This is a genomic window from Micromonospora sp. CCTCC AA 2012012, from assembly GCF_040499845.1.
Taxonomy (GTDB): domain Bacteria; phylum Actinomycetota; class Actinomycetes; order Mycobacteriales; family Micromonosporaceae; genus Micromonospora; species Micromonospora mangrovi.
In genome coordinates, this window is the sequence record NZ_CP159342.1 from 5801622 (window position 1) to 5856787 (window position 55166).

At 73.6% G+C, this 55166-nt stretch carries 55 protein-coding genes and 2 riboswitches (2 of these 57 cut by a window edge); of the genes, 30 read left to right on the forward strand and 25 right to left on the reverse strand.

From position 1 onward, the window contains the following. Together ABUL08_RS26240 and ABUL08_RS26245 are read left to right on the forward strand one after the other, a co-directional pair. On the forward strand, positions 1 to 1855 hold the 3' portion of the coding sequence (locus ABUL08_RS26240) for an alpha/beta fold hydrolase (protein WP_350932683.1). Its footprint begins 1016 nt before the window's first position; only the last 1855 of its 2871 coding nucleotides appear in the window; its start codon lies off the left edge, out of view; the stop codon is at positions 1853 to 1855. Beyond that, positions 1855 to 2742: an ABC transporter permease gene (locus ABUL08_RS26245; protein WP_350932684.1), complete on the forward strand. Its 888-nt coding sequence runs from the start codon at positions 1855 to 1857 to the stop codon at positions 2740 to 2742. The genes ABUL08_RS26240 and ABUL08_RS26245 overlap by 1 nt, the downstream gene beginning before the upstream one ends. Before the next feature lie 55 nt (positions 2743 to 2797). Here the strand turns inward: ABUL08_RS26245 and ABUL08_RS26250 are convergent, their stop codons facing one another. After that, positions 2798 to 3511 (reverse strand): hypothetical protein, encoded by a 714-nt coding sequence (locus ABUL08_RS26250; RefSeq protein WP_350932685.1) that lies wholly within the window; start codon positions 3509 to 3511, stop codon positions 2798 to 2800. A gap of 148 nt (positions 3512 to 3659) precedes the next feature. Between ABUL08_RS26250 and ABUL08_RS26255 the strand changes: the two genes are divergently transcribed. Beyond that, entirely contained in the window at positions 3660 to 4106 is a 447-nt protein-coding gene (locus ABUL08_RS26255; protein ID WP_350932686.1) for a DoxX family protein, read from the forward strand. A gap of 65 nt (positions 4107 to 4171) precedes the next feature. On the opposite strand, the gene ABUL08_RS26260 is transcribed toward ABUL08_RS26255, so the two are convergent. Beyond that, a complete protein-coding gene (locus tag ABUL08_RS26260) occupies positions 4172 to 4477 on the reverse strand; it encodes an ArsR/SmtB family transcription factor (RefSeq protein ID WP_350932687.1) in 306 nt (101 codons plus the stop codon). Positions 4478 to 4567: 90 nt separating this feature from the next. Here ABUL08_RS26260 and ABUL08_RS26265 point away from each other — a divergent pair, with 90 nt between their 5' ends. The 4 genes from ABUL08_RS26265 to paaN all read left to right on the forward strand — a co-directional run bounded on the left by ABUL08_RS26265 (position 4568) and on the right by paaN (position 10282). Next, positions 4568 to 5539 (forward strand): DMT family transporter, encoded by a 972-nt coding sequence (locus tag ABUL08_RS26265; RefSeq protein WP_350932689.1) that lies wholly within the window; start codon positions 4568 to 4570, stop codon positions 5537 to 5539. Between the two features lie 197 nt (positions 5540 to 5736). Beyond that, positions 5737 to 5868, forward strand: a riboswitch (SAM riboswitch). Between the two features lie 12 nt (positions 5869 to 5880). Then, the gene (gene thrC, locus ABUL08_RS26270; protein WP_350932690.1) at positions 5881 to 7170 is read left to right on the forward strand and encodes a threonine synthase; all 1290 of its coding nucleotides are present in this window, start codon (positions 5881 to 5883) and stop codon (positions 7168 to 7170) included. Between the two features lie 366 nt (positions 7171 to 7536). Next, entirely contained in the window at positions 7537 to 8556 is a 1020-nt protein-coding gene (locus tag ABUL08_RS26275; RefSeq protein WP_350932692.1) for a GNAT family N-acetyltransferase, read from the forward strand. Between the two features lie 52 nt (positions 8557 to 8608). Further along, the gene (paaN, locus tag ABUL08_RS26280; RefSeq protein WP_350932693.1) at positions 8609 to 10282 is read left to right on the forward strand and encodes a phenylacetic acid degradation protein PaaN; all 1674 of its coding nucleotides are present in this window, start codon (positions 8609 to 8611) and stop codon (positions 10280 to 10282) included. A 53-nt stretch (positions 10283 to 10335) separates the two neighbouring features. Here paaN and ABUL08_RS26285 read toward each other — a convergent pair whose 3' ends face one another. After that, positions 10336 to 10866 (reverse strand): GNAT family N-acetyltransferase, encoded by a 531-nt coding sequence (locus ABUL08_RS26285; protein ID WP_350932694.1) that lies wholly within the window; start codon positions 10864 to 10866, stop codon positions 10336 to 10338. A gap of 223 nt (positions 10867 to 11089) precedes the next feature. Between ABUL08_RS26285 and ABUL08_RS26290 the strand changes: the two genes are divergently transcribed. The 3 genes from ABUL08_RS26290 (at position 11090) to groL (ending at position 14408) form a co-directional block, all read left to right on the forward strand. Then, positions 11090 to 11293 (forward strand): cold-shock protein, encoded by a 204-nt coding sequence (locus tag ABUL08_RS26290; RefSeq protein ID WP_350932695.1) that lies wholly within the window; start codon positions 11090 to 11092, stop codon positions 11291 to 11293. 112 nt (positions 11294 to 11405) lie between these two features. Then, positions 11406 to 12506, forward strand: coding sequence for a hypothetical protein (locus tag ABUL08_RS26295; RefSeq protein WP_350932696.1), 1101 nt, complete (start codon positions 11406 to 11408; stop codon positions 12504 to 12506). A 279-nt stretch (positions 12507 to 12785) separates the two neighbouring features. Then, complete coding sequence (gene groL / locus ABUL08_RS26300; protein WP_350932697.1) at positions 12786 to 14408, forward strand: chaperonin GroEL; 1623 nt, start codon at positions 12786 to 12788, stop codon at positions 14406 to 14408. A gap of 83 nt (positions 14409 to 14491) precedes the next feature. On the opposite strand, the gene ABUL08_RS26305 is transcribed toward groL, so the two are convergent. The 3 genes from ABUL08_RS26305 to ABUL08_RS26315 all read right to left on the reverse strand — a co-directional run bounded on the left by ABUL08_RS26305 (position 14492) and on the right by ABUL08_RS26315 (position 18303). Further along, positions 14492 to 14731 (reverse strand): hypothetical protein, encoded by a 240-nt coding sequence (locus tag ABUL08_RS26305; RefSeq protein WP_350932698.1) that lies wholly within the window; start codon positions 14729 to 14731, stop codon positions 14492 to 14494. A gap of 90 nt (positions 14732 to 14821) precedes the next feature. Then, positions 14822 to 15757, reverse strand: coding sequence for a GNAT family N-acetyltransferase (locus ABUL08_RS26310; RefSeq protein ID WP_350932699.1), 936 nt, complete (start codon positions 15755 to 15757; stop codon positions 14822 to 14824). Positions 15758 to 15801: 44 nt separating this feature from the next. After that, entirely contained in the window at positions 15802 to 18303 is a 2502-nt protein-coding gene (locus ABUL08_RS26315) for a S8 family serine peptidase (protein WP_350932700.1), read from the reverse strand. A gap of 77 nt (positions 18304 to 18380) precedes the next feature. On the opposite strand from ABUL08_RS26315, the gene ABUL08_RS26320 reads away from it, so the two are divergent. Next, complete coding sequence (locus tag ABUL08_RS26320) at positions 18381 to 20198, forward strand: glycerol-3-phosphate dehydrogenase/oxidase (protein ID WP_350938847.1); 1818 nt, start codon at positions 18381 to 18383, stop codon at positions 20196 to 20198. A gap of 86 nt (positions 20199 to 20284) precedes the next feature. Next, positions 20285 to 20803 carry a hypothetical protein gene (locus tag ABUL08_RS26325; protein ID WP_350932701.1) on the forward strand — a complete coding sequence of 173 codons (519 nt, stop codon included), beginning with the start codon at positions 20285 to 20287 and terminating at the stop codon, positions 20801 to 20803. A gap of 10 nt (positions 20804 to 20813) precedes the next feature. Here the strand turns inward: ABUL08_RS26325 and ABUL08_RS26330 are convergent, their stop codons facing one another. Then, positions 20814 to 22214 (reverse strand): FAD-binding oxidoreductase, encoded by a 1401-nt coding sequence (locus ABUL08_RS26330; protein WP_350932702.1) that lies wholly within the window; start codon positions 22212 to 22214, stop codon positions 20814 to 20816. A 64-nt stretch (positions 22215 to 22278) separates the two neighbouring features. Between ABUL08_RS26330 and ABUL08_RS26335 the strand changes: the two genes are divergently transcribed. Then, entirely contained in the window at positions 22279 to 22542 is a 264-nt protein-coding gene (locus ABUL08_RS26335) for a DUF4031 domain-containing protein (RefSeq protein ID WP_350932703.1), read from the forward strand. 10 nt (positions 22543 to 22552) lie between these two features. On the opposite strand, the gene ABUL08_RS26340 is transcribed toward ABUL08_RS26335, so the two are convergent. Further along, on the reverse strand, positions 22553 to 23191 hold the full coding sequence (locus ABUL08_RS26340) for an HD domain-containing protein (RefSeq protein WP_350932704.1): 639 nt from the start codon (positions 23189 to 23191) through the stop codon (positions 22553 to 22555). Positions 23192 to 23279: 88 nt separating this feature from the next. On the opposite strand from ABUL08_RS26340, the gene ABUL08_RS26345 reads away from it, so the two are divergent. Then, positions 23280 to 24512 carry an FUSC family protein gene (locus ABUL08_RS26345; RefSeq protein WP_350932705.1) on the forward strand — a complete coding sequence of 411 codons (1233 nt, stop codon included), beginning with the start codon at positions 23280 to 23282 and terminating at the stop codon, positions 24510 to 24512. 12 nt (positions 24513 to 24524) lie between these two features. On the opposite strand, the gene ABUL08_RS26350 is transcribed toward ABUL08_RS26345, so the two are convergent. Next, positions 24525 to 25805, reverse strand: a complete 1281-nt coding sequence (locus tag ABUL08_RS26350) for an aminotransferase class V-fold PLP-dependent enzyme (protein ID WP_350932706.1) — start codon at positions 25803 to 25805, stop codon at positions 24525 to 24527. 51 nt (positions 25806 to 25856) lie between these two features. Continuing rightward, positions 25857 to 25977: riboswitch (SAM riboswitch) on the reverse strand. 23 nt (positions 25978 to 26000) lie between these two features. On the opposite strand from ABUL08_RS26350, the gene ABUL08_RS26355 reads away from it, so the two are divergent. Then, positions 26001 to 27488: a PrsW family intramembrane metalloprotease gene (locus ABUL08_RS26355; protein ID WP_350932707.1), complete on the forward strand. Its 1488-nt coding sequence runs from the start codon at positions 26001 to 26003 to the stop codon at positions 27486 to 27488. A 21-nt stretch (positions 27489 to 27509) separates the two neighbouring features. On the opposite strand, the gene ABUL08_RS26360 is transcribed toward ABUL08_RS26355, so the two are convergent. Together ABUL08_RS26360 and ABUL08_RS26365 are read right to left on the reverse strand one after the other, a co-directional pair. Then, positions 27510 to 27677 (reverse strand): hypothetical protein, encoded by a 168-nt coding sequence (locus tag ABUL08_RS26360; RefSeq protein WP_350932708.1) that lies wholly within the window; start codon positions 27675 to 27677, stop codon positions 27510 to 27512. Between the two features lie 67 nt (positions 27678 to 27744). Next, positions 27745 to 28083, reverse strand: coding sequence for a GroES family chaperonin (locus tag ABUL08_RS26365; protein ID WP_350932709.1), 339 nt, complete (start codon positions 28081 to 28083; stop codon positions 27745 to 27747). Between the two features lie 156 nt (positions 28084 to 28239). Between ABUL08_RS26365 and ABUL08_RS26370 the strand changes: the two genes are divergently transcribed. After that, complete coding sequence (locus ABUL08_RS26370) at positions 28240 to 29538, forward strand: AI-2E family transporter (protein WP_350932710.1); 1299 nt, start codon at positions 28240 to 28242, stop codon at positions 29536 to 29538. A gap of 49 nt (positions 29539 to 29587) precedes the next feature. On the opposite strand, the gene ABUL08_RS26375 is transcribed toward ABUL08_RS26370, so the two are convergent. Further along, positions 29588 to 31729 (reverse strand): ATP-dependent DNA helicase, encoded by a 2142-nt coding sequence (locus ABUL08_RS26375; protein WP_350932711.1) that lies wholly within the window; start codon positions 31727 to 31729, stop codon positions 29588 to 29590. Between the two features lie 129 nt (positions 31730 to 31858). Between ABUL08_RS26375 and ABUL08_RS26380 the strand changes: the two genes are divergently transcribed. Further along, positions 31859 to 32365, forward strand: coding sequence for a DUF402 domain-containing protein (locus tag ABUL08_RS26380; protein ID WP_350932712.1), 507 nt, complete (start codon positions 31859 to 31861; stop codon positions 32363 to 32365). Here the strand turns inward: ABUL08_RS26380 and sigJ are convergent. Continuing rightward, positions 32362 to 33339 carry an RNA polymerase sigma factor SigJ gene (sigJ, locus tag ABUL08_RS26385; RefSeq protein WP_377521842.1) on the reverse strand — a complete coding sequence of 326 codons (978 nt, stop codon included), beginning with the start codon at positions 33337 to 33339 and terminating at the stop codon, positions 32362 to 32364. The two genes, ABUL08_RS26380 and sigJ, sit on opposite strands and share 4 nt — an antisense overlap. Positions 33340 to 33456: 117 nt before the next feature. On the opposite strand from sigJ, the gene ABUL08_RS26390 reads away from it, so the two are divergent. The 3 genes from ABUL08_RS26390 (at position 33457) to ABUL08_RS26400 (ending at position 36210) form a co-directional block, all read left to right on the forward strand. Then, the gene (locus ABUL08_RS26390; protein ID WP_350932713.1) at positions 33457 to 34455 is read left to right on the forward strand and encodes a PPK2 family polyphosphate kinase; all 999 of its coding nucleotides are present in this window, start codon (positions 33457 to 33459) and stop codon (positions 34453 to 34455) included. A gap of 119 nt (positions 34456 to 34574) precedes the next feature. Then, on the forward strand, positions 34575 to 35201 hold the full coding sequence (locus ABUL08_RS26395) for a DUF47 domain-containing protein (protein ID WP_350932714.1): 627 nt from the start codon (positions 34575 to 34577) through the stop codon (positions 35199 to 35201). Positions 35202 to 35205: 4 nt separating this feature from the next. Beyond that, entirely contained in the window at positions 35206 to 36210 is a 1005-nt protein-coding gene (locus ABUL08_RS26400) for an inorganic phosphate transporter (RefSeq protein WP_350932715.1), read from the forward strand. 41 nt (positions 36211 to 36251) lie between these two features. Here ABUL08_RS26400 and ABUL08_RS26405 read toward each other — a convergent pair whose 3' ends face one another. Then, a complete protein-coding gene (locus ABUL08_RS26405) occupies positions 36252 to 37220 on the reverse strand; it encodes a Gfo/Idh/MocA family protein (RefSeq protein ID WP_350932716.1) in 969 nt (322 codons plus the stop codon). A 71-nt stretch (positions 37221 to 37291) separates the two neighbouring features. Here ABUL08_RS26405 and ABUL08_RS26410 point away from each other — a divergent pair, with 71 nt between their 5' ends. Then, entirely contained in the window at positions 37292 to 38119 is an 828-nt protein-coding gene (locus tag ABUL08_RS26410; RefSeq protein ID WP_350932717.1) for an NUDIX hydrolase, read from the forward strand. 151 nt (positions 38120 to 38270) lie between these two features. Here ABUL08_RS26410 and pstB read toward each other — a convergent pair whose 3' ends face one another. The 7 genes from pstB to ABUL08_RS26445 form a co-directional block, all read right to left on the reverse strand. Next, positions 38271 to 39047 (reverse strand): phosphate ABC transporter ATP-binding protein PstB, encoded by a 777-nt coding sequence (gene pstB / locus ABUL08_RS26415; RefSeq protein ID WP_350932718.1) that lies wholly within the window; start codon positions 39045 to 39047, stop codon positions 38271 to 38273. Between the two features lie 20 nt (positions 39048 to 39067). Further along, complete coding sequence (gene pstA / locus ABUL08_RS26420) at positions 39068 to 40156, reverse strand: phosphate ABC transporter permease PstA (RefSeq protein WP_350932719.1); 1089 nt, start codon at positions 40154 to 40156, stop codon at positions 39068 to 39070. Then, positions 40153 to 41247, reverse strand: coding sequence for a phosphate ABC transporter permease subunit PstC (pstC, locus tag ABUL08_RS26425; RefSeq protein WP_350932720.1), 1095 nt, complete (start codon positions 41245 to 41247; stop codon positions 40153 to 40155). Before pstC ends, pstA begins: the two co-directional genes overlap by 4 nt. Positions 41248 to 41291: 44 nt before the next feature. After that, complete coding sequence (gene pstS, locus ABUL08_RS26430) at positions 41292 to 42395, reverse strand: phosphate ABC transporter substrate-binding protein PstS (RefSeq protein ID WP_350932721.1); 1104 nt, start codon at positions 42393 to 42395, stop codon at positions 41292 to 41294. A gap of 295 nt (positions 42396 to 42690) precedes the next feature. Continuing rightward, the gene (gene mshD, locus ABUL08_RS26435) at positions 42691 to 43614 is read right to left on the reverse strand and encodes a mycothiol synthase (RefSeq protein WP_350932722.1); all 924 of its coding nucleotides are present in this window, start codon (positions 43612 to 43614) and stop codon (positions 42691 to 42693) included. 69 nt (positions 43615 to 43683) lie between these two features. Then, positions 43684 to 44526, reverse strand: coding sequence for a polysaccharide deacetylase family protein (locus ABUL08_RS26440; RefSeq protein WP_350932723.1), 843 nt, complete (start codon positions 44524 to 44526; stop codon positions 43684 to 43686). 168 nt (positions 44527 to 44694) lie between these two features. Next, positions 44695 to 45408 (reverse strand): winged helix-turn-helix transcriptional regulator, encoded by a 714-nt coding sequence (locus tag ABUL08_RS26445; protein WP_350932725.1) that lies wholly within the window; start codon positions 45406 to 45408, stop codon positions 44695 to 44697. Positions 45409 to 45659: 251 nt separating this feature from the next. On the opposite strand from ABUL08_RS26445, the gene ABUL08_RS26450 reads away from it, so the two are divergent. From ABUL08_RS26450 to ABUL08_RS26475, 6 genes are all read left to right on the forward strand, one after another. Beyond that, positions 45660 to 46712: a hypothetical protein gene (locus ABUL08_RS26450; protein WP_350932726.1), complete on the forward strand. Its 1053-nt coding sequence runs from the start codon at positions 45660 to 45662 to the stop codon at positions 46710 to 46712. 76 nt (positions 46713 to 46788) lie between these two features. Beyond that, the gene (locus ABUL08_RS26455) at positions 46789 to 47577 is read left to right on the forward strand and encodes an LmeA family phospholipid-binding protein (RefSeq protein ID WP_377521841.1); all 789 of its coding nucleotides are present in this window, start codon (positions 46789 to 46791) and stop codon (positions 47575 to 47577) included. A gap of 118 nt (positions 47578 to 47695) precedes the next feature. Further along, entirely contained in the window at positions 47696 to 47773 is a 78-nt protein-coding gene (locus tag ABUL08_RS26460) for an Ms5788A family Cys-rich leader peptide (RefSeq protein WP_334619740.1), read from the forward strand. 204 nt (positions 47774 to 47977) lie between these two features. After that, complete coding sequence (locus ABUL08_RS26465; RefSeq protein WP_242794668.1) at positions 47978 to 48826, forward strand: sulfurtransferase; 849 nt, start codon at positions 47978 to 47980, stop codon at positions 48824 to 48826. Between the two features lies 1 nt (position 48827). Next, entirely contained in the window at positions 48828 to 49151 is a 324-nt protein-coding gene (locus tag ABUL08_RS26470) for a DUF1416 domain-containing protein (RefSeq protein WP_350932728.1), read from the forward strand. Between the two features lie 127 nt (positions 49152 to 49278). Beyond that, positions 49279 to 50145 (forward strand): hypothetical protein, encoded by an 867-nt coding sequence (locus ABUL08_RS26475; protein ID WP_350932729.1) that lies wholly within the window; start codon positions 49279 to 49281, stop codon positions 50143 to 50145. A 16-nt stretch (positions 50146 to 50161) separates the two neighbouring features. On the opposite strand, the gene ABUL08_RS26480 is transcribed toward ABUL08_RS26475, so the two are convergent. The 3 genes from ABUL08_RS26480 to ABUL08_RS26490 all read right to left on the reverse strand — a co-directional run bounded on the left by ABUL08_RS26480 (position 50162) and on the right by ABUL08_RS26490 (position 53049). Further along, a complete protein-coding gene (locus ABUL08_RS26480; RefSeq protein ID WP_350932731.1) occupies positions 50162 to 52216 on the reverse strand; it encodes an amylo-alpha-1,6-glucosidase in 2055 nt (684 codons plus the stop codon). Beyond that, positions 52213 to 52593 (reverse strand): SCP2 sterol-binding domain-containing protein, encoded by a 381-nt coding sequence (locus ABUL08_RS26485; protein ID WP_350932732.1) that lies wholly within the window; start codon positions 52591 to 52593, stop codon positions 52213 to 52215. The genes ABUL08_RS26480 and ABUL08_RS26485 overlap by 4 nt, the downstream gene beginning before the upstream one ends. Before the next feature lie 81 nt (positions 52594 to 52674). Next, positions 52675 to 53049, reverse strand: a complete 375-nt coding sequence (locus ABUL08_RS26490; protein ID WP_350932733.1) for a DsrE family protein — start codon at positions 53047 to 53049, stop codon at positions 52675 to 52677. A gap of 12 nt (positions 53050 to 53061) precedes the next feature. On the opposite strand from ABUL08_RS26490, the gene mtfM reads away from it, so the two are divergent. Together mtfM and ABUL08_RS26500 are read left to right on the forward strand one after the other, a co-directional pair. Further along, positions 53062 to 53166: a small membrane protein MtfM gene (gene mtfM, locus ABUL08_RS26495; protein ID WP_267897534.1), complete on the forward strand. Its 105-nt coding sequence runs from the start codon at positions 53062 to 53064 to the stop codon at positions 53164 to 53166. Then, positions 53160 to 53750: a heme-binding beta-barrel domain-containing protein gene (locus ABUL08_RS26500; RefSeq protein WP_350932735.1), complete on the forward strand. Its 591-nt coding sequence runs from the start codon at positions 53160 to 53162 to the stop codon at positions 53748 to 53750. The genes mtfM and ABUL08_RS26500 overlap by 7 nt, the downstream gene beginning before the upstream one ends. A 100-nt stretch (positions 53751 to 53850) precedes the next feature. Here ABUL08_RS26500 and ABUL08_RS26505 read toward each other — a convergent pair whose 3' ends face one another. Next, positions 53851 to 54723 carry an aminotransferase class IV gene (locus tag ABUL08_RS26505; protein ID WP_350932736.1) on the reverse strand — a complete coding sequence of 291 codons (873 nt, stop codon included), beginning with the start codon at positions 54721 to 54723 and terminating at the stop codon, positions 53851 to 53853. Between the two features lie 70 nt (positions 54724 to 54793). On the opposite strand from ABUL08_RS26505, the gene ABUL08_RS26510 reads away from it, so the two are divergent. Then, a protein-coding gene (locus ABUL08_RS26510) for a Fur family transcriptional regulator (RefSeq protein WP_350932737.1) crosses the window boundary here: on the forward strand, positions 54794 to 55166 show its 5' portion. It continues 56 nt past the right edge of the window; only the first 373 of its 429 coding nucleotides appear in the window; its start codon is at positions 54794 to 54796; the stop codon falls past the right edge of the window.

A 55166-nucleotide genomic window follows, 5' to 3' on the forward strand; every position in this document is an offset into this window, starting at 1 on the left:
GGACGCCAACGCGCGCGGCATCGCCGCGGCCGGCACCCCCGTACGGGTCGCCTGGTTCACCGGCGGACACGACGGCGGGTCCGGGCCGACCTCCGACTCGGACCGGGTGAAGTTCCTGACCGCGCAGTGGCTCGACCACTACGTCAAGGGCGACGGCCCCGCGCCGGGCGACGACTTCACCTTCTCCCGGATCGCCGGTTTCGACGCGCTCGACCGGGGCCTCGTCGCCACCGGCTACCGGACCGCCGACTATCCGGGCGTCACCGGGGAGGGCCGGCGTGAGGTCGAGGTCACCGGCCCGGCCCAGACCGTCGCCAACCCGCCCAACGGCAACCCGGCCGCCATCTCCTCGGTGCCCTTCGCCGGGGCGCTCGGCTCGCTGCTGGACGGGGTCGCCGGCGACATCCCCGGACAGCACGCCCGCTTCGAGTCCGCGCCGCTGGACGACGCGGTCGACGTGGTCGGCTCGCCGACGGTCCGGATCCGCGCCGCGTCGGCGACCGGCGAGGCGGTGCTCTTCGTCAAGCTCTACGACGTCGACCCGCAGGGCGCCGCCACGCTCCCCGACGGCCTCGTCGCGCCGGTCCGGCTGACCGGCCTGCCGAAGACCGTCGACGCCGCCGCGCCCGTCACGGTCACCCTGCCGGCGATCGTCCGCCGGGTCGAGGCCGGGCACCGGCTGCGGGTCGTCGTGGCCACCTCCGACCAGGCGTACGCGGGCCCGGCCGAGCCGGCCGTCTACACCGTCGCCCCCGGCGGCGGGGCGCTGACCCTGCCGACGGTCGACGGCGAGCCCATCCCCACCAGCGCCACCGTCTGGCGCTGGGTGCTGGTCGGGCTGCTCGCCGCGATCGCGGTCGGGCTCGTCGCGGTCGTCCTGGTGGCGCGCCGCCGGCGTGGTCGCCAGGACAGCTCCGTGCACCCGGAGTACGCGGGCACCCCGCTCGCCGTCCGCCGGCTCCGCAAGGAGTACGCGGACGGCTTCGTCGCCGTCTCGGAGGTGGACTTCGAGGTGCACCCCGGTCAGGTGGTCGGCCTGCTCGGCCCGAACGGCGCCGGCAAGACCACCACCCTGCGGGTGCTGATGGGGCTGACCCAGCCGACGGCCGGGGAGATCTATGTCTTCGGGCACCGGTTGGTGCCCGGCTCGCCGGTGCTGTCCCGGATCGGTGCGCTGGTGGAGGGGCCGGGCTTCCTGCCGCACCTGTCCGGGCTGGACAACCTGAAGGCGTACTGGCGGGCGACCGGGCGGCCCTGGGACGACGCGCACTTCGACCAGGCGTTGGAGATCGCCGGCCTGGGTGACTCGGTGCACCGGCGGACGAAGAACTACAGCCACGGCATGCGGCAGCGGCTCGCCATCGCGCAGGCCATGCTCGGCCTGCCCGAGTTGCTGGTGCTGGACGAGCCGACCGACGGCCTGGACCCGCCGCAGATCGCCGAGATGCGCCGGGTGCTCCAGCGCTACGCCACCGACGGCCGGGCGGTGCTGGTCTCCAGCCACCTGCTGGCCGAGGTGGAGCAGACCTGCACCCACGCGGTGGTGGTGAACAAGGGGCGGATCGTGGCGTCCGGCCCGGTCGAGGAGATCGTCGGCGAGTCGCCGAGCGTGCTCTTCGACGTCTCCGACCCGGCCGCCGCCCGTACGGTGCTGGACCGGCTGCACGGCGTCCGGGTGCTGCCCGACGGCGAGGGCGGCCTGGTGGTGGACACCAACGGCACCCCGCGCAGCGACGTGGTGGCGGAGCTGGTGCGGGCCGGCATCGGGGTGGACCGGGTGGTGCCCCGGCGCCGCCTGGAGGACGCGTTCCTCGCCCTGGTGGGCGAGAACTCTCGGGGAAGTGGGGACCGGTGATGGGGCAGTCGTCCGCGACGGAGACGGTCGGTCCGGGTGGGGCGGCGATCGGCTACCGGCCGTCGGCCACCATGCCCTTCGCGGCGGAGTTCCGCCGGCAGGCGTCGCGGCGGCGTACCCAGCTGGCGCTGGGGTTCATGGTGCTGCTGCCGCTGATCATCCTGGTGGCGTTCCAGTTCGACTCCGGCAACGACGACAACAACGGGCGCAACGAGTTCGGCAGCCTGGTCGACCTGGCCACCTCGGGCGGGCTCAACTTCACCCTCTTCACGATCTTCGTCTCGGCGGGGTTCCTGCTGGTCGTGGTCGTGGCGCTGTTCTGCGGGGACACGGTGGCCAGCGAGGCGAGCTGGGGCAGCCTGCGCTACCTGCTGGCCGTCCCGGTGCCCCGGGCCCGGCTGCTCACGGTGAAGCTGGTGGTGGCGCTCGCGTACTCGGCGCTGGCGCTGCTGCTGCTCGCCGGCACCGCCCTGCTCGCCGGCACCCTCCGGTACGGCTGGTCGCCGCTGCGCAGCCAGGTCTCCGCGGAACTGGCCCCGACCGAGGGGCTGCTGCGGCTGCTGGCGGTGCTCGGCTATCTGGCGGTCGTACTCCTGGTGGTGGCCGGCCTGGCGTTCCTGCTCTCGGTGGCCACGGACGCCGCGCTGGGCGCGGTCGGCGGTGCGGTGCTGCTCTGGATCCTCTCCAGCATCCTGGACCAGATCACCGCGCTCGGCGGCCTGCGCGCCCTCCTGCCGACCCACTACAGCAGCGCGTGGCTGGGCCTGCTCTCCACGCCGGTGCAGACCGACGACGTGGTCCGCGGGGCCATCTCGGCGGTCAGCTACGCGACCCTCTTCTGGGGGCTGGCCTTCTGGCGCTTCACCCGCAAGGACATCACCAGCTGAGGTCGGCGGGCGCGGTGGGGCCGGCGCGGACGACCGGCCGTCACCGCCCACGACGTCAGGGGGTGTACGCGGCGTCGGTGTGGCCGACCTCCGTCAGCGCGGTGCCGGTGAGCTGGTAGACCGTGGTCCGCTTGATGTCCAGCTCGGCCATGCTCTTGCCGTCGCTGCGGGTCAGCCAGACCACGGTGGCCTTCTGCCCGCTCACGCTGATCGAGGTGACCGGGTTGCGGTCGCCGAGGTCGACCAGGGTCCGGTAGGCCGGCTTGCCGGCCGAGTTGTGCCAGACCACGACGGTCCAGAACTGTCCGACGCCCCCGGTCCGCAACGTCACCACGCCGACCGCGTCGGCGGCCTTGTCGCCGTCCAGGTCGCCGATGCCGCAGGGCTTCTGCAGCTCGACGCTCGCCCCGTCCTCGCCGTTCCAGATGCCGTCGAGCAGCGGGATGTAGTCGGGGTAGCCGTTGAACTTCACCTTCGCGCTGCCGACGTGCGCCCCGGCGAGCTGCTTGCAGGTGAGCGCCGGCACGGTGGCCGGCACCGGCTTCGGGGCGGCGGCCTTCGTGGTGACTACCGGCGCGGCCGTGGTGCTGCTCGGTGTGGCGTCGGGGGTGGTCGGCGTGGCGTCGGAGGTGGTCGCGGCGGCGGTCGGGGTGTCGGCGGGCGGGGTGACCGTGGTGACCGCGGAGGCGACCGGGCCGGAGTCGCCTCCGCAGGCGGTCAGCAGGCCGACCAGGGCGAGGGTCGCGAGGCTCGGCAGGGTCCGGCGCATGGGCAGGGGGTCCTCTCTCGGGGAAGGTGCCCGCACCGTACTGAGCCGGTGCCACCGGGGCGACCTCCCATCCACAAGGAATCTATTAACTTCTATGTCTGCGTGCCCCATGATGGGAAGTCCATTCATCCCCATCAATGGAGGCACCATGAGTCCCGATCGGCTGAACGGTCCGACCCTCTCCCTGTACCGCATGGTCGTCGGCCTGCTCTTCCTCTGCCACGGCCTCTCGTCGCTGCTCGGCGTCCTCGGCGGCAACCGGGGCACCGGCCACGCGGTGCCGGCAGGGCAGTGGCCGGGCTGGTGGGCGGCGCTGATCCAGGCGGTCTGCGGCGCGCTGGTGCTCGTCGGGCTCCTCACCCGCCCCGCCGCGCTCCTCGCCTCCGGTTCCATGGCGTACGCCTATTTCACCGTGCACCAGCCCGAACGGCTGCTGCCGATCCGTAACGGCGGCGAGCCGGCGGTCCTGTTCTGCTGGGCGTTCGTGCTGATCGCGGTGCTCGGCCCGGGCAGTTGGGCGCTGGACGCGGTGCTCCGGCGCGGCCGGACCTCCGCCGGACCCCGACCGGCCCCGCGCTCCTCGGTGCCGGCCTGACCGGCCACGCCGTGCCGCGCTGGGCTCCGGCGGGGAGGGGGTCGTTTCCCGCCGGGGCTCGGCCCTCAGGCGCGGTGCGGTGCGGCGAGGACCGCGTCGAGCAGGCCGGGATAGAGGCGGTCCAGCTCGTCGCGGCGCAGCCGGACGTACCGGCTGGTGCCGGCGACCCGGGTCCGGGTCAGTCCCGCCTCGCGCAGCACCTTCAGGTGGTGACTCCGGGTGGCCTTGGAGATGCCCAGCTCGAAGGTGCCGCAGACGTGCTCGCCACCCCCGGCGAGGGTCCGCACGATCTGCAGCCGGACCTCGTCGGCCAGCGCCGCCAGGACGGCGGTGACCGGTACGTCGCGCAGTTCGGGCTCGTGCAGCTCCATGTGACCAGTGTAACCGTTGTTCGACTTTCGTCGAACAAGCTCCTAGAGTCGGCGTCGTTGGTTCGACGATACTCGAACATTGGAGCTGCGATGCGCTCTCGTCACGCCACCTTCCCGCTCTTCGCCGTGCTCAGCTGGGGCGTCATGTTCCCCGTCCTGGCCAGCGCCCTCACCCGGGTCGACCCGCTCAACCTCACCACCGTCCGCTACCTGCTCGCCACCGCCGTCCTGGTCGCGCTCCTGCTGCTCCGGGAGGGCCCCGGCGCGCTGCGCTCCGGTGGCCGGGCGGTCGAGGTGGTGGTGCTCGGGGTGCTCGGCTTCGCCGGGTTCAACGTGCTCACCAACCTGGCGCTCGGGCACGCCGCCCCGCAGCAGATCGCCCTCTTCGTCGCCACCGTCCCGCTGGTCACCCAGCTGGTCCGCTGGGTGCGCGACGGCGTACGCCCCCGGCCGGCGTTGCTGGTGGTCTCGCTCTTCGCCCTGCTCGGCGTCGGCCTGGTGATCACCCGGGGCCGGCTCGACGGGCTCGGCCAGTTCGGGGTCGGCGGGTTGCTGATGATCGGCGCGGTGCTCGGCTGGGCCGTCTACACCCACGGCGCGAGCCGGTTCGCCGACTGGTCCCCGCTGCGCTACACCACGCTGACCGCGGTCGCCGGCACCGTGACGATGCTCGTCGCCAGCGCCGTCGCCGACCGTACCGGCCTCCAGCACGCGCCCGCCGCCGCCGACCTCGTCGCGGTCGCCCCGCAGCTGGCGTACGCCGTGCTGGTCGCCGCCGTGCTCGCGGTGCTCGCGTGGAACACCGGGGTCCGGCGGCTGGGTGCGGCGGACGCCGCGCTCTTCATGAACCTGGTCCCGGTGACCACCTTCGTGGTGCAGACCGCCCGCGGCTACCGCCCCGGCGTGGTGGAGCTGGTCGGCGCGGCCCTCACCATCGCCGCCCTGGTCGCCGCCAACCTGGTCACCCGCTCCCGCCCCGCCGCCCCCACCCCGGCACCGACCCCCGCCGCGGTCACCGACCGCCCCGCGGTGATCGACCCGATCGCCCTCGTCTCCCGCTGACCCCCCACCGCCGTGGGCGGGGCCGGCACTTTCCCGGAAAGAGTGGCCTCCGTCGGCCCGGAAGCCCCTCTTTCCGGGAAAGTGCGCGCTTGCGGGGTGGGGGGGTGGGGGTGCGGGGTGGGTCGGGTGGCTCACAGCGTGGGATCCGCGCGGGGCGGGGGCGGGGGAAGTGCTTAGACTCGGCGGTACAACTGCATACCTCATCCAGAGGGGCTGAGGGATACGGCCCGACGACGCCCCGGCAACCACCCGCACGCTCGACGACGAGCCGCGCGGGCAGGTGCCAATTCCGTCCCCGCCGCAGGGTGCGATGCGGGGAAAGATGAGAGGACCTCCTCGACATGACGTCGACGCTTCCCGCCGCCCCCGGCATCGACACCTCCCTCAGCCCGGCCCGCGCCCTGGTCTGTCGCGCCTGTTCCGCGCGCTACCCGCTCGCCGCCCAGCACGCCTGCTACGAGTGTTTCGGGCCGCTGGAGGTCGACTACGACACCGCCGCCCTCGCCACCGTCACCCGCGAGCAGATCGAGGCCGGCCCGAACAGCATCTGGCGGTACGCGGCCCTGCTCCCGGCCGGTCAGGACCCGGCCACCCGGGTGACCCTCGACCCGGGCCTCACCCCGCTGGTCGCCGCCCCGCACCTCGCCGCCGAGCTGGGCATCACCGCCCCGCTCTGGGTCAAGGACGACAGCGCCAACCCCACCCACTCGTTCAAGGACCGGGTGGTCTCGGTGGCGCTGACCGCCGCGCGGGCGCTGGGCTTCACCCGGTACGCCTGCGCCTCCACCGGCAACCTGGCCAACTCGGTCGCCGCGCACGCCGCCCGGACCGGGGCGCCGTCGGTGGTCTTCATCCCCAGTGACCTGGAGCAGGGCAAGGTCGTCACCACCGCCGTCTACGGCGGCGAGCTGGTCGCCATCGACGGCTCGTACGACGACGTGAACCGGCTCTGCGGTGAGCTGGTGGAGACCGACGAGTTCGAGGACACCGCCTTCGTCAACGTCAACGTCCGGCCCTACTACGCGGAGGGTTCGAAGACCCTCGGGTACGAGGTCGCCGAGCAGCTCGGCTGGCGGATCCCCGCCCAGGTGGTGATCCCGATGGCCTCCGGCGAGCTGCTCACCAAGATCGACAAGGCGTTCGCCGAGCTGGTCGAGATCGGCCTGGTCGAGGCGCCGGCCGGCGGCTGGAAGGTCTTCGGCGCCCAGTCGGCCGGCTGCAACCCGATCGCCACCGCGCTGCACGCGGAGACCGACACCATCACCCCGGTCAAGCCCACCGGCATCGCCAAGTCGCTGAACATCGGTGACCCGGCCGCCGGTCTCTACGCGCTGGAGGCGGTCCGCCGGACCGGCGGTTGGATGGAGTACGCCGACGACGACGAGATCCGCGCCGGCATCCGCGACCTGGCCCGTACCACCGGCGTCTTCGCCGAGACCGCGGGCGGTGTGACCGTGGCGGTGCTGCGCAAGCTGGTCGCCTCGGGCCGCCTCGACCCGACCGCGGAGACCGTCGTCTTCAACACCGGCGAGGGCCTCAAGACCCTCGACGCCGTGGCCGCCGAGGTCGGCCCCACCCACCGCATCAAGCCCTCCCTCCGCGCCGCCCGCGACGCCGGCCTCCTCACCTGACCTCCCGCCCCACCCTCGGGTTGTCGATCAAGAAGTTCGCGTCGCGGAGGGGTCGATCCCTGACGCGAACTTCTTGATCAACTCGGCCGGGTGGGGGAGGGTGGGATCGCCCGGACGGGGGATCGGGCGCATCGGGGGGTAACTGGCGATTCGCTGTGAGTGCCGAAAACCCACCGGTAAGGACTTGACGACAGGATTCGGACGGCGCAAGATGCTCCGTGCGGGAGGGCGTTTCGCCGGAGACTTTTCAAGTTCTTACGACCCAACGCCGGAGGCGTTGTGCGATCGTCCCTCCCGACCAACGTCGCCATCGGGGCCAGCGAAATTCGCTGGCCCCGATCGCTGTTTGCGGCCACCCTCGCTGCCATGAGCATCACGATCGCGCCGTTCGACGCCGCCGACCAGGCCGCGATCGACGAGGCGTACCGGATCGGCGCGGCGGCCAACGAGGTCGACGTGCCAGACTTCCCGCCGTTCTGCCGGCAGCGCTTCGAGGCTGGCGTCCGCCACCCGATGCCGGGCGTCGCACCGCGCTGGTCGCTGGCCCGGCTCGACGGCGTACCGGCCGGGTATCTCCGGCTCGACCTGCCGCAGCTCGACAACACCGAGAACGCCACCGCCGAGCTGGTGGTGCATCCCGGGCTGCGGCGGCGGGGCGTCGGCCGGGCCCTGCACGAGCACGGGCTGCGGGTGCTGCGCGAGGACGGCCGCAAGCGGGTGGCCTGGATGACCGTCTCGGCGCTGCCGGGCGGGAGCGCCCGCTCCGAGGCGGGCGACGCGTTCTCCGCCGCGACGGGTGCCCGGCCGGTGCTCGCCGAGGTGCGCCGCCGGCTCGACGTCGACCGGCTCGACGCCGCGGCGCTCGACGCCCTGGCCGCCGAGGCCCGCCGGCACGCCGCCGGCTACCGCACGGTCCGCTGGCAGGGCGACACCCCCGAGGAGTACGCCGCCGACGTGGCCTACCTCGACGGCCGGCTGATGACCGACGCCCCGCTGGGCGACCTGGAGTGGGAGCCGGAGCAGGTCGACGTGGCCCGGCTGCGGGGCACCGAGCGGGCGCTGGACGCGCGGGGCCGCCGCCGCTACCACCACGCGGTGCGGCACGAGGAGTCCGGCCGACTGGTGGCCTGGACCATGATCGACCTCGGTCCGAGCGCGGACTGGCACGCGTACCAGCAGATCACCCTGGTCGACCCGCCGCACCGGGGACACCGGCTCGGCCTGTTCGCCAAGATCGAGAATCTGCGGTACGTGCGGGACCACGAGCCCGCCCTGCGCGCGATCGACACCTGGAACGCCGCCGAGAACCGGCACATGGTCGCCATCAACGAACAGCTCGGCTTCCGACCCGTCGACACCTGGACGGACTGGCAGTTGACGATCTGAGATGTGACACGGGCCTACTGATCCTGGGGGTTCCTGTTGCATGATGGCGGACATGACGGAGACCCCGCACCCCCTGTACGACAGGCACGCCGACACCCTGAACCGTGCGCTGACCGCGATCACGGAGCGGGGCTACTGGTCCGCCTACCCGGAGTCGCCCAGCCCCCGGGTCTACGGCGAGACCGCCGCCGCCGACGGGAAGGCCGCCTTCGAGGCGTACCTGAACGGCGACTTCCCGCTGGACCAGCCGACGGACGGCGACACGGTCGCCACCGAGGCGAGCCCGTTCGGGCTGGCGCTGGACGTCCGCTATCCGCACGCCTCCGCCGACCAGCTGGTGGCCGCCGCCTCCGCCGCGCTGCCGGCCTGGCGCGACGCCGGCCCGCAGGCCCGGGCCGGGGTGTGCCTGGAGATCCTGGACCGGCTGCACAGGAACGTCTTCGAGCTGGCCAACGCGGTGCAGTTCACCAGCGGCCAGGCGTTCGTGATGGCCTTCCAGGCCGGTGGCGCGCACGCGCTGGACCGCGCGCTGGAGGCCGTCGCCTACGCGTACGCGGAGATGACCCGGCACCCGGGGACGGCCGGCTGGGAGAAGGCCGCCGGCAAGGGCGACCCGCTGCGGATGACCAAGACGTTCCACGTGGTGCCGCGCGGCGTGGCGCTGGTGATCGGCTGCAACACCTTCCCGACCTGGAACTCGTACCCGGGCCTCTTCGCCTCGCTGGTCACCGGCAACCCGGTGATCGTCAAGCCGCACCCGCGCGCCGTGCTGCCGCTCGCGATCACCGTGAAGTACGCCCGCGAGGTGCTCGCCGAGGCCGGCTTCGACCCGAACCTGGTGCAGCTCGCCCCGGAGGCCCCCGGCGAGAAGCTGGCCTCCACGCTGGCCCTGCACCCGGCCGTGAAGATCGTCGACTTCACCGGTTCCACCGAGTACGGCGACTGGCTGGAGGCGAACGCCCGGCAGGCCGCCGTCTACACCGAGAAGGCCGGCCTGAACACGGTGGTGATCGACTCCACCGACGACTTCGCCGGGCTGTGCCGCAACCTGGGCTTCACGCTCACCCTCTACAGCGGCCAGATGTGCACCACCTCGCAGAACATCCTGATCCCCCGGGACGGCATCTCCACCGACCAGGGGCACAAGAGCTTCGACGAGGTGGCCGCCGGGATCGCCGGCGCGGTCGGCAAGCTCACCGCCGACCCGGCCCGTGGCGTCGAGCTGACCGGCGCGATCGTCAACGACGGTGTGCTGGAGCGCCTCGACGAGGTCACCAAGGTCGGCGAGCCGGTGCTGGAGTCGCGCACCGTCGCGCACCCGGCGTTCCCGGGCGCGGTGGTCCGTACGCCGACCATCGTCAAGCTGGCCGCGGACGACACGGCGACCTACTCGCGGGAGTGGTTCGGGCCGATCTCGTTCGCCATCGCCACCGACTCGACCGCGCACAGCCTGGAGATCCTGCGCGCGACGGTGGGGGAGAAGGGCGCGCTGACCGCGGCCGTCTACTCCACCGACGAGGCGGTGCTGGACGCGGCCGAGGCGGCGGCGATCGACGCCGGGGTGCACCTGTCCTGCAACCTGACCGGCGGCGTCTTCGTCAACCAGTCGGCGGCGTTCTCCGACTTCCACGGCAGCGGCGCCAACCCGGCCGCCAACTCGGCGCTGACCGACGGCGCGTACGTGGCGAACCGGTTCCGCATCGTGCAGAGCCGCCGCCACGTCTGAGCGGTGCGCCGAGGGGCTCCTCCGGTGCCGGAGGGGCCCCTCGCCGTCGTCCGTCAGGCGGTACGCCGCATCTGGAGTTCACGCAGGGCGGGGATCCTCGGGTGCGGGACGCGTACGCCGGTGTCGGTGAAGCCGAGCCGCTGGTAGGCCCGGTAGGCGCGGTCGTTGCCGACCACGACCTCCAGCATCAGCTCCGGCCGGCCGCACCGCCGGGACCAGGCGGCCACCGCCTCGACGAGGTCGCCGAGCAGCCCGCGACCCCGCCAGGCCGGCGTCAGATAGACCGCGTAGATCACCGTCAGGCCCGGCTCGTCGGGTGCGGCGATGCCACCGGCGTGCCCGACGAACCGGCCGCCGGGGTCGGCGACGAACTGGGCCGTACCGGTGCCGACGGAGACCGCCGCGACCCGGGCCGCGTACTCGGCGTGCGGGCGGGCGGCGGCCTCGGCGACCGTCTCCAGGAAGGCCAGCGGCGAGTCGGCGAGCATCTCCAACCGCAGGGCCCGCATCCGGGCGGCGTCGGCGGGGCGGACCCGGCGCACGGTGGTCGTCCGGGTGGGCGTGCTGGCGGTGGCGCTGGTCATTCCGCATGCATACTCCAGGGACGGCTGTCCATGTCGTACCGGGCGCGGAACCTGGCCGGAATGTGACCGATTTGGGGTCGTGCGTCGTCGTCACGCCTCGTGTAGCGTGCGATTTCGGTCACCGAATTCAGCGGCCGTCGCCGATCGCCGAAACGGTGATCCGGTCGCGGCCCCGGCGCGCGTCCGAGCAGGTGGAACGCCGCGCAGAGTGAGGAAGTGCACCGTGGCACAGGGCACCGTGAAGTGGTTCAACTCGGAAAAGGGTTACGGCTTCATCGCCGTCGACGGCGGGCAGGACGTGTTCGTCCACTTCTCCGCGATCGAGATGGACGGCTACAAGGCACTGGACGACGGCCAGCGGGTCGAGTTCGAGATCACCCAGGGGCAGAAGGGCCCGCAGGCCGACCACGTCCGCGTCATCGCCTGATCCGGCGCCGCCCGTCCGGCGGCGTCTCCACCCGGGGGATCCGGGGCTGCGGTGCGGGTGCGCACCGGGGAAGATCATGAGCCGTTCCAGCCATCGCTGCTGAGGAGGGTCCATGTCCGACCAGCCCCCGTCGGGTCCCGCCGAGCCGGGGCCGTCCGGTGCCGGCCTGCCGGCCGACCCGACGTCGCCCCCGCCACCGGCCGCGGATCCGGCCGCCCTCCCGCAGCCCGACCACCAGGGGTACGCCCCGTCGGGCGGGCAGCCCGGTGCGGCGTACCCGGCCCCGACGCCGGGGTGGGGCTGGCCGGCGTACCCCGGTTCACCGCCGATGCCCGGCCAGGCGTACGCCTGGCCTCCCGCCGGGGCGGGCTGGGACCCGGCGGACCCGCTGGTCACGCCCCCGCACGCCGGGATCGGCGGCTGGTTCTCGCGGCTCGGCGGCGCGCTGCGGCGCGGCTGGCGGTCGCTGCTGCCGATCGTGCTGCTCACCCAGGCGGTGCCCGGCGCGGTGGTCTCCGTGCTCGGCCTGGCCCTCGCGCCGACCGGCGAGCCGACGACCGGGGCGGACGGCGCACCGATCCTGCCGGAGGGCTACCTCCGGGAGATGCTCACCTTCTATGTCACGGTGCTCGTCGCCGGCCTGCTGCTCGGCCTGGTGCAGAACCTGGGGTGGGCCGCGGGCACCTGGGTGGTCACCCGGCAGGCGGCCGGCGAGCCGGCCGGCACCGGGGCGGCCCTCCGGTACGGGCTGCGCCGCGCCCTCGGGCTCTGGGGCTGGTCGTTGGTGACCGCGCTGCTGATCACGGTCGGCGTCTGCTTCTGCGTCCTCCCGGGGATCTATGCGGCCTTCGCGCTCGCCCTGGTCGGCCCGGTCTATCTCTTCGAGCGGCAGAACCCGGTCGGTCGCTCCGTCCGGATCCTGCACCAGCGGTTCGGCCCGGTCCTCGGTCGGCTCGCGGTGGTCGCCGCGGCGATCGTCCTCGGTGGCCTGCTGGGCTTCGTGCTGGAGGCGGTCGGTCAGCTCCCGTTCGGCCAGCACCCGTTGGACTCGCCGGGCACGGCGGCCGGCGCGGTCGGGGTCTCCGTCCTGGCGGCCGTGCTGGCGGTCCCGGCCAGCCTGGTGCAGCTCGCCGGTCTGGTCCTCACGTACGCCGAGCAGCGGGCGTACGAGGGCCCGGTGAACGCCGCCCGACTGGCCGCGGAACTCGGCTGACCCGGGCCATCGTGCTTGCACTCGGCAAGGGAGAGTGCTAAACCTGTCATTGGCACTCGCATACCGTGAGTGCCAATGGTCGGGGCGGTAGGGCCACGGCCGCGCGGGCGTCTCGATGGCGCCCGGGTGGCACATGGCCGGTCGTCGCGGGCTGTCCGGCCCGACCGAGGAGGACGTCGTCGTCGCCAGGTGGCGACGTCCCCAAGGTGCGTACACCAGGCGGCCCATCCGGGGCACAACACTCGGGTGGCCCGTGAGTGTCCAGGAGGACAACGCCGTATGGCCAAGATGATCGCGTTCGACGAAGAGGCGCGCCGCGGCCTCGAGCGGGGCATGAACCAGCTCGCCGACGCCGTGAAGGTGACGCTCGGCCCCAAGGGCCGCAACGTCGTGCTCGAGAAGAAGTGGGGTGCCCCCACCATCACCAACGATGGTGTGAGCATCGCCAAGGAGATCGAGCTCGAGGACCCGTACGAGAAGATCGGCGCTGAGCTGGTCAAGGAGGTCGCCAAGAAGACCGACGACGTTGCCGGTGACGGCACGACGACGGCGACCGTCCTGGCCCAGGCCCTGGTCCGTGAGGGCCTGCGCAACGTGGCCGCCGGCGCCAACCCGATGGCCCTGAAGCGGGGCATCGAGGCTGCCGTCGCCAGCGTCTCGGAGGAGCTGCTCAAGCTCGCCAAGGACGTGGAGACCAAGGAGCAGATCGCCTCCACCGCCTCCATCTCGGCCGGTGACAACACCGTCGGCGAGATCATCGCCGAGGCGATGGACAAGGTCGGCAAGGAAGGCGTCATCACCGTCGAGGAGAGCAACACCTTCGGCCTGGAGCTTGAGCTCACCGAGGGTATGCGCTTCGACAAGGGCTACATCTCCGCGTACTTCATGACCGACCCGGAGCGCATGGAGGCCGTCTTCGACGACCCCTACCTCCTGATCGTCAACAGCAAGATCTCGTCGGTGAAGGACCTGCTCCCGATCCTCGAGAAGGTCATGCAGTCCGGCAAGCCGCTGCTGATCATCTCCGAGGACATCGAGGGCGAGGCCCTGGCCACCCTGGTCGTCAACAAGGTCCGGGGCACCTTCAAGTCCGTCGCCGTCAAGGCGCCGGGCTTCGGTGACCGCCGCAAGGCCATGCTCGCCGACATCGCCATCCTCACCGGTGGTCAGGTCATCAGCGAGGAGGTCGGCCTCAAGCTGGACGCCGTCACCCTCGACATGCTGGGCCGCGCCCGCAAGGTCGTGGTGACCAAGGACGAGACCACCATCGTCGACGGTGCCGGTGACGCCGAGCAGATCCAGGGCCGGGTCAACCAGATCCGGGCCGAGATCGACAAGAGCGACTCCGACTACGACCGCGAGAAGCTGCAGGAGCGCCTGGCCAAGCTGGCCGGCGGTGTCGCGGTGATCAAGGTCGGCGCGGCCACCGAGGTCGAGCTCAAGGAGCGCAAGCACCGCATCGAGGACGCCGTTCGCAACGCGAAGGCCGCCGTCGAGGAGGGCATCGTCCCGGGTGGTGGCGTCGCGCTGGTGCAGGCCGGCAAGACCGCCTTCGACAAGCTGGACCTGACCGGCGACGAGGCGACCGGCGCGCAGATCGTCAAGATCGCGCTGGACGCCCCGCTGCGGCAGATCGCCGTCAACGCCGGCCTCGAGGGTGGCGTCGTCGTCGAGCGCGTCCGCAACCTGGACGCCGGGCACGGCCTCAACGCCGCCAGCGGCGAGTACGTCGACCTGCTGGCCGCGGGCATCATCGACCCGGCCAAGGTGACCCGGTCGGCGCTGCAGAACGCCGCCTCCATCGCGGCGCTCTTCCTCACCACCGAGGCCGTCGTGGCGGACAAGCCGGAGAAGACCCCGGCCGCCCCGGCTGGCCCGGGTGGCGGGGAGATGGACTTCTGAGTCCAGCTCCACCGAACGCCGAAAGGGGCGGGCCGCGTCAGCGGTCCGCCCCTTTCCGTCCCTGTCGCCCCGGCAGGGACGGCTCAGCCCGGCAGCCGCCGCTGGTTGCGTCGCTTGTGCGAGCGGTCGTACGGCGGTGGCGTGCCGACCGGCTCGTCGACCAGTTCCAGCGGCTCCTCGGCGGCGGACGGGTCGACGTCGGTCAGCTCGGCGCGTTGTTCGGCGTCGCCGTAGTCGAGCCGGTCGAACGGCACCCGGGCGGTGACCTCGCCGACCGGTGGCCAGCCCGGCTGGTCGTCGGCCTCTTCGTCGTCCGTCGTCATGGCTGCCTCCCTCTACGCAGCACCGTAGGGGGCCGTCGATGGCCGACGCGGGAGAATGGCGCTATTGGCGTCTATGTCCTTTTTGCGCCTTCAGCCCGCCGCAGGGTCGCCGATCGGCTTCCGGTAGAGCCAGAACACGCGCTCGATCCGGGCACCCGCGCTGCCCGCATAGAAGGGCACCGGCCCCACCCAGCCGATCTGCGCCGACCCGTGGCCCGCGGCGGCCTGGTCCCGCAGGCAGCGGCGCAGCAGCACACCGCCGATCCCCGAGCCCTCGGCGGCCGGGGCGGTGCCCATCGGGCCGAACCAGCTCGGCCGCGACGACCCGTACGCGGCGAACCCGAGCAGCTCACCGTCCCGCTCCGCCAGGTGCGCGCCGGCGTCCGGTCGGCCCAGCGAGCCGGCCAGCTCACCGTCCCACGAACCACCGAAGGCGGACCGGGCGAAGGCGGCCAGCGCCGGCAGGTCCGCCGGCTCGGCGCGGCGTACCGTCACGCCCTGGTCGGCCAGGCGGCGCTCCGCGGCGTCCGTCGGCCGCAGCGCCGCGGAGCCGGCCGCCAGCTCCGCCGTCATGTTCCAGGCGGTACGGTCCTGCCGGTAGCCCAGCCGCAGCGCCGCGCAGACCGCCGGGGTGTAGCGCACGTCGATGCCCGGCCAGGCGTAGTACGGCGGATTCCCGGCCAGCAGCAGCTCCACCGCGCCGAGCCCGGCGAGCCGCCGTTCCGCCTCGGCCAGCAGGGCCCGCCCGACGCCCCGCCGCCGCTCGGCCGGCGCGACCGCCACCAGGTCGACGTGCCCGAGCCGCCGGTCCGACTGCGCGACCGACCCGATCAGCACCCCGACCAGTTCCCCGCCCCGGGCTGCGCCGACCAGGACCACCGGCCGGTCCGCCGCCGCCCGGACGGCGAGGGTCTCCACCATCGCCGACGCCTCCGCGGCGTCCTCCGGCAGGTCCAGCGCCCGCCGGCACAGCTCGACGACGGCGGGGAGCCGTTCGCGGTCCAGTTCGACGATCTCCACGTCCATGGTGGCCGACCCTAGGTCATCCGACCCGCCCGACGGTCACCACCTCAACCCCGGGCGGCGCGGACGGCGGCGTACGCGTCGACGAGCCCCGCCCCGGTGAGGTCGGCGTCGCCGCCGCAGCGGTTCGCGCCCGGCGGGACGCCGGCCGGGGTGGCGGTCTCGCGCAACAGTCGACGGGTCCGGTCCAGGTCGCCGACCAGCGCCGGGTTCGCCGACCACATCAACGCCACCACCCCGGCCACCTGCGGAGTGGCCATCGAGGTGCCGTCCAGGGTGGCGTAGCCGCCGCCGGGGAAGGCCGAGAGCACGTCCGCCCCCGGGGCCACCAGGTCCGGCTTGGCGAGCCCACCGGTCGCCGGCCCCCGGCTGGAGAAGCGGGTGAGCTGCCGCGCCCGGTCCACCGCGCCGACGGTCAGCACGTCCGGATAGGGCGCGGGCGGGTCCGTCACCGACCCGCAGTACGGGCCGGTGTTGCCGGCGGCGACGACCACCAGGATGCCGGCGGCGGCCAGCGCGGCGGTGGCCGGCCGGAGCGCCCCCGCGTCGCAGCCCTCGATCGGCGGGCAGCCCCAGGAGTTGGTCAGCACGTCCGGGGCCCGTTGCGGCCGACCGTCGGTGAACGGGTCCCCACCGGTCGGGAAGGGCGCCAGCATGAACTGGAGGCAGTCGAGGTAGTGGGCCGGGCTGCCCAGGTTGCGGTCCAGGTTGACGCAGCCGACCCAGCGGGCACCGGGTGCCACCCCGATGCCGTCGCGCCCCACCGCGCTGCCCACCGTGTGGGTGCCGTGGCCGCCCCGGTCGGTCGGCGTCCGGGTGTGCGACCAGGGGTCGTACCAGGAGTCGTCGCCGCCCCGGAAGCCGTCGGCCAGCGCCGGGTGCCGCCCGTCCACCCCCGAGTCGGAGCTGCCGACCACGACACCGGAGCCGGTGACACCCAGCTCGTTCCAGACCCGGTCGGCGCCGATCAGGGAGACGTTCCAGGCCGGACCGGTCGGCGCGGGCCGGTTCCCGCGCGCCGGTGGGGCCGCCGCCGGCAGGGGGCGCAGCCGCTGGTCGACCAGCACCCGGGCCACCTCGGGACGCCCGGAGAGCCAGGCCCGCACCGCCGGCCCGCCGTCCGTCGCGATCGCGTTCACCAGGTAGTACGGCGTCGGGTGCAGGTGCAGCCGGGTCAGCTCGCGGCGCAGGTCCCCCTGGGTCCGGTCCGCCGTCCCGACGAGTCGCCGGTACACCTCGGCCGCCCGGGCGTCCCGACCGGCCCGCCCCGGCACCCCGGCCGGTACGCCGCTCAGGTCGGCCTGCTCGCGGAGCACCACCAGCAGCCGTTCCCCGTACAGGCCGGGCTGACCGGGGACGACGTGGACCACGACGACGGCGGCGAGCAGCGCGGCGGCGGCCAGCGCGGCGACCCGGCGGCGCGGGGCGGCGGCGCGGCGGCGGGCCAGCAGGACGGCGTACCCGACGGCGAGCAGCACCGCGACGGCGAGCGCGACGCCGGTCGCGACGGCGACCCAGAACGGCACGTCGCGGGTGGTGGCCAGCAGCAGGGTGACCTCTTCCGGGTCGACCAGGGCGAGCGGCCCCAGCAGGCCGAGCCCGACCAGCCAGCGCACCGGGGTCGGGCCGGCCGGGCCGCCGGAGCGCAGGGCCGCCGCGTGCAGCGCGGCCAGCACGACACCGAGCGGAGGCAGGACGAACAGCGCCGGCAGTTGCGCCCCGGACTGCCCGGCACCGGCCGCCACCAGCACCAGGACCACCCCGGCGACCAGCCCACCGACCAGCACCAGCCGGGCCGGCCGAGGCGGCGCGCCGACGGTGAAGTGCGCCCAGAGGGCGGAGTCGAGCAGCACCCCGGCCAGCGCGCCGAGCGCGGCGGCGGCGAGCGCCGCGAGCAGCGTCTCCAGCAGGCCGCCCAGCGCGCCCACCCAGGCCCACGGCAGCAGCAGGGCCAGCCCCGCCGCGACCGCGAGCAGGGTCACCGGGCCGACCCGCCGCCGGCCGCCGGCTGGCCGGTCGCCCCCGGGCCGCCCGGCCCCGACGCTGTCCGTCGCCGGCTCGGCCACCGCCGCCGGACCACTGCTCGGGTCGACCGCCCGGCCCGGACCGGCGGTGGGGCGGCGGCGGGTCAGCCGGGCGAGGACGACCGCCAGCAGCGCCCCGGTGCCGGCGAGGGCCGCCAGGTACGCCTCCTGGTGCACCGGCGGCACGACCCGCAGCAGGGTCAGCGCGCCCGCCGCCAGCGCACCGGCCAGCCACACCCGGCCGACGGCCCGGACCGCCGGTGCGCGGGGGAGCAGGGCCAGGGCCAACGTGGGCGCACCCACCAGCAGCACGGTGCCCAGCGCCACCAGCGGCCAGGTCGCCACCGCCCGGCGCAGCCCGGCCGCCAGCACCGCCTGGTCGACGGCCCAACCGACCACCTGACCGGACACCGTCACCAGCACGGTCCAGCCGCCGACCAGCACCGCCGCCACCACCGGCCACGGGCCGGTCCCGCCGGGTGCGGGGGCGGGCGGACCGGCGGGCGGGCGGGGACCGATCTCCATGCGATCACGGTACGGCCGGACGAGACATGTCGCTGCCGCGCCGGGACGGTTACCGTGGACGGGTGCGCGACCCCAACGTGTCCCGATCCGCAGCCGGCCAGCTCTCCATCGCCCGCCGCGCCGACGACCTGCGCCGCCTCCGCGCCGAGCGGTTCGACGTGCTGGTCATCGGCGGTGGGGTGACCGGGGCGGGCGCCGCGCTCGACGCCGCCTCCCGAGGGCTCAAGGTGGCGCTGGTGGAGGCCCGCGACTACGCCGCCGGCACGTCCAGCCGGTCCAGCAAGCTCATCCACGGCGGCCTGCGCTATCTGGAGCAGTTGGAGTTCCACCTGGTCCACGAGGCGCTGACCGAGCGGGGGCTGCTCGCCACCCGGCTCGCGCCGCACCTGGTGCGTCCGGTGCCGTTCCTGGTCCCGCTCCCGGCCGGCCGGGGGCTGCGTGACCTGCCGATGCGGCTGTTCCGCCGCTCCTACTACGGGGCCGGGGTGGCGACGTACGACGCCTTCGCGGGGATCTTCGGCGGCGGGCGGGGCATGCCCCTGCACCGGCACCTGACCCGGGAGGGCGCGCGTCGGATCTTTCCCAGCCTCCGCCCCGACACCCTGGCCGGCGCGATCCGCTACTACGACGGGCAGGTCGACGACGCCCGGCTGGTGGTGACGCTGGCGCGCACCGCGGCCAGCCTCGGGGCGACCGTGGTGACCAGCGCGCGGGCCGTCGGCCTGATCCGCCAGGCCCGCGAGGTGACCGGGGTCCGGGTCCGCGACCTGGAGGCCCCCGCCGGCTCCCCGGACGCCGAGTTCGAGGTACGCGCCCGCACCGTGATCGCCGCCACCGGCGTGTGGAGCGACGACATGTCGCGGATGCTCAACGACGTCGGGCTGCGCCCCGGGGTCCGGGTCCGGGCCTCCAAGGGCGTCCACCTGGTGGTGCCCCGCTCGGCGATCACCGGCGAGACCGGGCTGATCCTGCGTACGGCGTCCAGCGTGCTCTTCGTCATCCCGTGGGGCGGGCACTGGATCATCGGCACCACCGACACCGACTGGCGGCTGGACCGCAGCCACCCGTCGGCCACCGCGAAGGACATCGACTACCTGCTGGAGCAGGTCAACACGGTGCTCGACCGGCCGCTGACCACGGCCGACATCGAGGGCGTGTACGCCGGGCTGCGCCCGCTGCTGGCCGGCGAGGCCGACTCCACCTCCAAGCTGTCCCGGGAGCACGCGGTGGTCGAGCCGATGCTCGGGCTGCTGCTGGTGGCCGGCGGCAAGTACACGACGTACCGGGTGATGGCCTCGGACGTGGTGGACCGGGCGGTGCACCGGCTGGGCTGGACCCGCCCGTCGCGCACCGCCGACCTGCCGCTGCTCGGCGCCGACGGGTACGCGGCGATGTGGCGGGACCGGGCCGACCTGGCCCGCCGGCACGCGGTCCCGGTCGGTGTGGTCGAGCACCTGCTGGAGCGGTACGGCACGCTCACCCGGGAACTGCTCGCCCTGATCGAGGCGGATCCGCTGCTCGGCTCGCCGCTGGCCGGCGCCCCGGAATACCTGGCCGCCGAGGTGACGTACGCGGCCCGGGCCGAGGGGGCGCTGCACCTGGAGGACGTGCTGACCCGGCGTACCCGGATCTCCTTCGAGACCAGCCACCGCGGCCTGGAGTCGGCGGAGCACGCCGCCGAGCTGATGGGCGCGGTGCTCGGCTGGGACGAGGCGACCCGGGCCCGCGAGGTGGCCCACTACCGAGCGCGGGTGGAGGCCGAACGGCAGTCGCAGCTGATGGTCGACGACGTCGCGGCGGACGCGGCGCGGCTCGGTGCCCCCGACGTCCGCGGCTTCGCGGCCGACCGGGGTGTCGACGACGACAGCGTCGAACTTCCGTCCTCCTCCCGGTGACCGATCCGCCGTCGCGCTGCTCGGTGATCACCGTCCGGCCGTCCGGCCGGTACCGGGTTCCCGAGCGGTGAGATAGGTTCCCCTGCGTGGTTCGCCCTTCCTGGACGCGTCTCATCCCTTTCCCCGCCGCTGCCCTGCTGATGGTCGCCCTCACCGGCTGCTCGCTGCTCGACCGCGCGGAGGGGTCCACCGCGAAGACCGGGACAGCACCCACCGGTGGGGCCTCGGCGGCGGCCGGTGCCCGCCGGGTCGGGCTCCTGCAGAAGGTCGGTGCGGACGGCGGGGTCCGGGCGCTCTGGGTGGAGCCGGACGGGAAGTGGGACTGCCAGGACTGCGCCGGTGACGGGGTGAACTCGACCGGCCAGCTCACCCCGGAGCAGACCCAACGGTTGCAGCGGATGGCCGCCGACCCCGGGCTGGCGAAGGAGACCGACCAGGCGCGCGGCTACAAGCTCTCCTGCATCGACACGCTGACCTCGACGCTGCTCATCCCGCCGGGGCTCACCATCACCCAGCAGGACTGCCCGGGCGAGGAGCGGCCGGCGGTGGCCCGGGAGATCCTGCTGCTGCTCACCCAGGCCACCCCGGCCGAGGTGAAGGGCTGAGCGGTTCCGCTCAGAGCATCTTGCCCGGGTTGAACAGGCCGGTCGGGTCGAGCGCGGCCCGGAGCGCCTGGTGCACCCGGACGCCGACCGGGCCGATCTCCCGGGCCAGCCAGTCGCGCTTGAGCAGCCCGACCCCGTGCTCCCCGGTGCAGGTGCCGCCGAGTTCCAGCCCCAGCCGCATGATCTCGTCGAAGGCCCGTCGGCCGCGCGCCACGCTGGCCGGGTCGGCCCGGTCGACCACGATGTTGGGGTGCATGTTCCCGTCGCCGGCGTGCCCGACCACGCCGATCGGCACGGCGCACTCCTGCGCGATCCGGGCCACCCCGTCGAGCAGCGCGGCGAGCGCGCCGCGCGGGACCGCCACGTCGTCGATCACCAGGCCGCCGTTGCCCTCGGGGAAGGCTGCCGCGGCGAACTTCTCCATCGCCGGGTGGGCCAGCCGGCGGGCCTGGAGCAGGGCCGCCGCCTCGACGGCGTCGGTGGCCGCGTAGACCTCGTCGGCGCCCGCCGCCGTGCAGACCTCGGCGATCCGGGCCAGGTCGTCGGCCGCCCGGGAGCCGGTGTCCACGGCGGCCAGCAGCAGCGCCTCCGCGTCGGTGCGCAACCCCATCGGCTGGTACGCCTCGATGGCCGCCAGATGGGTGCGGTCCAGCAGTTCCAGCAGGCTGGGGCTGAGCCCCCGCTCGGCGATCCCGGCCACGGCGGTGCCGGCGGCGGCGGTGGAGGGAAAGACCGCCACCAGGGTCAGCGACTCCTCGGGGGCGGGGCGCAGCGAGACGGTCACCTCGGTGATCACGCCGAGGGTGCCCTCGGAGCCGACGAAGAGCCGGGTCAGGTCGTACCCGGCGACGCCCTTGGCGGTCCGCCGGCCGGTACGCAGCACCTCACCGGAGGCGAGCACCACCTCCAGGCCGAGCACGTACTCGGTGGTCACGCCGTACTTGACGCAGCACATGCCACCGGCGTTGGTGGAGACGTTGCCGCCGATGGTGGAGGACTCCCAGGAGCCCGGGTCCGGCGGATAGTAGAGCCCCTGCTTCGCCACCGCGCCGGCCAGCGTGGCGTTGACGACGCCCGGCTGCACCACGGCGATCCGGCTCACCGGGTCGATCTCCAGGATCCGGTCCATCGCCACGGTGCTCAGCACCACCGCCCCGTCGACCGCGTTCGCGGCGCCGGCCAGCCCGGTCCGGGCTCCCTGCGGCACCACCGGTACGCCGTGCCGGGCGGCCGCCCGGACCACCGCCACCACCTCGTCGGTGCTGCGTGGCCGGGTGACCACGAGCGGCGTACCGGCCTCGCAGAGGTCGGCCTCGTCCCGTTCGTGCAGCCGGAGCAGGTCCGGGTCGGTGAGGACGGCGGTGTCGCCGAGGGCGGCCCGCAGGTCGTCGAGGAGGGGGCTGTCGGCCATGCGGGAAGGCTAGGTCGTCGCCGCGTGATCATCAACCGCCCGGGCACCGGTTAGGGTGGCCGCCATGCTGTACCTGGACCGGCCGACCGTGCCCGCGCGGGGGCGGCTCTGGTCGCACCTGATCAGCGACGTCTCCTACGCCGAGCTGCACGCCTTCGCCGAGGCGCTGGGCGCGCCCCGCCGCGGCTTCGACCGGGACCACTACGACATCCCGGCGGAACGCTTCCCGATGGCGGTCTGGCTCGGTGCCCGGGTCGTCCCCAGCCGGGAACTGGTCCGGCTGCTGCGCGCCGCCGGCCTGCGCCGCCCCCGGCACCTGCACCGCTGAACCGACCGCCTCAGCCCATGAGGACGCCGAGTTCGCGGGTGAGGTTGGCGCGGGCGGCGGCCTCCCAGCGGGCGTGCAGCGGCGGGAGCCGGAACAGGGCCGGCAGGGCGAGCAGCGCGGTGAGCACCCGGGCCCGGCCGGCGCGGAAGTCCGGCTCCGGCACGTGCGCGTACTCGCGGCGGACGGCGGCGGCGTAGCGGTCGTAGCGGGCCGGTGGGGCGGCCAGGACCGCCAGGTCGGCGTCGCAGAGCAGCGCCCCGTCGGGGTCGTCGGCGGCGACCGCGTGACCGGCCGTGAGCAGCACGAGTCGGCGTACCTCCGCCACCGCCTCGGCCGGCGTGCCGGCGTCGGCGAGCAGCCCGGCGGCGAGGTCCGCGCTGGCCCGCTCGTTGGCGTCACCCGCCGCGCGGGGATCGTAGACCGCGTCGTGGGCCCAGGCCGCCAGCCGGACCAGCGCCGGTCGGCGCGCCAGCCCGGCGTACGCGTCGACCACGTCGAGCACCGCGCGCAGGTGGTCGAGGCGGTGGTAGTGCCGGTGCGGCTCCCGCCAGCCGGCCAGCAGCCGGGCCCCGGCCCGGTCCACCGCCGCCGGGTCGGTGGCGCCCGCCGCGCCGGCCGCGTCCCGCCACCGCTCGATCAACTCGTCCACCCGGTGCAGTCTGCCGCACCGGTGCGAGGATTCGCCGGGTCCGGGGCGGGTAGTCCCCGCCGTGGCCCGGGACCGAAGACCTCCGTTCATGCGACGTGGCGCGCTGCGCGAGGGTCTGGTGGACGCCGACGCGGCGCGGATCGCCGAGGGGATGCAGGAGCTGCGGCAGCGGAGCCGGGCGACCCTGCACGACCGGCTGCACCGGGTGCGGGCCGCGTTCGGGCTGGCCGTGCAGGCGGGACTGGCCGCCGCGCTGGCCTGGATGGTGTCCCACCAGTTCCTCGGCAACCCGCAGCCGGTCTTCGCGCCGATCTCCGCGGTGGGCACCCTGGCGGCCTCGGTGGGCCAGCGGTTGCGCCGGACCGTGGAGCTGATCGCCGGGGTGGCGGTGGGGGTGGCCCTGGGCGACTTCCTGATCTATCTGCTCGGCGCCGGCGCGTGGCAGCTCGGCCTGGTGGTCACCGCCGCCATCGTGATCACGGTGTTCGCGGGCGCCAGCGTGGCGATCGTGATCCAGGCGGCGGCCACCGCGGTGCTGATCGTGACGCTCAGCCCGTCCACCCAGAACCTGGAGATCCCCCGCTTCGTGGACGCCTTCGTCGGCGGTGGCATCGCGCTGCTGGTCACCGCGATCCTGCTGCCGCTGAACCCGTTACGCGTGATCAACCGGGCCGCCCGGCCGGCGCTGGACCTGCTCTCCGAGCAGCTCGACGTCTGCGCGGAGGCGCTGCGTACGCGGGACCGGGGCGCGGCGCAGCAGGCGTTGTTCCGGCTGCGGGAGAACAAGGAGGAGCTGAATGCGCTCTCCGAGGCGATCGAGGGCGCCAAGGAGACCATCACCATCTCGCCGGCCCGCTGGCACCGGCGCAGCGAACTCACCCACTACGCCGAGGCCGCCGAGCCGATCGACCGGGCGATGCGCAACAGCGGCACCCTGATCCGCCGCTCGGTCACGATGATCGAGGACGAGGAGCCGATCCCCGAGCCGATGCCCGACGCCGTCGCGCACCTCGCCGAGTCTGTACGCCTGCTCCGGCACGAGTTCGCCGCCGGGGAGGAGCCGGAGCAGGCCCGGGAGCGCTGCCTGCGCGCGGTCAGCGAGGCCGGTCGGGCGTACGCCATGGGGGTGGGCTTCTCCGGCAGCGTGGTGATCGCCCAGGTGCGGACCACCGCCAGTGACCTGATGGTCGCCTCCGGAGTCGACCAGGACGAGGCGAACCGGCTGGTCCGGCAGGCGTTCGGCGACCACGAGCAGCAGCGCACCGGTCCCGCCGAGGCCGCCCCCGCCCCGAAGCCCCCGACCGCCCCACCGCTCGGCTGAGCGCCGGCCGGGTCACCAGTCCCGCAGCGCGGCGAGCAGGCGGTCGACGTCGGCGACGGTGCTGCCCAGGCCGATGCTCGCCCGCAGCGCGGTGGGCGGCAGGTCCCGCCGGCCGCTGCGCGCGGCGGCCTCGGTGAGCAGCCGCCGGGCCAGCGGGTGGGCGCAGAACAGCCCGTCCCGCAGCCCGATCCGGTGCTCGGCGGCGAGCCGGGCGGCCACCTCGGCGGAGTCCCGGCCGGCGACCACGAACGAGACGATGCCCACCCGGGGTGCGTCGGGGCCGAAGGTCCGCAGCTCCACGACGTGCGGCAGGGCCGCCAGCCCGTCCCGCAGCCGGGTCAGCAGCGCCTGCTCGCGGGCGTGCAGCGCGGGCCGGTCCGCCTCGGTGAGCGCCGCGCAGACCGCCGCCAGGGCCACCGCGCCGAGCAGGTTGGGCGTGCCCGCCTCGTGCCGGGCCGGGCCGGTGCTCCACCGCACCTCGTGGGTGCCCGCGCCGACGTGGCTGGTCGCCCCGCCGCCGATCAGGTACGGCGGTGCCGCGTCCAACCAGTCGCCGCGCCCCACCAGGACGCCCGCGCCGAACGGCGCGTACAGCTTGTGGCCGGAGAGCGCCAGGTAGTCCACGTCCAGCGCGGTGAGGTCCACCGGGACGTGCGGGGCGAGCTGGGCGGCGTCCACCACGATCCGGGCGGCGTGCCGGTGCGCCACCCGGGCCAGCTCGGCCACCGGCCAGCGTTCCCCGGTCACGTTGCTCGCCCCGGTCACCGCGACCAGCACCGGCGGGCCGGCGGGGGTCGGGGCGGGTCGGCCGGCGGGCACCCGGCGCAGCTCGCCGAGGGCGGCGTCCAGCGCGCGTACCGCCTCGGCCGGGCTGGCCGGCACCGGCAGCCGGACCGAGCCGCGCGGCCAGGGCAGCAGGTTGGCGTGGTGCTCACCGGCGAAGGTGACGACCGTGGTGCCGGCCGGGAGCGCCCGGGCCAGCAGGTTCAGCGCGTCGGTGGTGTTGCGGGTGAAGACCACGTGGTCGCCGGCCCGCGCGCCGACGAAGTCGCCGACCGTCTGCCGGGCCCGCTCGTAGGCGAGCGTGCAGCGCCGCGACAGCGCGCCGGCGCCGCGGTGCACGCTGGCGTACCAGGGCAGCAGCTCGGCCACCGCGTCGGCTGCGGCTCGCGCGCAGGGTGCGCTGGCCGCGTGATCCAGGTTGATCTCACCCGGCACGCCGAGCACGGCGAGTGGGTCGGTCCCGGCCGGGGCCGGGAGGACGGGCGTCGGGGGTACGAGGGTGACGGTCACGCCAGCTGCCTCCAGGGTCCTGGGGACCCCGGGGTGTGGGCACCGGGACGGGGTCCGCGCTTGCCCAGCACGTTGTTCGGGCTGGGCCCGGTCATCACCCGGGGCACCCCACCGCGAACTCGACGAGGGTTGCCGGCCAGCAAGCCGGGGCTTCGCGCTGGCACTCGTGACCTGCCCGGCAGCTTAGCGGTCGGAATGCGGCCGGACCAGTGGGCCCGAGGTGACTACGCTGACCGCATGGCCGACACCCCGCCCGGCGGAGCCCTGCCGCCGCCGACCGCGCCCGCCGTTCCGCCCGCCGGCGCGCCGGCCCCCCGGATGCCGCTGCGCCGGCTCGGCTGGCGGCGGTTCCTGGCGCTGGCCGCGGTCGTCCTGGTGATCGCCGCCGGGGCGGTCTTCATGGTGTGGACGCTCGGCGAGAACCTCGGCGCCGAGGCGCTGCTGATCGGCGTGGTCGCGGCGATCCTGCCGGTCCCGGTGCTGGTCGCCTGTTTCCTCTGGCTCGACCGATACGAGCCGGAGCCGCTGAAATACCTGATCTTCTGCTTCGCCTGGGGTGCCTTCGTCGCCACCGCGGTCTCGCTCAACGTCAACGAGTTCTTCGCCGGGCAGTTCAAGCACTGGGGCCTGCCGACCGCGCTGACCGCCGTGCTGGTCGCCCCGTTCATCGAGGAGCTGACCAAGGCGCTCGGGCCGATCCTGCTGCTGGTGTTCCGCCGCCGCGAGTGGTCCGGGGTCACCGACGGCCTGGTCTACTGCGGGCTCTCGGCGGTCGGCTTCGCGATGGTGGAGAACATCCTCTACCTGGGCGGCTACGGCTACCGGGTCGGCGTCGAGGAGTACGGCCCGGCGACCGGCGCGCGTCAGGTGATCGCCATCTTCATCGTCCGGATCCTGCTCTTCGGCTTCGCCCACCCGCTCTTCACCTCGATGACCGGGGTGGGGCTCGGGATCAGCGCCCGGGCGGCGGACCGGCGGCTGCGGATCCTCGCCCCGATCGCCGGCCTGCTGCTGGCGATGATGCTGCACGGCACCTGGAACCTGCTGCCCTCGCTGGCGGCGTCGACCGGCCAGCCGCTGATCGCGCTCTACGGCTACATCGGCGTGATGGTGCCGATCTTCTTCGGCATGGTCGGGCTGGCGGTCTGGCTGCGCGCCTGGGAGGGGCGGCTCACCGAGCGCACCCTGCCGGACTACGTCCGCGCCGGCTGGCTCACCCCGCCGGAGGTGGCGGCGCTGGGCAGTCTCGGCCGGCGGCACGCGGCCCGGACCTGGGCCCGTCGGGTGGCCGGCGACGGTGGGGTGAAGGCGATGCGCGGCTACCAGTTCGCGGCGACCCGGCTGGCGTTGCTGCGGGACGGGATGCGCCGAGGGCTGGACCGCAAGCCTGCCGACCGGGACCGGACCGCGCGGGAGGAGCGGGAGCTGCTGGACGCGATCGCCGCGTACCGGGCGTTCTTCGTGGGTCGGGATCCGCAGGCGCCGGTCGGGGTCTGGGACGGCAACCGCTACCACCTGCGCTTCCCGGACGGGTCGCAGCGGGCCGTGGAGGCGCCCGACGAGCCGGTGGTGCCGATCCCGGTGGTGCTCGCCCCGCCGCCGCCCCCGGCCTGGCCGGCCGGCTACGGCCCGCCCGGCTGGTACGGCCCGCGCCCGGCCGCACCCTGGCCGCCGGGCGCCTGACCCGCCGGTGGCGGGCCCGGCTCAGGTCATCAGGCCGGTGAGGAAGTCGCCGAGGCCCTGGGCCATGGCCATCAGCAGCCCGCCGATCGCCTTGAACAGCTGCGCCGCGCCGTCCGGCCGGAACGCCATGAAGTAGATCAGGAACGCGACGCTTCCCCAGGTCAGCAGCTTCTTGACGAATACCGGCATGGTCCCTCCCCAGGGCGCGCTGGAGATGCCTGGCTTCCCGCCGGGCAGCAGCGCAAACGGCGGGGAGCTACAGGTAGAGGCCGGTGGAACCGGTCTCCACGCGTTCGGCGGCCACCGCGTGCACGTCGCGCTCGCGCAGCAGGACGTACGCCTTGCCGTGCAGTTCGACCTCGGAGCGCTCGTCGGGGTCGAAGAGCACCCGGTCACCGACGACGACGGCGCGGACGTGCGGGCCGACCCCGACGGCGGTCGCCCAGGCCAGGCGCTTGCCCACGGCCGCGGTGGCCGGGATGACGATGCCGGCGGTGGAGCGGCGCTCGCCCTCGCTGCCCTCCAACCGCACCAGTACGCGGTCGTGCAGCATGCGGATCGGCAGGCCGGAGTCGAGGTTCTGGTCGGCGGTCACGCCGGAGACGGTACCCCGTCGCCCGGGGCGGACCGGCCGGTGGTTACGCGATGGCGCCCCTGGGCAATGTGGCGGAACCGCCCTACGGTGAGGCGGTCCGACGTATCCTGGCTCCCCGTCTTTCTCGGTGGGCCGGTTCTGTTGCAGGAGGTGCGCTTGAGCCGCTTCGAGCGGGTACGCGGACGGCTCCGCCGCGCGTACGAGTCCGGACGCGAGTCGGTGCGGGCGGACCGGCGGGACGTCAACGACGCGCCCGACGAGCCCCGGGTGGCCTCGCCGGCCACGCCGGGCCCGGTGGCGCCCACCTCGGCGACCGTGGTCGGCGTGGAGCAGCCGGCCGCGCTGCACACCTCCACCGCCAGCCGGGACGACGCGGACGTGCCGCACGCCCTGCGGATCGGCGCGGCCTGGTCGTGGCGGCTGATCGTGATCGGGGTGGTGACCTGGTCGCTGATCCGGATCATCGGCACCATCCGCATCGTGATCATCCCGCTGGCGGTCGCGCTGCTGTTGTCGGCGCTGCTCGCCCCGGCGGTCGGCTGGCTGCTCAAGGCCCGCTTCCCCCGGTCGCTGGCGACCGGGGTGGTGCTGGTCGGTGGCCTGGCCGCGGTGATCGGCACGCTGACCCTGGTGGTCAACGAGTTCATCGCCGGTGTGCCGCAGTTGAGCGACAAGTCGTCCGAGGGGGTCCGGCAGATCCAGAACTGGCTCAAGACCGGTCCGCTGCACCTGTCGGACAGCCAGCTCAACCGCTACATCGACGAGGCGCAGGGCTGGATCAACGGCAACACCTCGAAGTTCACCAGCGGGGCCCTCTCCACCGCCGCCACCCTGGCCGAGGTGCTCACCGGCACCATCCTGGTGCTCTTCGCGACGTTCTTCTTCCTCCGGGACGGCAACCGGATCTGGCGCTTCCTGGTCCGGCTGCTGCCGGTGGCCGCGCGCTGGAAGGTGGACGACGCGGGCCGGGCGTCCTGGTCGACGCTGGGCGCGTACGTCCGGGCGACCGTGCTGGTCGCGTTCATCGACGCGGTCGGCATCGGCATCTTCCTGGTCATCTTCGACATCCCGTTCGCCTTCCCGCTGGCCGCGCTGGTCTTCCTGGGCGCGTTCATCCCGATCGTCGGGGCGGCCCTGTCCGGTGTCGTGGCGGTGCTGGTGGCGCTGGTCGACAGCGGCCCGGTGACCGCGTTGATCATCCTGGGCGTGGTGATCGGCGTGCAGCAGGTCGAGGGGCACCTGCTCCAGCCGCTGATCATGGGCCGGGCGGTGGCCATCCACCCGCTCGCGGTGATCATCGGGATCGCCGCCGGGGTGGTCCTCGCCGGGATCGCCGGTGCGCTGGTCGCGGTGCCGCTGATCGCGGTGCTCAACACCGCCGTTCGCCGGCTCGCCGCGCGGACCGTGCCGGACACCCCGCCGGACGCGGTGGTGGTCGCCTCCCAGGCGCCCTGACCGATCGACCGTTCCTGACGCCCGCGTCTCCCCGGTGGGGGCGCGGGCGTCAGCTCTTGGCCAGCCGCTCCAGCGCGCCGCGCGCCACGTCCGCGCGGGTGGTGTACCAGAACGGGGGCAGCGAGCGGCGCAGGAAGGGGCCGTAGCCGCGGGCGGTCTCCAGCCGGGAGTCGAGCACCGCGACCACGCCCCGGTCACCGGTGGCCCGGATCAGCCGCCCCACGCCCTGGGCCAGCCGCACGGCGGCGATCGGCACGCTGACCGCCGCGAAGCCCGAGCCGCCGCCGGCGTCGACGGCCGCCGCCCGGGCCGCCGCGAGCGGTTCGTCGGGGCGGGGGAACGGCAGCCGGTCGATCACCACGAGCTGGCAGGCGTCGCCGGGGACGTCCACCCCCTGCCAGAGCGACATCACCCCGAACAGGCAGCTCTCCCGCTCCTCGCGGAACCGGCGGACCAGCAGCGGCAGTGCCTCCTCGCCCTGCAACAGCACCGGCAGGTCGGTCCGCGCGCGGACCAGCTCGGCGGCCTGCTGCGCGGCCCGCCGCGAGGAGAAGAGCCCGAGGGTACGCCCACCGAGCGCCCCGACCAGCGCCAGCAGTTCCTCACCGGCCGCCTCGGGCAGCCCGGAGACGCTGGGCCGGGGCAGGTGCGCGGCGACGTAGAGGATGCCCTGCCGGGCGTAGTCGAACGGTGAGCCGACGTCGAGCGACCGCCAGCCCGGCCCGGAGGTGGCCGGGACGGTGCCGGTGGCGGCGGCGCTGCCGGGAGCGACGGCCACCGGGGCGGCGGCGGTGTCGCCGCGCGCCGTGCTGGCGGCGAGAGCGGCGGCGGCCGGGGTCGGCGGGGTGGGTGTCGGCGCGTCCAGCCCGAGGGCGCGGGCCACCGTGTCGAACCGGCCGCCCAGCGCCAGGGTGGCCGAGGTGGCCACCACGGTGCGCTCGTCGTAGAGGTGGGTGGCGAGGGTGCCGGCGACCGACAGCGGGGCCACCACCAGGGCGCGCCGGCTGCCGTTGTCGGGCTTCTCCACCCAGGCGACGTCGTGGTCGCCCTCTTCCAGCAGCCGCTGCGCGGTGGTGGAGAGTTCGTCGAGCGCCGCCTTGGCCTGCTGCTTGCGGACCGGGTCGGGGTCGTCGGCCTTGACGTCGCCGATCGCCTCCAGCGCCGCCCGGGTCGCCGCGTCGAGCAGCGTGCACGCCTCGCGCAGCGGGCCGGGCAGGCCGGCGGTGAGCCGCCCGGCCGGGGCCTCCGCCAGCCCGACCGCGAGGGCGTCACCGGCCTCGGTGAGCCGGTCGGCGACCTCCGGCCGCAGCAGCGGGCGGGCCCGACGGGTGTACCGGTCGATCAGCTCGGGCACCAGCTCGGCCTGGGCGGCCGAGGAGACCCGGTCGGCCAGTTCGTGCGCCTCGTCGACGATGAGCAGCTTGTGCGGCGGCACGATGTGCCGGCCGGCGAGCATGTCCACCGCGAGCAGGCTGTGGTTGGTGACCACCACGTCGGCCTCGCGGGCGCGGGCGCGGGACGCCTCGGCGAAGCACTCGGCCCCGAACGGGCAGCGGGCCGCGCCGACGCACTCCCGGGCCGGCATCGACACCAGCCGCCAGGCCTGGTCGTCCACGCCCGGGTCCAGCTCGTCCCGGTCGCCGGTGTCGGTCTTCTCCGCCCAGTCCCGCAGCCGCTGGATCTGCTTGCCCATCCGGCCGGCCTCGCCGAGCCACTTCGTGCCGCCGGCCGGGCGGGCGGGGGCGTCGAAGAGGGTGTCCTCCGGCTCGTCCTCGGTCGAGTTGTCCAGCCGGGCCAGGCAGAGGTAGTGGTGGCGCCCCTTCAGCACGGCGAAGGTGGGGCGTCGGCCGAGCACCGGCTCCACCGCGTCGGCGAGCCGGGGCAGGTCGTGCTCGACCAGCTGGGACTGCAACGCCAGCGTCGCCGTGGAGACCACCACCGGGCCGTCCACGGTCAACGCCGGGGCCAGGTAGGCCAGCGACTTGCCGGTGCCGGTGCCGGCCTGGACCAGCAGGTGCTCCCGGTCGGCGATGCTTCTGCCGATCGCCTCGGCCATCTGCTGCTGGCCCGGCCGGGCCGCCCCGCCGGGCACCGCGCCGACGGCCGCGGCGAGCAGGTCGAGCCCGCTCGGCCGGTTGCCCCGACCCTTCCGGGGGACGGTGGAACCGGTGGCGGCGCGGGGCGGAGTCACCGTGCGACGGTACCCGGCACCGCCGACACCGGCCGCGCCGATCCGCCGCGTGGCGTGGTCGCGGTGGCGGGTCGCGTCCGGTTACGGGCCGATCGCGGCGCGTGGGCGGAATCGGTTATGGTGCCAGTCATGCCGAGCGATGTGGTCCGCGTGATCTACCGCAAGTACGACGGCAGCGCGCACCGCGACTACCCGGCCCGCCGGCTCACCGAGGACGACCTCGGCGTCTGGCTCGGCGTGCCGGCCGGCACCGAGTCGGTCTATCACGGCCGGCCGTCGGTCGAGCAGATCCCGTTCGTCCTGCTGGTGCCGCACCACGCCTGGTGGACCGGCATGTTCAACCCCCCGCCCCGGACCAGCGAGGTCTACTGCGACATCGCCACCCCGGCCCGCTGGGAGGGGGAGGACACCGTCCACCTGGTCGACCTCGACCTGGACGTGGTGCGCCGCCGGGCCACCGGGCTGGTCGAGCTGCGCGACGAGGACGAGTTCGCCGAGCACCGGGAACGCTTCGGCTACCCCGACGACCTGGTGGTCGAGGCGGAGGCGGCGGCCCGGTGGCTGCTCGGCGCGCTCGGCGACGGGACCGAGCCGTTCGCCACCTCGTACCGGAAGTGGCTGGCCCTGGTGGTCTAGGCCGCCGGGCGGGGCGGCCAGGCGTCGTCCGGCCCGAACGGCGGCAGCCCGGCCAGCTTCTCCGGGTTGAGCTGGTGGAACACGCCGGTGATCCGCCCGTCGTGCACGGCGTAGGCGGCGACCATCCGCAGGAGTCGACCGTCCCGGTGGACGGTCTCCGACTGCCAGCCGATGGCGCCGTCGACCAGCACCGGTCGGGCCCGCAGCCGGCCGCCGCGCCGGTCGACCTGACGGAACAGACCGAGGATGAACCGGGCCACCTTGTCGGCGCCCACCACCGGCCGCCGGCCCGCCGGGAAGTGCCCGCCGCTGTCGCCGATCAGCACCACGTCCGGGGCGAGCACCCGGACCAGCCGGTCCAGCTCGCCGGACTCGACGGCGGCGGCGAACGCGGCGAAGACCCGCTGCTGCTCGGCCAGGTCGGCGGTGTGCCGGGGCACGTCCGGCGCGGTGACCGCGCGGCGGCCCCGGGAGGCGAGCTGCCGGGCCGCGGCGGCGGTGGTGCCGAGCACCTCGGCGACCGTGGCGAACGGCACGGCGAAGACGTCGTGCAGGACGAAGGCGACCCGCTGCTCGGGCGTGAGCCGCTCCAGGACCACCACCAGGGCGGTGCCGAGCTGGTCGGCCCGGACCGCCCGTTCGGCCGGGTCGGGGGCGAAGCCGTCGGCCGCCGGCAGCTCACGCACCATCGGCTCCGGCAGCCACTGCCCGGGGTACGTCTCCCGGCGTACCCGGACGGAGCGGAGCACGTCGAGGCAGATCCGCGAGCAGGTGGTGGTGAGCCAGCCGCGCAGCTGGCGGACCTGGGCGCGGGCGGCCGGGTCGGCGAGCGCGGTGGCGTACCGCAGCCAGGTCTCCTGCACGGCGTCCTCGGCCTCGCTCCGGCTGCCCAGCATCCGGTACGCGACGGCCGTCAGGTGCCCCCGCTCCGCCTCGAACCCGGCCTCGAATTCCGTCGCCAGCTCTCCCACCACGCTCTCCCCTCCCCGCGGGCCGCATTCTGCCCTTCCCCTGGACGCGGCACCGCCCCGGAACGTGACAGCCGGCCGCCACGGGAGGCGAACGGCGGCGGGGTGGGTGAGGATCGAGGGATGAGCGGAGTCGATGAGTCGGGGGTCGTGCCGCCGGAGGGCGGTTCGATCCGGGAGTTGCTGCGGGTCGCGCCGACCGGCGGGACGGTCGAGCTGGGCGCGATCGATCCGCGTTCCACGCCGGGGCTGCCGGGGGCGGCCGGCCACGGGAAGCAGCGCAAGGCGTGGGCGCGGGAGCAGGTGGCGCTGGTCGGCGCCGAGCTGGGCCGGCAGCAGGAGATGCTCTACGCCGCCGCGAAGGGCGCGGCCGGCCCGGAGGCCCCGACGGGTGCCCCGACGGCCGCCGACGCCCACCTCGACGGCGACCGGCCGCGCCGGCTGCTGCTGGTGCTCCAGGCGATGGACTGCGGCGGCAAGGACGGCACGATCCGGCGGGTGGCGGGCGCGATGAACCCGCTGGGCCTGCACATCCGCTCGTTCGGGCCGCCGACCGAGGAGGAGCTGCGGCACGACTTCCTGTGGCGGATCCGGCGCGCCCTGCCGCCGCCCGGCTACGTCGGCGTCTTCAACCGATCGCACTACGAGGACGTGCTGGTGGCCCGGGTCGAGTCGCTGGTCGACGAGGCCACCTGGCGCGCCCGGTACGACGAGATCGACGCCTTCGAGCGGGAGCTGACCGAGAGCCAGGTCACCGTGGTCAAGGTGATGCTGCACATCTCGTACGCGGAGCAGGGCGAGCGGCTGATGGAGCGGCTCACCGACCCGCACAAGTACTGGAAGTACAACCCGAGCGACCTGGACTCCCGAGCCCGGTGGGACGACTACCAGGCCGCGTACGCGGAGGCCCTGGGCCGGTGTGACTCGGACGCCGCGCCGTGGTTCGTGGTCCCGGCGGACCGGAAGTGGTACCGGGACTGGGCGGTGGCCCACCTGCTGCGGGAGACGTTCGACGGGCTGAATCTCGGGTATCCGGCCGCCGGTTTCGACGTTGCGCGGGAGCGCCGGCGGTTGCGAGGTGGGTCCAACGGGCAAGGTGAACAGCAGGTGAACGACCGGTGAATGCGGTCTGACCAGGGGTGGGCCGGAGAATTCGCGGTTCCACCGGGTCCCTAGCATGCCCTTCAGCAGGCGCCCCCGGCGTCCGCGACCCTTCCACCCGACACGACGAGGTCCGTGCTGTGAAGTTTTCCTTCCGTCCCACCGAGGGCGCCTTCTACGAGCTCTTCACCAGGGCCGCGCAGAACCTGGTGCGGGGTACCGAGCTCCTCAACGAGCTGGGCCTGCCGGATGTCGACGTGCAGTCGGTCAGCGAGCGGCTCACCGAGGTCGAGCACGACAGCGACCAGATCACCCACGAGCTGTACAAGAAGATCAACTCTACCTTCATCACCCCGTTCGACCGGGAGGACATCTACCGTCTGGGCTCGCTGCTCGACGACGTGATGGACCACCTGGAGGCGGTCGGCAACCTGCTCTACCTGTACGGCCTGACCAAGCTCCCGTCGCTGCCGCGCGAGCTGCACGAGCTGGTCAACGTGCTGGACCAGCAGGCCAAGCTGACCGCCGAGGCGATGCCCCGGCTGAAGTCGATGAAGGATCTCGAGGACTACTGGATCGAGTGCAACCGGCTGGAGAACGACGGCGACCAGGCGTACCGGATGCTGCTGGTCCGCCTCTTCTCCGGCGAGTACGACGCGCTCACCGTGCTGAAGATGAAGGAGGTCGCCGACGAGCTGGAGGCCGCCTGCGACGCCTTCGAGCACGTGGCGAACACCGTCGAGACCATCACGGTCAAGGAGTCCTGATCCCGTGAGTCCCGAACTCATCGCCGTACTGGCGGTGATCGTGGCCGCCATGGCGTTCGACTACACGAACGGCTTCCATGACGCGGCGAACGCGATCGCCACCAGCATCTCCACCCGGGCCCTGACACCCCGGGTCGCCCTCGCGCTGGCGGCCGTCGGCAACTTCGTCGGCGCGCACTTCGGCGCCGGGGTGGCCAAGACCGTCGGCGACGGCCTGGTGACCCTGCCCCCGGGGGTGGTCAGCCTGGGGGTGGTCTTCGCCGGGGTGCTCGGTGCGATCGTCTGGAACCTGATCACCTGGTACTTCGGCCTGCCCTCGTCCTCCTCGCACGCCCTCTTCGGCGGCCTGGTCGGGGCGACCCTCTTCGCCGCCGACGGCGTGGTGCAGTGGGGCAACATCCTGGAGAAGGTCATCATCCCGATGGTGCTCTCGCCGGTGGTGGGCCTGGTCCTGGGCTTCCTGGTGATGCTGGCCATCCTCTGGCTGTTCCGGAAGGGGCAGCCGGGCAAGCTGAACCGGGGCTTCCGCTGGGCGCAGACCGCCTCGGCGGCGGCCATGTCGGTCGGCCACGGCATGCAGGACGCCGCGAAGACGATGGGCATCATCGTCCTGGCGCTCTACACGGGTGGCTACCAGTCCGACAAGACGCACATCCCCGGCTGGGTGTTCTGGACGTCGGCCACGATGCTGGCGCTGGGCACGTACTCCGGTGGTTGGCGGATCATCCGGACCCTCGGTCGCAAGATCATCGACCTGGGCCCGCCGGAGGGCTTCGCCGCCGAGACGGTGGCCAGCGCGGTGCTCTACTTCAACGCCCTGGTGCTGAAGGCCCCGATCTCCACCACCCACACGATCACCTCGGCGATCATGGGGGTGGGCGCGACCAAGCGGCTCTCCGCGGTGCGCTGGAACGTCGCCGGCAACATCGTGATCGCCTGGATCATCACGTTCCCGGCGGCCGCGCTGATCGCCTGCCTCACCTACCTGGTGATCCGCCCGCTCTTCTGACCGGTCGGAAAAGGGCCCCTCGCCCGGCGGGGGGCCCTTTCTCACGCGTAGTCCACCCCGATCCGGGCGCGGACGTCGTCGAGCAGCGCCATCACCTCCAGGGTGGCGGAGTGCGGGACCAGCGGGCTCTCGGTGAGCCCGGCGGCCAGGCAGCGCTGCACCTCGACCGCCTCGTGCTGGTAGCCCCCGCCGGTCAGGTCGGCGGGGATCACCTCCGGCTCGGCGCCGAGCCGGTGCAGCACCGCCGAGCCCGGCCGGAAGAACGGCTCGGGCAGGTCGATCCGGCCGGTGGTGCCGGTGATCGCCGCGGTGATCGCGGTCGCGCCCACCATGCCGCAGCTCAGCGTGGCGACCGCACCCGAGTCCCAGCCGAGCAGCAGCCCGGTGTTCTCGTCGACGCCCTCCGGGCCGAGCTTCGCCCAGGCCTGCACGTGCTGCGGCACACCCAGCAGCACGTGCGCCAGGCTCAGCGGATAGACCCCCAGGTCGAGCAGGGCGCCGCCGCCCAGCGTCCGGGCCCGCATCCGGTGCTCGGGCGGGAACGGCCCGGCGGCCCCGAAGTCGGCCCGGACGTGGGTCACCTCGCCGATCGCCCCGTCCCGGATCAGCTCGACCACCCGCAGGATGATCGGATTGCACCGCATCCACATGGCCTCCATCAGGAAGACCCCACGGGCGCGCGCCGTCTCCACCAGCTTGGTGCTGGTGGCCAGGTCGAGCGTGAACGGCTTCTCCACCAGCACCGCCCGGCCGGCGGCCAGACAGGTCATGGTCGCCTCGTGGTGGGCGGCGTGCGGGGTGGCCACATAGATCACGTCCAGGTCCGGGTCCGCGGCCAGTTCCGCCCACGAGGCGTACGCCCGGGGCGCGCCGTGCCGGGCGGCGAAGAGTTCGGCACTCTCCCGGGTGCGCGAGCCGACGGCGACCAGTTCGGCGCCCGGCACCAGCTTCAGGTCCTCGGCGAAGCGGCCGGCGATGTGGCCGGTGGCCAGGATTCCCCAACGCGTCATGCCCGGCACGCTATCCCGGTCCGCCCGGTGGCCGGGAGAGTGATCCACCGGTCGGGAACTAGGCTCGCGGGATGACCACCCACCGCTTCGCCGCACCCCCCGCCATGGTGGAGCACGCCCGCCGGTTCCACGCCGCGGGCACCACCCCGGCCACCCCCCGGGTCGCCGCCACGGTGCTGCTGCTCCGCCCGGCCGGTGACGACTTCGAGGTGTACGTGATCCGCCGGGTCGCCGCGATGGCCTTCGGCGGCATCTACGCGTTCCCCGGTGGCGGCGTGGACCCGTCCGACTCCCAGGCGCACCTCGACTGGGCCGGTCCGGCGCCGGACACCTGGGGCGACCGGCTCGGGCTGGCGCCGGACGACGCCCGCGCGGTGGTCTGCGCCGCCGCCCGGGAGGTCTTCGAGGAGGCCGGCGTGCTGCTGGCCGGTCCGGACGCCGGGACCGTGGTGGGCGACGTCAGCGGGGACGACTGGGAGGCGGCCCGGCAGGACCTGGAGGGGCACCGGGTGGGCTTCGCCGACCTGCTGGCCGGGCGGCGACTCACGCTCCGCTCCGACCTGCTGCTGCCGTGGAGCCGCTGGATCACCCCCGACTTCGAGCCGCGCCGCTTCGACACGTACTTCTTCGTGGCCCTGCTGCCCGAGGGGCAGCGGACCCGGGACGTCTCCGGCGAGGCCGACCACACCATGTGGATCCGCCCCGCGGACGCCCTGGCCCGGGCGGAGGCGGGGGAGCTGCGGATGCTGCCGCCCACCCTGGTCACCCTGACCGAGATCGCCGCCGCCGGCACCCTGCCCGGGGTGGCCCGGGCCTCCGCCACCCGCGACGCCGTCACCCCGATCACCCCCCGCCTGGACGTGTCCCCCGAGGGCCACCCCCGCTTCATCGTCGACTGACCCCCACCCCACCCCATCGCGTCGCGGTGCGGCCCCTCGTACGGTGCGGCCCCTCCTACGGTGCGGCCCCTCATTCACGGAAAGAGTGGCCATCCGGCGTGGGACGGCCACTCTTTCCGTGAAAGTGCGCCACTCGGGGGCGGGGTGCAGGTCAGCCGAAGCGGCCGGTGATGTAGTCCTCGGTCTTCTTGACGCTGGGGTTGCTGAAGATCTTCTGGGTGTTGTCGTACTCGATGAGGCGGCCGGGGTCGCCGGTCTTCTCGATGGAGAAGAAGGCGGTCCGGTCCGAGACGCGGGCGGCCTGCTGCATGTTGTGCGTGACGATGATGATGGTGAACTTGTCCTTGAGCTGGAACATCAGGTCCTCGATGGCCAGCGTGGAGATCGGGTCGAGCGCCGAGCAGGGCTCGTCCATCAGCACGACCTGCGGCTCGACCGCGATGGTCCGGGCGATGCAGAGTCGCTGCTGCTGACCGCCCGAGAGGCCGGCACCGGGCTTGCCGAGGCGGTCCTTCACCTCGTCCCAGAGGTTCGCCGAGCGGAGCGCCTTCTCGGCCGCCTCCTCCAGGATCGACTTCTTCCGGACCCCGTTGAGCTTGAGGCCGGCCACCACGTTGTCGAAGATCGACATGGTGGGGAAGGGGTTGGGGCGCTGGAAGACCATGCCGATGGTCCGGCGGACCGCGGTCACGTCCACGTCCCGGTCGTAGATGTCCTGGTCGTCGATGGTCAGGCTGCCCTCGACCCGGGCGCCCGGCAGCACCTCGTGCATCCGGTTGATCGACCGCAGGAAGGTCGACTTGCCGCACCCCGAGGGGCCGATCAGGGCGGTGACCGTCTTCGGTTCGACGGTCAGGTTGATGTTCTCGATCGCCTTGAATGCGCCGTAGTAGGCGGTGACGTTCGTGGCGGAGACGCGCTTGGCCATGGTGGTGGTACCTCCGGGGTTCATCGGCCGAGCCGGTTGCGCCGGGCCAGCAACTTCGCGGCGATGGTCAGGACGAGCACGAGGGCGACCAGGGTCAGCGCCGCGGTCCAGGCCCGTGCCGGCGAGTACTTCGAGGCGTCGCCGGCCTGCTGGTAGACGAAGAGGGCCAGCGACGACTGGTTGTTCTCGAACGGGTTGAAGTTGATCGCGGCGCCGCCGCCGGCCACGAGCAGCACCGGGGCGGTCTCGCCGGCGGCCCGCGCGATGGCGAGCATGACGCCGGTGACGATGCCGGGCAGCGCGGTCGGCAGCACCACCCGCAGGATGGTCTTCCACTTCGGCACGCCGAGGGCGTACGCGCCCTCACGCAGCGGCGGCGGGACGAGCCGGAGCATCTCCTCGGTGGAGCGGACCACGGTCGGCAGCATCAGCACGCTCAGCGCGAGCGCGGCGGCGAAGCCGGAGAAGCTCGGCCGTCCGTCGTTGAACGTCGGGGAGACCACGAGCACCCAGAACGCCAGGACGAAGAGGCCGGAGACGATCGACGGGATGCCCGTCATCACGTCGACGAAGAACCGGATGGCGAAGGCGAACCGGCCACGCCCGTACTCGACGACGTAGATGGCGCAGAGGATGCCGAGCGGGACCGTGATCAGGGCGGCGATCCCGACCTGCTCCAGGGTGCCGATGATGGCGTGGTACGCGCCGCCGTTGGCGTCCCGGGCACCGATGTTGTTCATCGAGGTGCCGAAGAAGTTGCCGTCCAGGCGTTCGGCGCCCTTGCTGACCAGCGTCCACACCACGGAGGCCAGCGGCAGCACCGCCAGCACGAAGGCGGAGTGGATCAGCGCGCTCCAGGTGCGGTCGCGTGCCGACCGGCGCCCCTCCACCGCGTTCGCGGCGACGAAGAGGCCGGCCAGATACAGCAGTGCGCCGATGACCACGACCAGGACCGGGCCGCCGATGCCGGCGCCGTAGACGATCCCGGCGGCGACCAGGAGCGCCACCAGGGCGATCGCGGGAGCGGCGTACCGCGGCAGTCGCCGGGCGCGCAGGCTGGCCGGCTGGGCCGGCGGTCGGGTGCGGTGGTTGGCGACGGTGGTGGTCATGCGGCCGACTCCGTGAACTCCCGGCGGCGATGGATGATCACGCGCGCCGTGATGTTGACGATCAGCGTGATGGTGAAGAGCACCAGGCCGGAGGCGATCAGGGCGCCCCGACCGGTCTCGTTCGCCTCGCCGAACGCGTTGGCGATGTTCGCGGCGATGGTGTTGCCGCCGTTCTGGATCAGGTTGAACGAGATGCCGAAGGTGATGCCGAGGGTCATCGCCAGCGCGATGGTCTCGCCGAGGGCGCGACCCAGGCCGAGCATCACCGCGGCGATGATGCCCGGGCGGCCGTACGGCAGCACCGCCGTGCGGAGCATCTCCCAGCGGGTGGCGCCCAGGGCGAGGGCGGCCTCCTCGTTGGCGGTCGGGGTCTGCAGGAACACCTCGCGGGAGAGCGACGTGATGATCGGCAGCACCATGATCGCCAGCACCAGCGAGCCCAGCATGACCGACTTGCCGAACGGACCGTCGCCACCGAAGACCGGCAGCCAGCCGAAGTACTCGTTCAGCCAGACGGAGAAGTCCCGTACCGGGTTGATGAAGACGTCCCGGCCCCAGAGGCCGAAGACGACGCTGGGCACGGCGGCCAGCAGGTCGATCAGGAAGCCGAGGGCGGTGCCCAGCCGGCGGGGGGCGTAGTGGGACAGGTACAGCGCGATGCCCAGGGCCACCGGCACCGCGATGAGCAGCGCCAGCGCGGAGCTGAGCACGGTGCCGAAGGCGAGCGTGCCGATGCCGAACTTCGGTTCGGTCTGGTTGGGGGACCAGCCCTCGTAGGTCCAGAAGTTCTCGGTGTCCGCGCGCAGCGCCGGCACCGCCTTGGCGATCAGGAAGACGGCGATCGCCGCGATGACGACCAGCACGGCGGTGCCGGCGGCCAGGGTGAGACCGCGGAACGCCCGTTCCGCGCCGAACGCCCGGGCCCGGGGCAGGGTCGCGCCGCCGCCGCCCAACCCGTTCCCGTCAGGGGTACGGGTGCTGACAGAGGTCTCGGCCACACGCGCCGAGGCACCGGCGGGCCACTCGTGACCTGAGGCCACGCGGGTCCCGCCGGTGCCGGCGTGCGCCGAGCCGGGAGGGGTTTCACCCATCTGCTCGCTCGCTTCGAATTGAGGAGTGGTGTAGCTCGGAACGGTCAGGAGAGGTTCTTGACCGCGGCCTCGACCTTGGTGCGGACCGAGTCGGGCAGCGGGGCGTAGCCCAGCTCGCTCAGCTCGGCCTGGCCCTCGCTGCTGGCGGCGTGCCCGAGCAGGCCCTTGACCAGCGGCAGCTTGTCGGCCGCGAGGCCCTTGCTGCAGACGATCTCGTAGGTCACCAGGACGATCGGGTACGCCCCGGCCTCGGTGGTCTTGTAGTCGATCGACATCTTGAGGTCGTCGCCCTGGCCCTCGACCTTGGCCCCGGCGATGGTCTTGCCGGCCGCCTCGCCGGTCAGCTCGGTGTACTCACCGGCGCCGTTCTTGATCTTGGCCTTCTTCAGCCCGGCGTTCTCGGCGAACGACAGCTCCATGTAGCCGATCGAGCCGTCCGCGCCCTTGACCGAGCTGGCCACGCCGTCCGAGCCCTTGGCGCCGGTGCCGCCCGGGGCCTTCCACGCCTTGGCGTTGGCGAAGGTCCAGTCCGCGTCGGCGGTCTTCGACAGGTACTTGGTGAAGTTGTCGGTGGTGCCGGACTCGTCCGACCGGTGCACCGTCTGGATGGTGGTCGCCGGGAGCTTGGCGTCCGGGTTGTCGGCCTTGATCGCCGCGTCGTCCCACTTGGTGACCTTGCCGGCGAAGATCTTGGCCAGCGTGGTCGGGCTGAGCTGGAGGTTGTCCACGCCGCTGACGTTGTAGGCGACCGCGATCGGGCCGATCACCATCGGCAGGTGGATGGCCTTGCCGCCCGAGCACTTGGCGTCGGCCTGCGGCTGCTCCTCCGGCTTGAGGGCCGAGTCCGAGCCGGCGAAGTCGGCGGTGCCCGCGATGAAGGCCTGGATGCCCGCGCCCGAGCCGGACGGCTCGTAGTTGATGGTGCTGCCGGCGCACTTCTGCTGGTACGCCTTGATCCACTCGGCCATGGCGTTCTTCTGGGCGGAGGAGCCCTGCGCGTTCAGCGTGCCCTTGGCGCAGTCGGCCGCGGCGGCCGAGCCGGAGGGGGAGGCGGCGGACGACTCGTTGTTGTCCGAGCCGCAAGCGCTGAGACCGAGCACCGCGGTAAGGGCGAGGCAGGCAATGGCGCCGTGCCGCTGGAGCTTCACCTGAGGGGTTTCCCTTCACATCTTTGGTCAGGTCGCCCGGATGGAGGCCCGGGTGCCGGGCTGACCGGCTGATGTGAAAGCTAGAAGTGCCAGGTAGACGGTTCGCCGGTCACAAGTGAACGGAAGATGAACAGGTGCGCCCGAGGCGGTGGCCGTTGGCTGAGGAGCGGTTGTCCGTTTCGTGAACTCGCCGCCTGCTATCGCTATTAGTACGAAATTTCCGGGCAGCCGTTATCCGGCCGAGTCCACCGCGTGACGCACCCGTGACCGCCCGACGGGACGGCCGCTGGCCCGTTCAGCCCAGCCGGTAGTTGACGTGGCCGCACCAGCGGGCGAAGCCGAGCCGCTCGTAGAGGGCCACCGCACCGGTGTTCGACTCGTCCACGTAGAGCATCACCCGGTCCAGCCCACGCCGGTCCCGCAGATGGGCCAGACCCGCCGTGGTGAGCGCCCGGCCGAGCCCGCCGCCGTGCGCCGCCGGGTCCACCCCCAGCACATAGACCTCGCCGATCCGGGCCGAGCCCGGACGCTCGTGCACCTTCGTCCAGTGGAAGCCGCGCAGCCGGCCGGTCGCCGACTCGACGGCGAGCAGGAAGCCGGCCGGGTCGAACCACGGCTCGGCGAGGCGTACCCGCAGGTCGGCGAGGGTCCAGCGACCCTGCTCGGGGTGTGTGGCGAAGGCGGCGTTGTTGAGCGCCAGCCAGGCCTCGTCGTCCTCACCCGGGCGGAACGCCCGCAGCTCGACCCCGTCGGGCAGGCGCAGCCCCGGCAGTGCGGTGGTCAGCGGCCGGCGCAGCTGCCACAGCACCCGGGCCCGCTCGAAGCCCAGGTCGACGGCGAGCGCCGCGGCGGAGGGGTGGTCGCCGTGCGCCCAGGCGCGCAGCGGGCCGCCGGCCGCGGCGAGCACCCCCCGTGCCAGCGCCCGACCGGTGCCGCGCCGCCGGTACGCCGGATGCACCACCAGCTCGACCCCGATCCCGGTGGCGTCGGTGGTGTCCAGGTGCGCGTAACCGGTCAAGGTGCCGTCCACCGCGCGGGCGGTGAGGTGCACCGCGGGCGCCTCCGGGTCCCGCAGGCGCAGCAGCACGTGCTCGTCGAGCGGGTCGGCGCCGTCGGCGTCCCCGGCCGTACGGGCCAGCGCCAGCACCTCGGCGACCTCGACGGGCGCCAGCCGGTCGGCGCGGGCGACCCGGTCTGCGGTCGGCTCGGTGCTGCTCATGCCGTCACCGTAACGGCCCGGGGGGTGACTCCGCAGGCTCGGCGCGGACCCTCTCCGGGGCGACGCGCGTCACGTCGGGTCGGTGGGCAGGGCCTCCAGTTGGTACCGGCTGATCAGCTCCGGCAGGATCCGGTGCAGCGCCTCGACGGTGCCCCGTCGGTCCCCGCCGGCGTCGTGCATCAGCACGATGGAACCCGGCCCGGTGTCGCCCAGCACCGCCGAGGTGACCTTCGCGGCGCCGGGCGCCTGCCAGTCCGACGGGTCCACCGACCAGTGCAGCGGCGTCAGCCCCAGCTCGGTGCAGATCGACACCACCGGATACGTCCACTCCCCGCCGGGCTGCCGGAACCAGGCGATCCGGGCGTTCGGGGCGGCGGCCCGGATGGCGTCGTTGGTGCGGAGCAGGTCGGCCCGGATCGCGTCGGGCGAGCGCTTGCCGAGGGTGGTGTCGTGGTTCCAGGAGTGGTTGCAGAGGGTGTGCCCCTCGGCCACGATCGCCTCGATCAGTTCCGGGTGGTTCTGCGCGTTCTCGCCCACCACGCAGAAGGTGGCCTTGACGCCGTAGGACCGGAGCAGGTCGAGCACCTGCGGCGTGTACTGCGGGTCGGGCCCGTCGTCGAAGGTGAGCGCCACCCGGTCGGAGCCGGTGTGGATCCGGGCGCCGTACGGGCCCTCGCCGTCGTCCCGCTGGTCCGGCACCGGGGAGGGCGACGCGTCGGTGACCGGCGCGGGGGAGTCGTCCGTGCCGGGGGGCTGGTCGGCGAAGTGCGGGCCGTTGGCGCTCGCCGTCGACGCGGTGTTCCGGCGTGGCTGCTCGGGCACCACGCTCCGGCCGAGCGCGTACGCCGACCCCAGCAGGGCGGCCACCACCAGGGTGAGGAGGCCGACGGCCCGGACTGTCGTGCGGGACATCAGTCGTCCCGCCCGGGTGGGCCGTGCCGCGGCCCCGTCGTCGCCCCCGTGGTCACCGCACGCACCGTCGCCCCCTCGTCTCCTGACAGTCCCGACAGTCAGGATAGGGGCGGCAAAATACTCAAATAGGGCGGATAGGGAAGTTGCCCTGGAATTGGGGAAAGTCGGTCAGACCGGGAGGGGGGCGTGCTCCGACTCCGGCAGTGACCGCGACGGCGGGACGACGAACTTGTAGCCGACCTGGCGCACGGTGCCGATCATCGACTCGTACTCCGAGCCGAGCTTGGCCCGCAGCCGCCGCACGTGCACGTCGACGGTGCGGGTGCCGCCGAAGTAGTCGTAGCCCCAGACCTCGCGCAGCAACTGGTCCCGGGTGAAGACCCGGCCGGGGTGCTGGGCCAGGAACTTCAGCAGCTCGAACTCCTTGTAGGTGAGGTCGAGCGGACGGCCCTTGAGCTTCGCCGCGTACGTGTCGGGGTCGATGGTCAGCTCGCCGGCCCGGATCGAGCCACCGGCCCCGGCCGTCGCGTTGCTCAGCCGACCCACCGCGAGCCGCAGCCGCGCCTCCACCTCGGCCGGACCGGCACCCGCCAGGATGACGTCGTCCACGCCCCAGTCGGCGTTGAGCGCGATCAGGCCGGCCTCGGTGACCACCGCGACCAGCGGCACGCCGAGCCCGGTGGCGTGCAGCATCCGACAGGTGGCCCGCGCCTCGCTCAGCTCGGACCGGGCGTCCACCAGCACGGCGTCGGGACTCGGGCCCGAGACCAGCGTGCGGACGTCGCGGGGCGCGGTGCGGACCGAGTGCGGCAGCAGGTCGAGTGCCGGCAGCACCGCCGATGGTTCGCCTGCGCGTGCGGTCACCAGCAGCAGGAGCTCCACACGATCACCTCCGTCCCGGCGGCCTGTGGCCGCGCGCGACCAGCGGCACGCCCACGAGGGGCGGCGCTGAGAACTTGCGTGGGTCCCGGCGTCGCTGACGGGCGGGTAACGGCTTGAGCCTAACCGATCGCCTGACCACGACCTTCGCGTCCTTTCCTGTTTGCCCCATCTGCCCGTGATCGCTCCGCAGGTTTTAACGTTGCCGAAACCGTGACCTCCGCCGGAGCGGCCCGGTCTGGCACGATCGGGGCGTGTTTCCCTCCACCTCGCCCGAGACCGGCCGCGACCCCTGGGCCGACGACGCCCGTCCGGCGCCGGCCGGACCCACCCACGGCCGCCCGCCGGGCCCACGCACCGGCCCGGCCGCCGACGACGGCGGGGAGCGGAGCGAGCGGGGCGGGCCACGCCGGCTCCGCCGGGGCGGACCCGCCCGCCGGCCCGACGACGAGCCCGACGACGACGTCGAGGAGGAGGTGGAGCCGGTCGAGGTGCACCGCCCGCTGGCGCTCACCATCGCCGGCTTCGCCGCGCTGCTCGGCGTCGGCCTGGTGCTCGGCGCGCAGACCGCCGGTCCGGGGCACCGGCTGCCCTTCGCGTTCATCATCTTCGGCGTGCAGCTGCTCTTCGTGCTCGCCTGGACGATGGCCATCCGGCCGCCCGCGCTGCTGCTCGTCGCCCTGATCAGTGCCGGGGCCGCGGCCGCGGCGGACACCGCCGCCGTGCAGTCCGACATCGCCGGCCTCGCGCCGCTCGGCTACGTGGCCGCCGGGGGCCTCCTCGCCGCCGTGCTCGGCCAGCTCGTCCGCCGGGTCGACCGGGTCCGGGTCACCGACTCCCTCGGCAGCACCCTGCTGCTCGTCGTCGGCGTGGTCGCGTTCGCCACCCTGATCGTGCTCAGCCGGGTGCCGAAGGGCACCCAGGCGATCACGATCTGCCTCACCGCGACGGGCGTCGCGCTCACCGTGGCCCGGCTCACCGACGCCGTCGCGCCGTGGCCCCGGCTCGCCCCGCAGGTGCCCCGGGGTGCGGCCGGCGTGGTCGTCGGGGCCATGCTCGGCACGCTGGCCAGCGCGGTCCTCGGCAGCTACCTGGTCGGCTTCACCCCGACCAGCGGCGCGCTGATCGGTCTGGTCACCGCGGCCACGGCGGTCCTCGCCGACCTGGCCGTCGGCTATGCCGAGGCGGGTCGGCTGATGGCCGGTGAACCGCCCACCATGTGGGTGGCCCGGCACATGCAGGGCCCGCTGGGCGGCTTCGCGCTCGCCGCGCCCGCCGCGTACGCCATGTGCGTGCTCTTCCTCTGAGGGCGCGGTTGATCAGCGGCGTCATCGGGTACCAACGATCCGCCGCGACGCGGCACCGGCAGCGGAGACAGGAGGCGTGGTGGCAGAGGCCTACCCGGCGTACGAGGAACGTCCCCGGCGACGCGGACGGAAGGTGCTCGTCACCTTCGTCGTCCTGCTGCTGGTCCTGGCCGGTCTGCTGGTCGTCGCCGACCGGGTGGCCGCCGGGGTGGCCGAGCGGACCATCGCCGACCAGGTGAAGCAGGAGGTCGCCAAGCAGAACGCGCAGTCCTCGGCGCCGAAGGTCCAGGTCAGCGGCTTCCCCTTCCTCACCCAGGTCCTCGCCGGGAAATACCAGCACATCTCCATCGTGCTGACCGACGTGCAGGGTCCGGTGCAGGGCCAGGCGGTCAGCGTGCCCCGGCTCGACGTGGACGCCCGCAACGTCCGGGCGTCGCTGGACACGCTCCGCTCCGGTCAGGGCGACGTGGTCGCCGAACGGGTGGACGGGGTCGGCACCATCACCTACGACAGCCTGGCCAAGCTGCTGGACCGGCCGGGGCTCACCCTGGGCGAGCGGGGCGGCAAGCTGGTCGTCACCGCGCCGGTGGACGTGCTGGGCGTGAAGCTGACCGTCAACGGCATCGCCGAGGTGACCGTCAACAACGGCAAGGTGGCGCTGCGCTTCAACGACCTGACCGCCGAGGGGCTGCCCAACCTGCCGCTGGCCCGTCAGGTGCTGACCAACTACGCCAAGGGCATCTCGATCGACGTGCCCCTGCCGAAGCTGCCGTTCCAGCTCAACGTCCGCAAGGTGGAGCCGAAGCCGGAAGGGCTGACGGTCACCGCCGACGCGCGGGACGTACCCATCAACTCGGTCGGCTGACCGCGACGCGTGCGACGGCCCGACCGGTCCGGTCGGGCCGTCGCGGTGTCCGCCGACGGATCCCGGATGCTGGTCGGCGCACTGGCGTCGCACGGCTCGGCTGGTAAGCTCCCTGCTCATGGGGACGCTCCTCACCAAACGGCGCGCGGTCGACCTGTGCCGCGTGGCCGCCTGCCTGTGTCGCCCCGTCATCTGACGGCGGGGCTGTCCTCGGCTGCCTAGCAGCCACCAGCACGCAGGGTCCGCGTATCCTCCCGTGCTCTCTTCCAACGCCCGGCAGCGGCGCCGTCGCACGAACCCGTGATCCGTTCCTACTATGGGTCCGGCGCGTGGTGCGACGCTCACGTCCATCGATCTACGCGCGCTGGCTCACCATCCATCCTCAGCAGGGAGTGATCTGATGAGTCGCGACACCGCGCTCGTCTCGGCCGAGTGGGCCGAGAAGAACATCGACGCCCCGGGCGTCGTCTTCGTCGAGGTCGACGAGGACACCTCGGCCTACGACACCGGCCACATCGCCGGCGCGATCAAGCTCGACTGGCGGACCGACCTCCAGGACCCGATCCGCCGGGACTTCGTCAACAAGTCCCAGTTCGAGGCGCTGCTCTCCGAGCGCGGCATCGCCAACGACGACACCGTGATCCTCTACGGCGGCAACAACAACTGGTTCGCCGCGTACGCGTACTGGTACTTCAAGCTCTACGGCCACGGTGACGTCAAGCTCCTCGACGGCGGCCGCAAGAAGTGGGAGCTGGACGCCCGCCCGCTGGTCACCGACAAGGTGTCCCGGCCGGCCACGCAGTACGTCGCGCAGGAGCCGGACACCTCGATCCGGGCCTTCCGCGACGAGGTCGTGGACGCGATCGGCACCAAGAACCTGGTCGACGTGCGCAGCCCCGACGAGTACGCCGGTCGGCTGCTCGCCCCGGCCCACCTGCCGCAGGAGCAGGCCCAGCGCGCCGGCCACGTGCCCACCGCGATCAGCGTCCCGTGGTCGAAGGCGGCCAACGAGGACGGCACCTTCAAGTCCGACGACGAGCTGCGCAAGATCTACGCCGCGGCCGGCCTGGACGACGGCAAGGAGACCATCGCGTACTGCCGGATCGGCGAGCGCTCCTCGCACACCTGGTTCGTGCTCCAGGAGCTGCTCGGCCACCGGAACGTGAAGAACTACGACGGATCCTGGACCGAGTACGGCTCGCTGGTCGGCGTGCCGGTCGCGCTCGGCGACGAGCCCGGGGAGGCCTGAGATGACTGCTCCTACCGCTGCCGGGTGCGCCGCGCCCGACCAGGCCGCCCCGCTGCCGGCCAGCCTGGACCTGGAGAAGGAAACCGTGATCACCGGCGTCGTGCAGGCCGAGTCCGGCGAGGTCGTGCCGGGCGCGTACGTCCGGCTGCTCGACGGCACCGGTGAGTTCACCGCCGAGGTGGTGACCTCCCCGGCCGGCCAGTTCCGGTTCTTCGCCGCGCCGGGCAACTGGACCCTGCGGGCGCTCTCCCGGCACGGCAACGGCGACACCGCCGTCACCGCAGCCCGGGGGATCAACGAGGTGAGCGTCACCGTCGCCGCCTGACCCACGCTCCGTTCGGCCCGGGGGCCGGTCACCCGTACGTCGGGTGACCGGCCCCCGGCCGTCGGCGGCCCACCCGACGTCCCCGGGCCGGCGGTGGCGGGGTGCCGCAGCGTGACACGATGGCCCGGTGAGTGGTGCTGTCCAGGCGGGATACGCCCCGCCGACCGGTCCCGACCAGCCGACGTCCGGCCGGCGATGGGTGCGCTGGCTGGTTGCCGCGACCGTGCTCTGGGCGGTGCTGCTCGCCGTGCTGACCTGGTTCTCCATCCGCGACGACCCGCCGACCGTGCGGGAGCAGCGCAGCCTGGCCGAGGCCGGGCCGGTGACCGACCGGGCGGTGGGCGAGCTGCTGGCGGCGGCCGGCGACGGCGGCGCGGCGCGGCTCCTGCCGGACGTCCTGCGCACCGGCTGCCGGATCACCCCGATGGAGGACGGCGCCGCGCTGACCCGTGGGGTGGAGGTGCTGCTCCCCGGCGACGACGCGCGCGGGCTGCTCCAGCGGGTGGCCGACCGGCTGCCGGCGAGCTGGCGGGCCGGGGTGGAGACCACCGGCGACGGGCCGGTGCTGCGGGCCGACGCCGGCGAGTTCGTCGCGGTGGAGGGGCACGCCACCGGCGCCGACCGGGTCCGGTTCACCGCCGCGACCGGGTGCCGCCCGGTCGGCGACGGCTACCGCCCCCTCGCCGGCGGTGGGGGGCCGGAGACGGACCAGGCCACCGCGCTGCTGCGGGCCTGGGGTGGACCGGCGGGCCAGGTGGACCACGTCGCCGCGGCCTGCCCGGGGGGCGCGACCGCCCGCACGGCCCGCGCCGAGTCGGCCCCGGCCGCGGACCGACCCTCCCTGGCGGACGCGCTGGCGGCGGCCCGCGGCGGCGCCGTCGGAGTTCGGGCCACCCCCGAGGTGTACGCGTGGCGCGCCGCCGGCACCTCCGTCGTCGCCGAACGGGTCGACGACCGGATCCGGGTCACCGTCACCACCGGCTGCGACGCCTGATCCCGCCGCCCCGCCGTCAGTGCTTGTCGCGGTGGTCGTGCGGGGTACGGCTGCGGCCGAGGGCGTCCACCCGGCCCCAGCGGCCGGGGATGTCGAGCAGTTCCACCCGACCCATCCCGTCGGGCACGGCCGGGTCGATGATCAGGTGTTCGCCCTGCGGTTCGAGGCCGAGCATCACCCGCAGCAGCAGCAGCGGGGTGCCTGCCGACCAGGCCTGCGGGCTGCACGCCGTCGGGTACTGCACCGGATAGTCGGTCAGGTCGCGCTCGTAGCCGGCGAACGCCTCCGGGAGCCGGCCGTCGAAGTACCGGGACGCGTCGAGGATCGCCTCGCAGATCCGGCCGGCCTCCTCCCGGAACCCGTACTTCCACAGGCCCCAGGCGATGATCGAGTTGTCGAACGGCCAGACCGTGCCGACGTGGTAGCCGATCGGGTTGTACCGCCCCTCGTCGTCGGCGAGGGTCCGCACTCCCCAGCCGGAGAAGAGCCGGGGACCGAGCAGGTGTTCGGCGATCCGCCCGGCCCGGGAGTCGTCGACGATCCCGCTCCACAGCAGGTGCCCGATGTTGGAGGAGAGGGCGTCCACCTGCTTTCCCTCCGGGTCCAGCGCCAGCGCGTAGTACTCCCGGTCCGGGATCCAGAAGTCGCGGTTGAACCGCTCCTTCAGCGCGGCGGCCTCCCGTTCCAGCCGGTCGGCGTACGCGGGGTCGTTCCAGAACGTCCGGGCCAGCCGGGCGCCGCGCAGCTTGGCGTCGTAGGCGTACCCCTGGAGTTCGCAGGTGGCGCGGGGGAACCCGGGCAGCCGGCCGTCGCGGTAGGAGATGGAGTCCCAGGAGTCCTTCCAGCACTGGTTCTGCAGGCCGGTCTCGGGATTTCGGGTCCGGTACCAGACGTAACCGGTGCCGAGCAGGTCGCCGTAGCTGTCGATCCAGTCCAGCGCCCCCCGGGCCTGGAACTCCAGTTGCCGGACCATGGTGGCGTCGCCGGTCCACCGCTCGTACTCGTCGAGGAGGACGACGAAGAGGGGCGAGGTGTCCGCCGAGCCGTAGTACGGGGAGTGCGGCTGCTCCTCGAAACCGGCGGTCTCGCCGTACCGGAGTTCGTGCAGGATCTTGCCGGGCTCCTCGTCCCGGAAGTCGTCCAGCCGGCTGCCCTGGAGGCCGGCCAGCATCAGGATGGTTGGCGAGATCAACTCGGGCAGGAAAGGGAGGACCTGCAACGAGGTGAAGATGCTGTCCCGGCCGAAGAGGGTCATGAACCAGGGCAGGCCGGCGGCGAGCAGCCGTACGCCCAGCGTGATCGACTCGTACCGGAGTGCCGCCAGGTCGTTGAGGCTGCGCCGGTACGCGCCGGCCAGCGGCTGGCAGTCGCACCCGAGCTGCGGCGCCCGGTTCAGCAGCTCGTCCTGCTCGGCGTGGATCGCACCGGCCGAGCGGTGCCCGCCGAGCGGCAGGGTGGCCCGGATGTCCTCGCCCCGGGCGCCGTAGATGACCGTGGCCACGTGCAGCCGGGTGGTCCACTCACCGTGCGGGGCGACCCGGATCCGGAAGGTCATGCCCTGCTCGTCGATGTCGCCCGGGGCGGAGGTGCTGACCACCACCTCCCGGTGGAACGCCTCCCGCTGGTAGCCGATCCGCAGCTCGCCGTCGCGGACCGTGGGGACGGAGCGGCCCTTCTTCTGTCGCTGGTGCTTGATCTCGAAGAGGTCGGCGAAGTCGGCGGCCATGTCGAGCCGGAGCGTGAAGCCGACCTCCTGCTCCGAGTGGTTGAGCACGGTCAGCTCCTCGGCGAAGCTGCCGCCGATCGAGCGGCTGCGGATCACCGACACCTTGGCGTCGAGGTAGTGCGTCGGTTCGCCGGGGACCAGGAAGAACCGGGTCCGGTACGACTCGGCGTCGTCGATGGAGAGGGTGTGCAGCCGCTGCCCGTTGAGGGTGAGCAGCCAGGTGGAGAGGAACCGGGTGTCGAAGGAGAAGAGCCCGGTGGGGAAGTCGAAGGACGGCTCGATGTCGCCGCGCCGGTCGCAGACCAGGAAGGTGTTGCCGTCGAGGATGCTGACCCGTTCCTTCATGACGGCCGTCCGACCTCTTCGCGCGCGGTCTCCCGGGGATCCCGGGTGCCGGGTGGGGCGGGGAAGAAGCGCCGGAAGGCCAGGAAGAGCGACACCTTCCCGGTGAAGGTGCTCTCGTTGCGGATCATCGCCGCCATGCCGTCGTCGCGGCCGGAGATCAGCCGCTCGAAGAGGTCGTGGCTGCCGTACCAGGTGGCGTCGGCCTCGCCCGGCCCCCGGCTGACCCGGGCCGACCCGGGACCCAGCTCGACGAGCCAGTGCTCGGTACGGTTGTCGGTGGTCAGGTTGATCTGGAGGGTCCCGCTGACCGGGCCGCGGACCACCGCCTGGGCACTCGTCGGCAGTGCCGCGAAGAACTGCTCGATCGCCTCGCCCACATCCGAATCGTAGGCAGTGGGCCGACATGTGGGGTCAGTATCCGCACACCGCCCGAAAAGGACAGGCCGGGCGGGTGGGCGTCAGTAGACCAGGGCCTGTGCGCCCTCGGTCATCGCCTCCTCGACGAAGACGGCGGCGCCGGCGATCCGTACCCCCGGGATCACGTCGTCCGGCCCGATGTCCCGCCGGGCGGCGCACTGGGTGCACGCCGTCACCCGGCCGGTCGTCAGGATGACGTGCAGCAGCTCGGGCAGCGGCGCGGAGTGCGGCAGGTCGAACTCCTGCGCCCGGCCGGGGAGCGCGAACCAGGTCGACTCACCGGTCAGCCAGAGCGACACGTCCACGCCGGCCGCGGCGGCGGTCGCCGCCACGGTGAACGCCTGGGCGCACCGCTCGGGGGCGTCGGCGCCGGCGGTGACCTTGACGACGAGAGAGCGGGCCATGGGGCCCAGCATAGGATGGCCGGGATGGTTACCGAGATCGGGTTCGTCAGCCTGCTGGTCGCCGGCCTGGGCGCGCTCGCCGGTGGCCTGGTCTATCTGGCCGTACGCATCTCAAGGGGTAGATGGTGAGCGACAACCCGCTTCAGCCGCCGTGGCTGAACGCGCCTCCGGTCGAGGAGTACCCGTACGAGGAGAGCCACGACCTGCGCGTCGGCCCGAAGCTGCACCCGAGCCTGGACGGCCTGCTGCCGTACATCGGGGTGTGGCGGGGGCGCGGGCGGGGCGGCTTCCCGAGCATCGAGGACTTCGACTTCGCGCAGGAGATCCGGATCAGCCACGACGGCCGGCCGTTCCTGTTCTACGAGTCGCGGGCCTGGATCCTGGACGAGCAGAGCCGGCCGGTGCGCCCGGCCGGTCGTGAGGTCGGCTGGTGGCGTCCGGTCATGGACGGCGACCGGGTCACCGACGAGATCGAGGCCCTGATGACCGTGCCGACCGGCGTGATGGAGCTGCACATCGGCAAGCGCAAGGGCACCCAGATCGAGTTCGCCACCGACGCGGTCGTCCGGACGGCCACCGCCAAGGAGGTCACCGCCGGTGCCCGCCTCTTCGGCATCGTCGAGGGCGCCCTCCTCTACGCCCAGGAGATGGCCGCCGTGGGCCACCCCCTCAGCCCCCACCTCTCCGCCCGCCTAACCCGCGTAGCCGGCTGACCCCCACCCCCACCCCACCCCACCCCACCCGCACCCCACTGCGGCGTTGATCAAGAAGTTTGCGTCAGCGACGAGACCAAATCTGACGCAAACTTCTTGATCAACTCGTCGTCGTCGGGGCGGGGGCGGGGACGGGGAAGCCGAGGAGGGTGAGGAGGGTGGGGGTGTGGTCGGAACTCGGCAGGGGGGTGGTGTCGAGGGTGCGGATCTCGGTCAGGCCGCGGACGGACGAGGTCAGCCAGGCGCCGTCGGCGGTGGTCAGCTCCGCCGGGGTGACCATCCGTTCCGCCGCGGTGAGGCCCAGCTCGGGCGCGTGGTCGAGGAGCCAGCGGGCGGTGGTGCCGGGCAGGACGCCGGTGGCGGTGGGCGGCACCGTGCAGAGCGTTCCGCCGGAGAGCCAGACCACGTTCGCGCTGGGCCCCTCCAGCACGTAGCCCTCGGTGGAGAGCCAGAGCACGTCGTCCACGCCGTTGCGGGTCGCCCAGCGGCGGGCGGCGGTGCTCACCGCGTACGACGTGGACTTGGCGCCGGTCGGCAGCCAGTCCAGCCCGGCGCGGACCTCGGCCGACACCCCGAGGGGCAGGGTCGCCACGGTCACCCCGTCCCGGCGGGCCCGCCGGGACGCCGCCGGCACCTCGGCGAGGGTGGCCCAGACCGTCGGCAGTCCGCCGCCCTCCGGTCCCCGGGTGCAGACCAGCCGCAGCGCCCCCTCCACCTCGGCCGGCCAGCCCGACCGGACCGTGTCCAGCAACTCGACCAGCACGCCGTCGGGGGGCAGCGGCAGCTCCAGGGCCGCCGCGCCGGCCCGGAGCCGGGCCAGGTGGGCGTCGAGCAGCCAGGGTCGGCCGGCGCGCAGGTGCAGGGTCTCGAAGAGGCCGTCGCCGTGCAGCGCGCCCCGGTCGTCGCCGCGCAGCACCGCCTCCCCGGCCGGTACGACACCTCGGCCGAGCACCGCCACCCGCGCTGCCATCACGACCGTCGAGCCTAGTGGCGTACGCCATCGGTGCCCGGACCGGCGCGGCGGCCCGAACTATGATCGGACGGTGTCCGAATCCTCCCTGGCGGAACTGCTCCGCTCCCGTGGGCTGCGGCTGACGGCGCAGCGGCAGTTGGTCCTCCAGGCGGTGCTGGAGCTGGGGCACGCCACGCCGGAGCAGGTGCACACGGCGGTCCGCGAGGTCGCCGCCGGGGTCAACATCACCACCATCTACCGCACCCTGGAGCTGTTGGAACGGCTCGGCCTGGTGACCCACACCCACCTGTCGCACGGTTCGCCGACCTATCACGCGGCCGGCGAGCACCAGCACGTCCACCTGGTCTGCCGGGAGTGCGGCGCGATCGACGAGATCGATCCCGAGCTGCTCCGCCCGCTCGCCGACCAGTTGGCCACCCAGCGCGGATTTCGGGTCGACATCG

Bases quoted from the DNA above. Each gene is read 5' to 3' on its own strand.
- ABUL08_RS26245 (WP_350932684.1), top strand. From the start codon at position 1,855: ATGGGGCAGTCGTCCGCGACGGAGACGGTCGGTCCGGGTGGGGCGGCG.
- ABUL08_RS26250 (WP_350932685.1), bottom strand. From the start codon at position 3,511: ATGCGCCGGACCCTGCCGAGCCTCGCGACCCTCGCCCTGGTCGGCCTG.
- ABUL08_RS26255 (WP_350932686.1), top strand. From the start codon at position 3,660: ATGAGTCCCGATCGGCTGAACGGTCCGACCCTCTCCCTGTACCGCATG.
- ABUL08_RS26260 (WP_350932687.1), bottom strand. From the start codon at position 4,477: ATGGAGCTGCACGAGCCCGAACTGCGCGACGTACCGGTCACCGCCGTC.
- ABUL08_RS26265 (WP_350932689.1), top strand. From the start codon at position 4,568: ATGCGCTCTCGTCACGCCACCTTCCCGCTCTTCGCCGTGCTCAGCTGG.
- thrC (WP_350932690.1), top strand. From the start codon at position 5,881: ATGACGTCGACGCTTCCCGCCGCCCCCGGCATCGACACCTCCCTCAGC.
- ABUL08_RS26275 (WP_350932692.1), top strand. From the start codon at position 7,537: ATGAGCATCACGATCGCGCCGTTCGACGCCGCCGACCAGGCCGCGATC.
- paaN (WP_350932693.1), top strand. From the start codon at position 8,609: ATGACGGAGACCCCGCACCCCCTGTACGACAGGCACGCCGACACCCTG.
- ABUL08_RS26285 (WP_350932694.1), bottom strand. From the start codon at position 10,866: ATGACCAGCGCCACCGCCAGCACGCCCACCCGGACGACCACCGTGCGC.
- ABUL08_RS26295 (WP_350932696.1), top strand. From the start codon at position 11,406: ATGTCCGACCAGCCCCCGTCGGGTCCCGCCGAGCCGGGGCCGTCCGGT.
- groL (WP_350932697.1), top strand. From the start codon at position 12,786: ATGGCCAAGATGATCGCGTTCGACGAAGAGGCGCGCCGCGGCCTCGAG.
- ABUL08_RS26305 (WP_350932698.1), bottom strand. From the start codon at position 14,731: ATGACGACGGACGACGAAGAGGCCGACGACCAGCCGGGCTGGCCACCG.
- ABUL08_RS26310 (WP_350932699.1), bottom strand. From the start codon at position 15,757: ATGGACGTGGAGATCGTCGAACTGGACCGCGAACGGCTCCCCGCCGTC.
- ABUL08_RS26315 (WP_350932700.1), bottom strand. From the start codon at position 18,303: ATGGAGATCGGTCCCCGCCCGCCCGCCGGTCCGCCCGCCCCCGCACCC.
- ABUL08_RS26330 (WP_350932702.1), bottom strand. From the start codon at position 22,214: ATGGCCGACAGCCCCCTCCTCGACGACCTGCGGGCCGCCCTCGGCGAC.
- ABUL08_RS26335 (WP_350932703.1), top strand. From the start codon at position 22,279: ATGCTGTACCTGGACCGGCCGACCGTGCCCGCGCGGGGGCGGCTCTGG.
- ABUL08_RS26345 (WP_350932705.1), top strand. From the start codon at position 23,280: ATGCGACGTGGCGCGCTGCGCGAGGGTCTGGTGGACGCCGACGCGGCG.
- ABUL08_RS26355 (WP_350932707.1), top strand. From the start codon at position 26,001: ATGCGGCCGGACCAGTGGGCCCGAGGTGACTACGCTGACCGCATGGCC.
- ABUL08_RS26360 (WP_350932708.1), bottom strand. From the start codon at position 27,677: ATGCCGGTATTCGTCAAGAAGCTGCTGACCTGGGGAAGCGTCGCGTTC.
- ABUL08_RS26380 (WP_350932712.1), top strand. From the start codon at position 31,859: ATGCCGAGCGATGTGGTCCGCGTGATCTACCGCAAGTACGACGGCAGC.
- ABUL08_RS26390 (WP_350932713.1), top strand. From the start codon at position 33,457: ATGAGCGGAGTCGATGAGTCGGGGGTCGTGCCGCCGGAGGGCGGTTCG.
- ABUL08_RS26405 (WP_350932716.1), bottom strand. From the start codon at position 37,220: ATGACGCGTTGGGGAATCCTGGCCACCGGCCACATCGCCGGCCGCTTC.
- ABUL08_RS26410 (WP_350932717.1), top strand. From the start codon at position 37,292: ATGACCACCCACCGCTTCGCCGCACCCCCCGCCATGGTGGAGCACGCC.
- pstB (WP_350932718.1), bottom strand. From the start codon at position 39,047: ATGGCCAAGCGCGTCTCCGCCACGAACGTCACCGCCTACTACGGCGCA.
- pstA (WP_350932719.1), bottom strand. From the start codon at position 40,156: ATGACCACCACCGTCGCCAACCACCGCACCCGACCGCCGGCCCAGCCG.
- pstC (WP_350932720.1), bottom strand. From the start codon at position 41,247: ATGGGTGAAACCCCTCCCGGCTCGGCGCACGCCGGCACCGGCGGGACC.
- mshD (WP_350932722.1), bottom strand. From the start codon at position 43,614: ATGAGCAGCACCGAGCCGACCGCAGACCGGGTCGCCCGCGCCGACCGG.
- ABUL08_RS26440 (WP_350932723.1), bottom strand. From the start codon at position 44,526: ATGTCCCGCACGACAGTCCGGGCCGTCGGCCTCCTCACCCTGGTGGTG.
- ABUL08_RS26460 (WP_334619740.1), top strand. From the start codon at position 47,696: ATGGGGACGCTCCTCACCAAACGGCGCGCGGTCGACCTGTGCCGCGTG.
- ABUL08_RS26465 (WP_242794668.1), top strand. From the start codon at position 47,978: ATGAGTCGCGACACCGCGCTCGTCTCGGCCGAGTGGGCCGAGAAGAAC.
- ABUL08_RS26470 (WP_350932728.1), top strand. From the start codon at position 48,828: ATGACTGCTCCTACCGCTGCCGGGTGCGCCGCGCCCGACCAGGCCGCC.
- ABUL08_RS26480 (WP_350932731.1), bottom strand. From the start codon at position 52,216: ATGAAGGAACGGGTCAGCATCCTCGACGGCAACACCTTCCTGGTCTGC.
- ABUL08_RS26490 (WP_350932733.1), bottom strand. From the start codon at position 53,049: ATGCTGGGCCCCATGGCCCGCTCTCTCGTCGTCAAGGTCACCGCCGGC.
- mtfM (WP_267897534.1), top strand. From the start codon at position 53,062: ATGGTTACCGAGATCGGGTTCGTCAGCCTGCTGGTCGCCGGCCTGGGC.
- ABUL08_RS26500 (WP_350932735.1), top strand. From the start codon at position 53,160: ATGGTGAGCGACAACCCGCTTCAGCCGCCGTGGCTGAACGCGCCTCCG.